Consider the following 55402-nt stretch of genomic DNA (forward strand, 5'->3'; position numbering starts at 1 on the left):
CTTCGAGCCAGCCCAGGCGTTTGCCCGGGAAGTAGCCGCACACCCGCGTCAGCAGCGGCATCACCCCATGCCATTTGGCGAGCATGGGCCAGCGCTGATCAGCCGCATAGTCGCGCCAGTGGGCAAACTGCGCGCCCACCGTCACCAGATTGCGGATCACCGCCCCGGACGCCCCCAGGCCCGCTGCACAGCCGCCAAAGCTGTGACCGACCACATCGACAGGTTGGCCGGGGTATTCACGCTGTGCGCGCTGGAGCAAGGCTTCAAAGTCGAGCGCGCCCCAATCCGACCATGACGCTTGAAACCCGCGCAGCGACCCGGCACGTGAAACCCCGATGCCCCGGTAATCAAACAGCATCACGTCCAGCCCATGGCTAAACAGGTATTCGGCAAAGCGCGAGTAATACGTGCAGCGCACCGACGTCGCGGCGTTGATGATCACCACTGCCCGCGTCGGGTCGCCAGCGCCATGGCGCCACTCAATACCGCCCAGCACATAACCGTCAGCGGCGGGCTCGGTAAACGCCCGGCTGACAGGTGGGGTCAGCGCTGCGGTCAGTGCGCGCTCCGGGTGTTGCGCTCTTGCAGCACGCGTGAGGCCTCGACGTAGGCGTTCTGGAAGGCCGGTGTTTCGATCCAGGCCACGGCGCTGTCTTCGTCATCGCCGTGAATGGCAATGCGGTACTCGATCAACAAGCCCATCAGGAAGTCCGTGGCGCTGTCTTCTTCCTCTTCGGAAATCACCAGCTCCAGCACCGGGTACTGCAGGAACACCGTGCACATCGCTTGCAGGTTAATGGCCTCGGCGGCCTTCATGACCTGGAACAGATCATCGTAATCGGCCGGGTCAAAACCGTTGTCGAGGATGTCCTGGAAGTTAAACGTGCTCAGATCGATTTTGACGTCATCGAACGGATGATCCATCAAGCTGCTGGCCGACGTTTTGGCCGGCTTGCCGATGCGGTTCTGCTTGGCCTTGGATTTGGCCCGCTGCGCATTCTTTTGCTGTTTTTTAGGCGATGACATTAAAGGGGTGTGTCCTTGCAGGCTGAAGAGAGGATTGAACCTCATCTCTTTGCAATCGCCAAGAGAGGTGGCGCTTACGGATAAAAATCGCGCGCAACAAAAAACCCGCACTAGGCGGGTTTTTTGTTTGCTTTGGCGTGGTGTGAACACCACATCAAAGCTGAATGTGGTGCCAGAGACGGAATCGAACCGATGGCTACAGGCTAAGCGTTTAAAGGCGTTCACGTTTTCTGATTGTTTTTCTACTCACAAATCTACTCACTTTTTTCAGTGGTGCCCCCTTTTTCAAGTTTTTTGGGTGGCGCTTGCCAGGTGGCCGTTCAGATTTGAGCGGTCGGATGAACGGCTCGTTCACCCTATGGAGATTCAGCCGGAATTGGTTCGATTGCCTGGCTCATCACTTTTGGAGATTGATCCGCCTGAATGATCGGATTTGAGCCAACAGGTATTTGCGGAATTACCGGGGTCGTGCGATCACTCAGCAGCAGCACCAGGATCAGAAGCGCAAAGGCTGCAATCACAGGGATTGATCCGAACCATAAAGCCATGCGGCGTCGGTGCTGGTCTTCGTTCATCCCTGCTGATCCTTGCAGCTCGATAGCTGCCACATGACAAGATTGCCACCAATGTAGATTCTGTCGATGAGGATAGCCAATCCAATAACCCAGCCCTAACCCAGCCCTAACCCAGCCGGTTTTGCTTACTTTTGCTTACCCGGAATTCCAGGCATTGAACCTGGCCTCCCATTTCGGTCTGTCAGGTACGCGACACCTTTTGCGAATTATCGTTTTGTGTCGCGTACTCGATGCCGTGGCACTCCAGGCATTACAGCCGCATTTCCCGGATGATTCTCCGTGGCTCCGCACCTTGGGCAAGCTCACGCCTGGCGTCCCTAGTAAGCTGGTCGAGCGCCTGGCTCTCGAATGCTTCGGCCATGGCGGCGGCTTTCCTGACAATCAATAGCGCCAGCTCGGGTGGAAACACCACCTTGTCGGCGGGTAGGTAGTCGCAGTCGATAACGGACATGGCTTTAACCTCTGGCGTGCGATACCGGAAAATCTGGTATCGAGGGGTGTTTGTTATCCGAAAAACGGACTTCAAGGGTCGCTCGATTATCTGATAACTACCGTGATCCCGGTAGTTTGTTGGCGAATCGGCTAGACAGCTTTTTATTATCCTGGAGAGGGTGCAAATTTATTGCACCCCCTTGATGTTTTTTTGGACGGGCCGCACTTGTTGTCGAGTCGATAAGTAAGCGCCAGCCCTTACAGATAAGGGCGTCCAGCCAGGCGCTGGCGCATGGTCGCCCCGCGATCCGTCCAGAGCCTGTCCAGAATTTCGTCAGGGGTCTGTCGGGGGTGTGATACGGCCAAGCCCCCTTGTTTGACGGCCCCCGTGTGGGATAAGCCTCGGACGCCCACCCGGCGCCGGTTTCGTATCATGCCTGTCTCACATTCCGTCAAAGCGTGGTCAAAGAGGTGGCACCATTTACTGCGTGTTGATTCCTACACAGTGTGGCGTTTTCTACACACTGGAACCTGTCAAAACCTTACATTCAATCGGATGCGTCGTTGCCGCCAGATAGTGGTTTTGATGTGGTCATTCATGGGGTGTTTCCCTAAATGAGGCCAGGTTGCCAGTTAAAACCACTGCGAAACCCTGGAAACAACAGTGGAAGCCAACGCTTGGAAGCCATGGCAATGCCGCCCAGGTTCGCGCCAGCCTCGCGTATACGGGTGCGAACCATGGGTGCGTACCTGGCTGCGTACCAAACGGTTCAATTCTGTCTCCGGGACAGATTTCGCGCATATCGGGATGCGTGAAAGTCGTGCGTGAAACAACCCGTTCCCCTGTTACACGCGCTGTTACAGGCCGCCTTGTTACAAGGTCACTGTGCCCGAATCGGTTCGCACCGCTGCTCCCCAGTTAACCGGTTCGGGTATCCAGCAGGATCAGCCACAAATCGTGGATACCAGGGTGGATACCTGGCCGCTCGGCACTTGACGCGCTCATTCATAGGGTTGGTTTTCGCAACCTCGCATTACCGTGACCTTACCGTTCGGCCTCGCCCTAATCTCACCCTTCGCGGGCAAAGCTCCCGTAATCACACCCCGTCCACCTTAGTGCGATCTTATTGTGATTTTGGTGCGCCCGCCGTTCATTCATTGGGTTATTTTGTCGGACGCGGCATTCCTTTTTTAGAGCCTCCGAAAACTCCCTTTTCCGTGTTAACCATGCTGTTAACCAGTGCCACGTATCCACCTCGGAATGGCTTCAAACCGTGGATACCAGGCTGGATACAGCGCGGTCTGGGATAGGCGGGCGAAACAGACGATATGGTCTCAGCGGGATCATATGGTCTGTTTCATCCGCGCCACGTTTTCGTGATTCGTAAAACGTGGCGCGGAAACGGTTAGTTGTTGGTGATGAATAGGACTACCCAATCAGGTTCAGCATGATCGCCTCAGACTCCGCCATGTCATCGCGGTCACTGGCGACCAGGTAGCGGAATACAGCCAGCGCTTCGGCCTTGTCCCGTGGCCGTATCTCCGCCAGCAGGCCAAACACAAACCAGTCACGCGCTGTCGCTTCGGCTGGTCCGTCGCTGGCGTCACGGTCTACGGCGTTGCGTAGCCAATACAGGCGGCTCCAGTAATCCAGCTCATACAGGCAGTCGGCTAGCGTGTGCGGCATTAGATCAGGGTGGGCGTTGAACCGGTCGGCTACCTGGCTCTTGTCGAAGTCACCGAACCGTCCGCTAACCTCCAGTCCGCGCAGCGCATCGATGCAAAATGCTTCGGCGTCGGTGTCATCCATCAGGGCGCCACCAAAGCGGGACACTCCCTCCAGCCGCAATCGGTGGTCCTCGGTAGCTCTCGCCGCCATCGCTTCAAGGTCGCCAAAGCCAAACGACGACAAGGCGGCAAACAGATTGCCGGGATTGGTCGCCGTCAGATGGTCGCGGTAGCGCTTCTCCAGCACGCCGAGTGGTGTCTTGATTCGCTTTGCCGCTTCCATGGCCCGCTCAATCAATGCGGCCTGCCCGGTACGAATGACGGCGTGTAGCCAGAGCACGGCGTCCACTTCCTTATCCCCGGTCACGACTTGCTGCGGCGGTAGTTCCGGCACGCTGGGCAGCGTATCGGCGCTGGGCTTGATTGGCGGCAAGGTGAACAGGGCGCGGTGCTGCTCGTTGTCACGGAATGCCCCGGAACGTGAAACCAACGTCTTTACCGTCCCCAGTGGTAGGCCGGTCGCTTCGGCCACTTCGCGCAGTGATTTACGGCGGCGCAGGTCCAGCACTTGGCGGCGCTGCTCATCTGAAACCCGCTGTTTCACCTTCAAGGTTGAATCCTCATGTTTCATCGGGTCGCCTCCATTGGCGTCCGGTCATATGCGGCGCACAGGCCAGCACCCGCCGAACAGTGGCGCCCGGTTGGCGCATGGCAGGACCGGCACGCCATCAGGTGGTTGATGTACTGGTCACGGGCTTTGCGCCACTCGGGCGTTGCATTGGCGGCATTGGTGTAGGTGCTTGCCTGCAATTGAGGGGGGCGCTCGACCATAACCAGGCGTGTACGCTCCGTGGTGGGCTTGGTAACGGTCGGTTTGTCATCGCCAGCAATGGTCGGCGGCATGTGATCGAGCAAGCCGGAAAGGAGGCTCATGGCGTCACCTCCCCCGGATTACTCATATACAAATGTTCCTGTGAATTCAAAAAGTGTGGGAACAGTGGGAACAGTGGGAACAGCCCAGTAAATACGCGGCCTCCAGGGGTGTTTTTCTGTTCCCATTTTGTACCCACTCCATTTTTTGTGGGAACTGTAATAACCAAATCATGCATATTTATCGCTCTCTTATATTGGAAAGCGATTGTGTGTTCCCACTTGTTCCCACTCTTTTTATTAGGTGGGAACGGCTGAAAGCCCCGGCCTGCCTGGCTGTTCCCACTGTTCCCACTGTTCCCACCGATTCTAGGTTCCTGTGAATATGGGCAATCGTGTTTTGCAGTTGCGACGGTCATACGGCGCCACCCTCACCGTCCAAGGCTTCCGGGTCGATCACATACAGCCAGGGCGAGCCGCCACCAGGGGCGCGGTACTTCTTGGCGTGGCGCTTTCGATCAGCGCCACGTTCGGCAATAGCGCCCGCCCCCTCCAATGCCTTGATAACGCGGCTCAGGCCATACCCGTGTGCCGCCTCGACCAATGCCGACTTGTTGAACAGGTACAGTTGTTTGCCGTCGGATCGTTTCCAATACCCGGCCCGGTTGAATACCTTGGTGTCGGGCGTCTGGTCGCTCACGTCTGAGAAGCGGCTACTGCCGTGCTTGTCGATAAAATCGAGAATACCGGCCAGGATCTGGCGGTCTTCTGCGTTACCACTGCCAACCCGGCTCAACCACTCGCCGTACAGCAACTGGCAGTCAGCAAGGGCGCTACCAGGCGTCCAGGGCAACAGGCCGTAGGCGATAGCCATTTCCCCAGCCAGTGCAATGACAGCGAAGCGATCCGCTACCCGTCCGGCTTGAGCGTTATCCTCGATGAACTTGGCGCGTATGCCCGCGAAGTCCTCCAGCAGTCCGGGGCGGTCATCGCTGGCGAGCATCTTTTCCACGAACGCTGGCCCGATATGCCCATGGTGCGCACCGACAGCAACGGTCAGCAGGCGGTGGAAGTCGGCGCCAGCAAGGCCGTGCAATTCATCGAAGGCCCGGTGGGTGCGGGTGCCCGCGTTCACGTCCACCATGCGCAATTCGGCGCCAGCGTGGGCCGCATTGCCGCCAATGGCTGCGTGCTCGGATAGGGATCGTTCGCCGCTGGAAAGCGCCAGCAGACGCCATGACAGCTTGGCCCTACCTTCACGCTCGCGGGTCATGGTGCCCTTGCCTTGGCCGTTGGCGAGTGAGTAGGCCATTTCCTGTACGCGCTTGGGGTCGGCACGTTTGATTTCGTCCAGGGGGAGCATGGTGTCATTGCGGCCCGATGCCTCGATTTCCAAACCGCCTTTGGTCATATCCCAGGACGCGGCGAATATGCCGGGGTCGCCCCATACGGACGAGCCAATAAGCTGTGCCAGTGACTTGCCGCTAGAACTGTCGCCCACCAGGTGAACACCACCGCCCAGCACGCCCACCAGGCTCAGCAGCGGGCCAGCCAGCGCGCAGCCAATCGCCAGCGTTAGCACCGGGTTCCCTTCGCACTTGGCCGCGACATCGGTTTTCCAGCCGTCCAGATTGCCGCGCAGGCTGAATAGGTTCTGCCCCTTGCCGCTGGCCTGATAACGCACCTTGTCGCTGCCTATGGTGCGTCCAGGCAGTACAAAGGCGCCCGACTCATGCCAGCCCGGACGGCAGGTGGTGGCGAACACCTGATCGGGGCGCTGTTCCAGTAGGTATTCCATAAATTGGCCGCGTTTCTTGAGTGCGATAATCACGCCCATGCCGAACAGCGTTCGCCTGGCGTCCTCCCCGCTACCGCCGAACACCTCCATCGGAATGATCCATTCCTTGACGCCGCTCTCAGTCACCAGGCGCAGGAAACGGCCCTCGCTGCAATCGTCGCTATTGGTGGTGCGCGCCACCACCGTCACGGGCGTGGCGATCCACTCGTCAGTGATTGGCCTGTCAGACTTGTCATCGTCGCTGTCATCGTCGGCGGCGTTGCGCTTGAAGCTATGCCAGTACACGCCGGGGCGCAGGCGACGGCCTTTCTCGTTCGTTACCCAGTGCTCATACACGCCCCAGCAAGGACGCTCGGGCTCGACCATGGGCGCTTCGGGGCGCAGGTTGATTACGTTGGCTTCAGGCGGGCGCATGGTGGCGGCTCCAGGCTGCTAGATCGTTAAAGTCGGAAAGGGTCAGCGGTGCGTCGGCGGGCCATTCCGGGAAAGTCACCAGGCCACCACACGCGGCGGCGGCGGCATTGGCGGCGGCACGTCCTGGATTGCCCTCGGTCTGTCGGTCGTCGTCGCCCGCGATGATTATTTCGGCGGTGTGGTATTCAGCCCGAAGCGCCAGCGCCACCGGCTTTAGGTTCCCGGCATTCATGGCGCAGGCGACGGTGTAGCCGCTTTCGTGGAGCGTGGCGCCCGTTGCCCAGCCTTCGCATATGCAAAGCGGCTTGCCCGGTGTGATGCGTCCCAGCGGCGAATAGGTGCCCTTGATCCGGCCCCCGAACAGGAAACGCTTATTCCCGTTCGTGGTGATCCGTTGCAGGTTTACCAGCACGCCACTGGAGTACAGCGGGATCAGCAATTCGTCACCGCGCTGGCGCAGGCCGTGAGGCCGAACGCACTTGGCGATCAGGTACGGGTGATCGGGATCTGCGCGGCGTGCGTCACGCCACCAGCGTTGTGCAACGTTCGCGGCCTTGAGCTGGCGCTTGCGTTGCTCATCCTCACGCTGGCGCCTGGCCTGCTCGATGCGCTGGCGTACTTGCTCGGCCTCGTGGTTATTGTGTGGTTCTCGGCTGCTCCAGGTATTAGTGCCGCCAGCCTTCCAGCTACCAAACGCGCCCGAGGCGATGCCGTCCGCAAACAACGTGTACCACCCATTGAGGGTGCCGGATTTGTCGCCGGGGACGTGGAAGCGGTGAATGGTGCCGTCAGGGTCTGGGAGCCAATCAAGTGGCCCGAATACTGACTGGAGCGCTTCACGGAATAGGATCGCGGGATCAGTCATGCGGCCCCCTTGGGCGGCTCAAACCGCGCCAGCACGGCGTTTAGTTTGGTGGCCGTCTTGCGCAACTGGGCGGCGCGTTCACGATTTGGCTCTCCGTCACGAAATGCCGTCAGGTCGTTAAACACTCCCACCAGGAGGGCAAAACTGTACGGGTCGATATGTGGTGGTTGGTCGTCGCGCACGATGCTGCTCAACGGGTCAAAGGGAATGACGTTACTCATGGCCGACCTCCCGGCGATCAGCGCCAGCAAAAGCCCGGCAGACCTTGCCGTTGTTCGCGCCATGCCAGTAGGTGATTTCGTCAATTGAATCGACCAGGCAGGCCGTCACTACTGCGTCGGCGCTGCGCATCACGATACGGCCACACTCCGCGTCGGCCTCAGTCAAGAATGGTCCCAGCAGCGCCTTGGGCACCTTCGGATGGGTGACGAACCAAAGCTCTGTAGCTTTCTTCGGGCAAGCCTTCGGCGTACCCGCTGTTTTGCAGATTTGGTTATTCATGGTGGGTTAAGCCCCTTTCTTGGTATCGCGATGCCGGGAGTGGTTCTCGGCCCTGACTTCGATGTTCGCCGCGCGCGAACTGAGATTCCCCAGGCTTTGCAGCAGACAGCCAATATCGACAAGGGTGTCTGCGCTCAACTTGTCGTCGTCCGTTGCGGCGCAGGCCAGAAGCACGCCAATAGCAGATATGCCGTGACTTATGGTCATGCCCAAGTCATTTGCGGCCAAACTTATGCTATCCAACTGCTCGGCGGGCAGGCTCCCTAAACCTTCGGCGTCGATCAGCAGGAGCTTTAGGCTGTTCATAGGGATGCCTCGCTCGACTCAATCACGCCGTCCAGCAGTTCGGCCCAGGCCATAGCTGTGTGCTGGGCGAACGTCGCCAGAACCTTCGATACAAGCGGCTGTGTGGTCGGCGCGGCAATGACTGCAAGAGCTATGGCAAGCAGCATAAGGATCTCTTGCGCGCCGCGCAGGTCGTCGAGGGTGCTATCGACGGGCGATGCGACGGATTGGATAGGGTAGGTCATACAGCACCGCCGATAGCGTCGAGCTGACGCGCCTTTTCCATTTGAGAATTATATCGTTTCAGTCTGACGCTCAATGAGCTGTCGGCATGAAGTGCGGCGATTGCCATAGCGCGGTGCGCGGCGGCACGAAGTCGGGACGGATTGAGGGTGTGCATGGGGTGACGCTCCTTATGTGTGGAGCTGCCACAGTTCGCCGTCAAACGAATAATGGTGGCAGCTGTGCGCAGGTTGACGGACCGGTACATAAGGAAACCGGCAGACCCAAAGGTCTCCCACGCACAGCCGCCATAAACAGGATGTGCGGGCACAAAAAAAGCGCCTGCAATCGTGATGGGGGCGCCTGTGCGCCTTATGTTGATCGGGCCGTCAAACCCGGTCGCTGAATTTGCAGCGACGATCAGACGATACATGCGGGCGGGAATGGATGCAACCCCCTGTTTCAGATTGGACAACGGCAGCGCTGGGTAGGTGGCGGGCGTCATTGGTGGACGCCCTCCAGGTCGAGCGGGAGTTTCAGTTGCTCCCGCAAATGAGCGACGTGCTGATACGCGCCTGGCTTGTCATAGCGCCAGCGGGCCAGGCGGCGGCCATTCTGGCTAGCTTCCTGTTTGCGAGCCTCCAGGACCAGGCAGGCATATCCATACCGGGCTTCGCGGAATGCCATGATTAGGTCGGCTTTCAGGTCAACCACGCGATCATTGTTGCGAGACAGCGCCAGCAGGAAAAACGCTTGGTCCTCATTCAGCAGGGCGAAGCGTTCCGGCCTACCGCCAGCAGTACCGGCCAAGGGTTTATCCGTTTGAAACGGAACAACCCCGAACGCCTCGAACTTGGCCAGGTAACGCTCAATCAGCGCCATGGAGTTCTTGTGTTTGTTGTTCAGCTGTTCAGCCAGCAGGCGGCTATCCACGCACGGCTCACCGTTGTACTGGGTCAGGGTAATGCGGGATTTCCCGTTATTAGGCCCTGCCATTGGCATGATGGTATTTTTCATGCTGCCACCTTCTGGCGTTTCGCAGCCCGGTTGAACATCAGCGCCAGCACCTTGTCCGCTTGCTCATGCGAGCTTTCCAGCAGGCGGTACCGGGTACAGTCGCAGGGTTCGCCCCAGTTGTTGGGCGACTTCTCGGGGATGTGCTCGAACACCAGGCCGTAACTGCTCTCAAGCACGGGAATGGTGGAGTTCAGGCAGGTATCACCCACCCAGCGCGGCGCCTCGAAACGGTTGAGCGTGCCGAAGTGGCGGAAATACACCAGGGCACGGGCAATCTTGGTTGGGGCAGTTTCCAGCAGTTGGGCGGGGCTGGCGCCAGTGGTAGTATTGCCTTGCGACAGGCTGCGTTTCTCTTCGGGGATCGTGGCCTTTTTCATTTCAGGCCACCGCTCGGCTTTCGGCGATGCGGTCATTCATCCAGCCGTAAATTTCAGCCTCGACCCAGACCACGCACTTCGGCCCCAGCATTACTTGCTTCGGGAAGTTGTCGGCGGCGATACGGCGGTAGATCTCGGTACAGGAAAGGCCGGTGATGCCCTCCACGGCCTGGCGCTTGATAAAACGAATTGGCGGATTATCGCCGTGGGCAAGTACGGCTTGCTTGGCTGGTGTAGGGATGTGATGGGTAATGGCTGTCATCGTCTAATCGCTCCAGGGCGGTTTGGGTAATCGACGATGAAAAGGTTGGCAGGGAGTGTGCGCAGTTAAAATTGCTGAGCGGCGCCGGATATTCTGTTAACCGGTCGGATGTGTGATTTATTCTTTTATTTTTCTTTACGAGGACGACCAGGCCGCTTTGCAAACTCCGGGGCAGAACTTGAAATCCACCTGGCTAGCGCCGCATCATTCTTTGGCAAATTCCAATCGGGTTCCGAGTCAGCGAGTCGCCTAATAACGTTAACCATATCCGTGGTTCTATGCTTGGCGTAGTCGGCATGCCGCCATAGTGATGTAGCTCGCTCCTTTACCTGTGCCTGGCACGCCCTGGCTTTTTCGTTTCGCATCTCCACATTGGATAGCTTTCTGGGCTTAGTGTCTGGCTTCCTGGTCGCGATCGACGCTGGAGGTAACTGCGTGCTGGACCGCTCTTTGCGTAGCTGGTCGTTCTCGCGTGTGAGCATTTTTATCGCTTTTTCGGACGCGTCGACTGTAGCCGCAATGGATTTTTCCCTCGCAGTAGACGCCTCCAATTGGATTCGTAGGCGCTCAATTTCGGCGTCTCGCTCGTCGTCTGGACGTATTACCAAGCTCCGCTCTATGCGGATATTTAGTTTGCGAAGTTCGGCGCGTGCGGCTTTCGGGTCTTGGTCCACCAGCGGTTGAATGATCGGGGTTACAGTTGCGCCATGTGAGGCATAGGACCGTAGCTCTATCTCTCGCACCACCTCAGGCTGGCGTGCGGCGTGCTCGCGCTGTTTAAGTAGCCATTCGCGATTGACAGCGACGTGCGACGACTCAATAACCCCAACCTCGGTCTCGATAAGAACCGAAACGAGCCTAGTCACAGCTGTATTCAGATATGAACCAAGCTGCCCATAAGTGATGGCGAAGCCTGGAATGCTATCTCCGTATTTTGATCCAGTAATGGTTTCGCGGTTGAACTCGGCGTGCGGGTCTACCGAGTTAATGGCCTTCGCGATGGCCTTTAACACTTCTGGGTGGTCGCGCTTTAGCGAGACTATGGCGCGTTCAAGCGGTATGTACTCTCCGGGTTGAAGCATTCACTTGCCCTGTCCGCGCACTTTTGGGTTTGGCCAGACGATTGGCCGCCTGTACTTGAGCAGTGGCTAGATACTCATTGCTGTATGAATATCCAGCGACTGCCATATGTTACCAGCAGGAACCAGATTTGCCCAAGTCCGTCTTGTGTGGATAAGTTTTAAGCGGGCCGCCTGATGCTCACCACGTTAGCTCCCGCGCACAGGGCGTCCATTGAATCTGCCCAGGCTTGCATCATTTCCCTGCGCTGCTCGACATAGGCTGCGTGATTGTAGGTACCGCGTATTTCGTCGCTGTCACCGTGGGCAAGCTGGCGCTCGATCCAGTCCTTGTTATACCCGCGCCCGTTCAACTCGGTGCTGAGCAGGTGGCGGAACCCGTGCCCGGTCTGTCGGCCTTCGTACCCTGCCAACCGTAAAGCCTTGTTGATGGTGTTCTCGCTCATGGGGCGTTCGGGGTTGGCGCCAGCAAAGACCAGCGAGTAACGCCCGGTGATTTCGTTGAGCTGGCGCAGGATCGCAACGGCTTGGCGGGGCAGGGGGACGATATGAGGACGGCGGGCTTTCATGCGGGCGGCGGGTATCGTCCAGACGGCGGCGTCTAGATCGAACTCAGACCATGGCGCTTGGCGTAACTCACCAGGGCGAACCGCTGTCAGCGTCAACAGTCGGACGGCGTGCTTGGTCAGGGTATGAATGTTCGCGGCCTCGACCTTGCTCAGCAACTCGGGCAATTCGGCAAAGGTGACGTGCGGGTGATGGCGAGCGGCTTTCGCAGGCGCGGCGACCACATTTAGATCGGTGGCCGGATTGACCTCCACGACGCCCTTAGCAAGTCCGAAGCGGAATATCTGGTGTAGCCATTGGCGGATCTTGCCAGCGGCATTGAGCGTGCCCCTTGCCTCGACCGTGCGCACCAGCTCGACCAACTCGGGCCGGGTGATGGATTTTATAGGGCGGGCGCCGATGCCGGGGATAATGTCGTTATCCAAATACAGCTTGGCTTTGTAGGCGGTGGCTTCTGCCCATCGTGGCGAGTTGTAGTCGTACCATTCCCGCGCCAGCGTCTCGAATGTTAGTCCATCGACCCTCTGCGCCTGTTTGGCGGCTTTCTTGTGCTCGCCGGGGTCGGTGCCTTCGGTCAGCAGTTGGCGGGCCTCATCGCGTAGCTGGCGGGCCTTCAGCAAAGTGACAGCAGGGTATTTACCCAGCGCCAGCATTTTTGCGTTGCCGTTAAAGCGGTAGCGGTACCGCCATAGCTTGGTGCCTGTCGATGCCACTTCCAAACATAACCCGTTGGCGTCCGTCAGCCGGTAGAGCTTGTCCTTCGGCTTGGCGGTGCGGATGGTGGTATCTGAGAGTGGCAAAGCAGCCTCCTTGTAGGCCGCACCGGGCGGGCATTTTGCCGCCGTGGTGTGAGTAGATTTCTAGACCGAACTGGATCTACTCACGAATCTACTCACATATGTTTGGGCTTACAAGGGAATGGTGGGGAACCATAGATAACAAAAAACCCGCACTAGGCGGGTTCTCTGTGGGCTTTCAGGTGTTTTTGGTACCACCTGAAAACGAAAGGTGGTGCCCAGAGACGGAATCGAACCGCCGACACGGGGATTTTCAATCCCCTGCTCTACCGACTGAGCTATCTGGGCAACGGGGCGCATTAGAAGCTTTTTCCGAGGATCCGTCAAACACTTTTTTCAAAAAATTTTAATTATTACCGTCGCTTACGGACCAAACCCTTTAAAACCGGGGTTTACTCGCTCGGCGGAACGTAGCCTTCTGCTTTGGCATATTCTTCACCGCTGAAGAACTTATCCATCTCGCCCTGCAAATATTTTCGATCTTCGGCGTTCATCATGTTCAAACGCTTCTCGTTGATCAGCAAGGTTTGGTGTTTTTGCCAGTCAGCCCAGGCTTTTGCCGAGACGTGGTCGAAAATGTCCTGACCTTTGGCGCCCGGGAATGGGGCGCGCTCGAGGGCGGGCAGTTCTTCTTTGTATTTGCGGCACATGAGGGTGCGGGTCATGAGGTCTCTCCTGCGTGGATTAGGTCGGCTGCGCGTTTGAGCAGCTTCTTCACCGGGGCAGCAAGGCCCAGGCGCGGCGGGGTGGCGAGGTTATACCAGAGCCAGTCGGCCTCGGCCACGTGATGGCCAGCTTCCTGGACCTGGATCAACCAGGGCTCAATGGCCAGTTGGAAGTGGCTAAAGGTGTGGGTCAGGCCGGGCAGTTCGTGATGTTCGCCCAGGGCCAGCGCGTGTTGCTGGGCCAGTGACTCGATGTCATTGAAGTCGTCCAGCTCGGGCAGGCTCCACAGGCCGCCCCACAAACCGGTCGACGGGCGGCGGTAAAGCAGGATCTCGCCGTCGGCGTTGGCCAGCATCGGCATCAGCGTGCGCTTTTGCGGGATGGTTTTGCGCGGCTTGGGGATCGGGTAGCGCGTTTCGAGGCCGAGCATGTGCGCTTCGCAGTGGGTTTCCAGCGGGCACAGCAGGCAACTGGGCTTGCTGCGGGTGCACAGCGTGGCGCCCATGTCCATCATCGCCTGGGTGTAGGCGTTGACCCGGTCATAGGGCGTGAAGCGTTCTGCAGTGGCCCACAGCTGTTTGGCGACCTTGGGCTCGCCCGGGTAGCCTTCTTGCGCGGTAAAACGGGCCAGCACCCGTTTGACGTTGCCGTCGAGGATCGGCGCGCGCAGGCCCATGCTCAAGCTGGCAATTGCTCCGGCGGTGGACAGGCCAATGCCGGGCAGTTCGACCAGTTTTTCAACGTCACGCGGGAATTCGCCGCCGTATTGCTCGACGACGATCTTCGCGGTCTTTTGCAAATTGCGGGCGCGGGTGTAGTAGCCCAGGCCGGTCCACAGGTGCAGCACTTCGTCTTCGGGGGCTGCGGCCAAGGCTTCGACCGTTGGCAGTGAGGCCATAAAGCGGTCGAAGTAGTTGAGCACGGTGCTGACTTGAGTCTGCTGCAACATGATTTCCGAGACCCACACCCGGTAAGGGGTGATGCCCTGTTGCCAGGGCAAGTCGTGGCGGCCGTGGCGGTCATACCAATCGAGCACGGCACTTGCGAACTGCTCATCCCTCATCGTTTGAACAGCCCTTTTAGCGCGTCTTTGAGTTCGGGGCTGACTTTGTCACCGAGTTTTTCTTCAAGTTTCTCGCTCAATTTGTTGCCGGCAGCTTTAACGGCGACTTTGCCCAGGCCTTCTTTGTCCAGGCGGCAGGCCTTGGCGCCCAGTTCCAGCGGGCCACGGCAGCGCAAAGGCAGCTCGATGCCGACGAAGTTTTTGCCCACCTGGCACGCCGGGTCGGGCATGGGGCGGGTGTCGCCTTCGATGATGATGCCAATGCGGTAGTCCATGCCCAATACGCGCAGGTCGATGTCGCCATCGCCTTTGACGCTCAGGCCGGGAATGCGCACCACCAGGTCCTGGTTGCTGGCCACGCCGTTACGGAATACCAGGCTGCCCTTGAGTTCGTTGAAGGGCGTGTCTTTGCCCAGCGGGGCGCCGCTCAGGGTTTTGCGGTTGAGCGTGGAGATGGCTTTGCACAGTTGCTGTTCAATGTTGGCATTGAGCAGCACGCCGTTGTTGAGGGCGAAGCTGGCGGTGCCGTTGAGGCTCTGGATCAGCGCGCTCTGGCTGTTGCCGCTGCCGGTCACGTTGCTGTTGAGGGTCAACAAACCGGTGACGGGTGATGTTTGCCCCTGGCTCTGGAGGATCTTCTCGACCGGCACACTGGTGATGCGGGTTTGCAGTTTGACCACCGGCAATACCGGCTGCACATTCAGGCTGCCGTTGGCGGCAAACGTGCCTTTGTAGAGGCTGCCGCTGAGGTTTTCGAGGGTCAGCACACCGTCTTTGCTGTTGGCTTTGAGCGCCGCATTCTGAATGGGCAATTTGCTCAGGGTCAGTTGGCCAAAGCTGATGTCGGCGTTCAGGTCCAGGGTTTTCAGGCGCTCGACGGGGATGATCTTGGTGGTGCTCCAGCCGCTTTTGGTCGGTGCATCCGGCAGCGGGCTGTCACCCGAGGCGGTCAGGGCGCTGGCTTCGCTGCCTTGCACTTCGGCCTGACGCGCAGCCTTGGCGCCATTGGCTTCGGCTGATTTAGGCGGCAGGTAGCGATCAGCGTCGAACGTGTCGCCTTTGAGCTGAATACGCAAGGCTTGCTTGGCGAAGTCTTCGACGGCAATGCGGCCATTGAAGGTGCTGTCATCGAGGTTCAGCTTGAGGTCATCAAAGCTCACGCTAGTCGGCGTAGCGGAGAGCTGGGTGACCAGTTCGAACTTGCTCAGGCTGCCCGGCGCCATAGTGGGCAGGGTTTGGCCGATGCTGTCGAGGAACTTGGCCAGGTCGAGCTGGGCAATCGACAGGCCGCCGCTGATTTGCGGGGTTTTGTCGAGGCTGTTGGCCTTGAGTTCACCGAGGGCGCGCAGCTGGTTGGCAGAAATCTTCAAGCTGCTCCATTCGGCGACGTTCGCTGCCATATCAACCAAAAGCTGGCCTGAAGCGGAGAAGTTCATGGTTTTGCCTTGCAGCGGCTCGCCCGAGGCTTCGCCCACGATCTTCATGTCTTCAAGCTGATAGCGCTTGAGCACGCGGTCAAAGCGCAGCTTGCCGTCGAGTTCAGTCTTGACCCGCATCACCGGCTGGTTGGTGCCCAAAAAGGCGGTCAACTTGACCGGGATGCTGGTGGCCTCGTGAACCGGGCCGGTGCTCAGCTGGATGCTCTCGGCGCTGAACTGCTTGCCGGTCAGCTCGTCGCTGTATTCAACGCGGGCGTTGTTCACGGTCAGGCTGTCGATGTCGAGCTTGATCGGCTGGCTGGCGGTGTCTGCGGCAGCAGGCTTGGTGCTGTCGGCGGCGGCTGTTTCAGTGCCGGACGCCGCGGGTGCAGGCTTGCCAATGTCTTCCCAGTTGCCGCGACCGTCTTTGTCGCGGGTCAGGTGCAGGTTCAGGCCTTCTACCCGAACGTCGCTCATTTGCACTTCTTTGCGCAGCAGCGGCAGCACACGCACTGACAGGCCGAGCATTTGCAGGTCGGCAAAAGGCTGGTCGGGGGCTGTCAGGGTCGCCACGCTGGCGTCGTGCAGTTCCAGGCCAAGCCACGGGAAGAGGCTCCAACCGATGTCGCCATTGAGGGTTAGCTCAATGTGGGCTTTGTCACGGGCTATCTGGCGGATCTCGTCTTTGTAATCGTTGGGATCGAACAGGTGGCTGAGGGCAAAGCCCAGCGCCACGATGATCAGCAACAACCCGAGAAGCACCAGACCCAGGATTTTGCCGAACGCTTTCATGGGCGAGTCCTTGTAAGTCTGTTGTTAGGTGAGTTTCAAATTTAGCCGCTGAGTATAGCGCCACGCGATGATGGACTGGGGCGCGGATAGTGTCAGAACAGTTTGCGTATTAAAGACCGCATCAGCGAAGGCTTTGGCCTACGCTGAAGTGGTAATCTCCGTCCGTTTTCCAGGCCTTCCAGGGCGTAGTGTCTCGCCTTGATCTCAATCCTACAAAACGGCTGTGCGCTATACAGGCGCCAAAGTCGGGGGTTGAGCGTACTTGGGGAACATTCCATCCATGGGGGAGATAACAATGACAACCAGTACTGTCGCGGGCAGCCCTGCCTCGCCACCTGCGTTTTTGTCCAAAGAACGCATTATCGCAAAACCCGGCTTCAACCGCTGGCTGGTACCGCCCGCCGCGTTGGCCATTCACTTGTGCATCGGCATGGCCTACGGTTTTTCCGTGTTTTGGCTGCCATTGTCCAAAGCGGTCGGCATCACCCAAGCGGTTGCTTGCGCGCCGGACATGAGTTTTATCGCGCAGGTGTTCTCATCGCAATGCGACTGGCCGATCTCGATGCTCGGCTGGATCTACACCTTGTTCTTCATCTTTCTGGGCTGCTCGGCAGCGGTGTGGGGCGGTTGGCTGGAACATGCCGGGCCACGCAAGGCGGGTGTTGTATCGGCATTGTGCTGGTGCGGCGGCTTGCTGATTTCGGCGCTGGGCATTTATACCCACCAGATCTGGCTGATGTGGCTGGGTTCGGGGGTAATCGGCGGTATCGGCCTGGGCCTGGGTTACATCTCGCCCGTGTCGACGCTGATCAAGTGGTTCCCGGACAAACGCGGCATGGCCACCGGCATGGCGATCATGGGCTTCGGCGGCGGGGCCATGGTAGGCGCGCCGTTGGCGACAGCGCTGATGGGGCATTTTGCCGGTCCGGATGGCGTGGGCGTGTGGCAGAGCTTTGTGGCGATGGCGGCGATTTACTTCGTGTTCATGATCGGTGGCGCCTTGTCCTACCGCGTGCCGCCGACCGGCTGGAAGCCCGCAGGCTGGACGCCTTCGCCGAACAAGGTGGCCAACTCGATGATCACCAAGCGCCATGTGCACGTGAGCGTGGCCTGGAAAACACCGCAGTTTGCTTTGGTGTGGCTGGTGTTGTGCCTGAACGTGTCGGCCGGTATCGGCATTCTGGGCATGGCTTCGCCGTTGTTGCAGGAGGTGTTCGCCGGCAAGTTGCTGGGCAACGACCTGTCGTTCAGCCAGCTGGACGCTGCGCAACTGGGCCAGATCGCGGCCATCGCGGCCGGGTTCACCGGCTTGTTGAGCTTGTTCAACATTGGCGGGCGATTCTTTTGGGCATCGTTCTCGGACTACCTGGGGCGTAAAAACACCTATTTTGTGTTCTTCGCGCTGGGCTTTGCGCTGTACGCGATGGTTCCCAACCTGGGGCATCTGGGCAACGTGTCACTGTTTGTGGCGGCGTTCTGCATCATCTTGTCGATGTACGGCGGTGGTTTTGCCACGGTGCCGGCTTACTTGGCGGACTTGTTCGGCACGCAAATGGTCGGGGCCATTCACGGTCGCTTGCTGACCGCCTGGGCGGCGGCGGGTGTGTTGGGGCCGGTATTGGTCAACTACCTGCGCGAGTACCAGTTGAGCATCGGTGTGCCACGCGCGGCGGCCTATGACATCACCTTGTACATCTTGGCAGGCCTGCTGGTGCTGGGCTTTATCTGCAACCTGCTGGTGCGCCCGGTGGCTGACAAGTACTTCATGACCGACGCGCAACTGGCGGCTGAACAAGCGCTGGGGCATGACAAAGGCGCCGATACGACGACCTCGCTGGAATGGAAAGCCGCGCCGGGCAGCCGTCCCTTGACCATTGCCGCGTGGTTGGCGGTGGGCATTCCCCTGTTGTGGGGCGTGTGGGTCACGGTGCAGAAAACAGCGGTGCTGTTTCACTAAAATCCGTGGTTAATCTGTAGGAGCGAGCTTGCCTCGCGATCTTTAAAGATCAAAAGATCGCGAGGCAAGCTCGCTCCTACAGTGTTTTGCGTACGCTCATCCCCTTCCATGTTTCTGTTTGCCTGACCCGTGCCTATAATGGACACCTTTTTCGCCCAATGATTTTGCGGAGCTGGTGATGGCCGAACGTAAGGCGTCAGTCGAGCGCGATACTCTGGAAACCCAGATCAAAGCCTCGATCAACTTGGATGGTACCGGTAAGGCCCGATTTGATATCGGTGTGCCTTTTCTTGAGCACATGCTCGACCAGATCGCCCGGCATGGGCTGATCGACCTGGACATCGAGTGCAAAGGCGACCTGCATATCGACGATCACCATACCGTCGAGGACGTTGGCATTACCCTGGGTAAAGCCTTCAACCAAGCGGTCGGCGACAAAAAAGGCATGACCCGCTACGGTCACGCTTATGTCCCGCTGGATGAAGCGCTGTCGCGCGTGGTCATCGACTTTTCGGGCCGTCCTGGCCTGCAAATGCATGTTCCGTACACCCGCGCCACCGTCGGCGGTTTCGACGTTGACCTGTTTCAAGAGTTCTTCCAGGGCTTTGTGAACCACGCCAACGTGACGCTGCACATCGACAACCTGCGCGGCACCAACACCCACCACCAGATCGAAACCGTGTTCAAGGCTTTCGGCCGCGCACTGCGCATGGCGATCACGCTCGATGAGCGTATGGCCGGGCAAATGCCATCGACCAAGGGCGTACTCTGATGCAGACAGTGGCGGTTATCGATTACGGCATGGGTAACTTGCACTCGGTGGCCAAGGCGCTGGAGCACGTGGGCGCCGGTCGGGTGTTGATCACCAGCGATGCCAACGTGATTCGCGAAGCCGACCGCGTGGTGTTTCCGGGTGTGGGCGCGATTCGCGACTGCATGGCTGAAATCCGCCGTTTGGGTTTCGACTCGCTGGTGCGTGAAGTCAGCCAGGACCGTCCTTTCCTGGGTATTTGCGTGGGCATGCAAGCCCTGCTCGACAGCAGCGAAGAGAACGGCGGTGTGGACTGCATCGGCCTGTTCCCGGGCCAGGTGAAGTTTTTCGGCAAAGACCTGCATGAAGAGGGCGAGCACCTCAAGGTGCCGCACATGGGCTGGAACGAAGTGCAGCAGAAGGTCGATCACCCGCTGTGGCACAGCATTCCGGACCTGGCGCGCTTCTACTTTGTGCACAGCTACTACATCGCGGCGGGCAACCCTCGCCAGGTGGTCGGTGGCGGGCATTACGGCGTCGACTTCGCGGCTGCGCTGGCCGAAGGCTCGCGTTTTGCTGTGCAGTTCCACCCCGAGAAGAGCCACACCCACGGCTTGCAGTTGCTGGAAAACTTCGTCGCCTGGGACGGCCGCTGGTAATGGCGCCGCGCAAGCCGAAGCTGCCGATTCTCACGCTCACCCCAGAGCAAGAGAGCGAAGCCACCAGCAAAATTAAACGCTTTATGGAAGACCGCTTCGAACTGGACCTGGGTTCGTTTGAAGCGGCTGAAATCCTTGAGCTGTTCACTCGCGAAATCGCGCCGCATTACTACAATCGCGCGATTTTCGATGTGCAGACGCACCTCAAAGAGAGGTTCGAGAGCATCGAAAGCGACCTGTGGGCACTTGAAAAGAATTGATTTTCGAGTCACTGACTCCCGAATTTGAAGGTTTGCCAGATGCTGATTATCCCCGCTATCGATCTTAAAGACGGTGCCTGTGTACGTCTGCGCCAAGGCCGTATGGAAGATTCCACGGTGTTCTCCGATGACCCGGTGAGCATGGCCGCCAAATGGGTAGAAGGCGGTTGCCGTCGTCTGCATCTGGTTGACCTGAACGGCGCCTTTGAAGGCCAGCCGGTCAACGGTGAGGTGGTGACTGCCATCGCCAAGCGTTACCCGCACCTGCCGATCCAGATTGGCGGCGGCATTCGCTCGCTGGAGACCATCGAGCACTACGTCAAGGCGGGCGTGAGCTACGTGATTCTGGGCACCAAAGCGGTGAAGAACCCCGAGTTCGTGGCTGAAGCGTGCCGTGCCTTCCCCGGCAAAATCATTGTCGGCATGGATGCGCAAAATGGCTTCGTGGCCACTGACGGCTGGGCTGAAGTCAGCAACGTGCAGGTCATCGACCTGGCCAAGCGCTTTGAAGCCGACGGCGTGTCGGCCATCGTTTATACCGACATCGCCAAAGACGGCATGATGCAGGGCTGCAACGTGGAATTCACCGCAGCCTTGGCCGCGGCCACGAGCATCCCGGTGATCGCGTCGGGCGGTATCCACAACCTGGGCGATATCAAAGCCCTGCTGGACGCCAAGGCGCCGGGCATCGTGGGCGCCATCACTGGCCGCGCGATCTACGAAGGCACCCTGAATGTCGCCGAAGCGCAAGCCTTCTGCGACAGCTACAAGGGCTGAGGAGAACCGCATGGCGCTGGCCAAACGCATCATCCCTTGCCTGGACGTGGATAACGGCCGGGTTGTGAAGGGCGTTAAATTTGAGAACATCCGCGATGCGGGTGACCCGGTCGAGATCGCCCGTCGCTATGACGAGCAAGGGGCTGACGAGATTACCTTTCTCGACATCACCGCCAGCGTCGATGGCCGCGACACCACGCTGCATACCGTTGAGCGCATGGCCAGCCAGGTATTTATCCCGCTGACCGTGGGCGGCGGCGTGCGCTGCATTCAAGACATTCGCAACCTGCTCAATGCCGGTGCCGACAAGGTGTCGATCAACACGGCGGCGGTGTTCAACCCGGAGTTTGTGGGCGAAGCCGCGCAGCATTTCGGCTCGCAGTGCATCGTGGTCGCCATTGATGCGAAAAAAGTCTCGCAGCCGGGTGAAACCCCGCGTTGGGAAATCTTCACCCACGGCGGGCGCAAGCCGACCGGGCTCGACGCGGTCGAGTGGGCGATGAAGATGGAAGGCTTGGGCGCCGGTGAGATCCTGCTGACCAGCATGGATCAGGACGGCATGAAAAGCGGTTTCGACCTGGGTGTGACCCGTGCCATCAGCGACGCGTTGGGCATTCCGGTCATCGCCTCCGGGGGCGTCGGCAACCTGCAGCATTTGGCCGATGGCATTCTGGAAGGCCACGCCAGTGCCGTGCTGGCCGCCAGTATTTTCCACTTCGGCGAATACACCGTGCCTGAGGCCAAGGCCTATATGGCCGAGCGTGGGATTGTGGTGCGCTAACAGCCTGGCCCTTCAGCGCCCGCAATGGGCGCTGATGCTTCATCGTTTTACCCAATCCGGCCTCACGTCCAAAGGCTACTGGACAGCATGGCAAGCCCACGGCACTCTTTGCACACCATGGATTTGGGTAAACGTTATGTTTAAGCGTCTTTGTCTCTTGCTTGCCAGTTGCACGATGTTGCTGGTGAGTAGTGTGTTTGCGGCCCCGGCCGAGCGGCCATCGCTGGTGCTGCTGACTGAAAATTTCCCGCCTTACAACATGGCCAAAAACGGCAAGAACTTTGCGCAGAACCAGAATCTTGAAGGCATTGCCGTCGATATTCTGCGTGAAACGTTCGAGCGTGCAGGCGTCGACTACAGCATGACCTTGCGCTTCCCATGGCAGCGTATCTACAACCTGGCGATGGATAACCCCAATTACGGCGTGTTTGTGACGGCGCGGGTGCCTGAGCGTGAACACCTGTTCAAGTGGGTCGGCCCGCTAGGCCCGGACGACTGGGTGCTGCTGGCGCGGGCCAATAGCCCTATTCAACTGACCACGCTTGAGCAAGCGCGGGCCTATCGAATAGGCGCTTACAAGGACGATGTGATCGCCATGTTCCTGGAGAAGCAGGGCTACGCGCCGGTGATTGTGTTACGCGATCAGGACAACGCCAGAAAGCTGCAGGCCGGTCACATCGACCTGTGGGCCACGGGTGATCCGGCGGGGCAGTTTTTGGCCCGGCAAGTGGGTATTTCAGGGTTCAAGACGGTGCTGCGGTTTAATCAGGCTGAGCTGTTTCTGGCGTTGAACAAGCAAGTGCCCGATGCCGTGGTCAGCAAATTGCAGGCCGCGCTGGATCAGCTCAAGGCTGAAGGTGTGCTGGACAAAATCCGCGCCCGCTACCTCTGACCCAACTTCTGCCTCGCGATCTTTTGATCGTTTAAAAGATCGCGAGGCAAGCTCGCTCCTACAGGGGTCTTTTAGCGATAAATCCCATTTTTGCCATGCGCGTCCATCGCCTGATTGCTGCGCACGCCGATCATTTGTTTGATGTCGATCCAGTCGATGCCCTGGGCTTTGAGCGTGGGCAGTTCGCGTTCGAGTACGGCTAGGGTTTGTGGGTAGGGGTGGCCGATCATGACCACCGAGCCGTGGCTGCGTGCGTGTTTGATCGCGGTATTAAGCTGCTGGGTGATGGCGTCTTCGGTGCGCACATTGTCCAGGAACACGTCCCGCGACACGCTGGCCAGGCCGATCTTTTGCGCCTCGGCCGCGGCAACCGTTTTGGCGCTGGTGCGGCTGTCGACGAAGAATTTGTGCCGCTGTTGCAACTCGCCCATCAACCAGGCCATCGCCTGCGGCTGAGCGGTCATGCGGCTGCCTTCATGGTTGTTGATGCCGCTGGTGTAGGGCACGGCTTTGAATGCCGCATCCAGGCGTTTGGCCAGTTCCTCCAGAGGCAGGTCAGGGTGCCAGGCAAACGGCCCCGTGGCCGGGTCCATTGGCATGTGCAGAATGACGATTTTGCCCGCCTTGTGCGCCTCGCGGGCAAATTCAGCGGCGTGCGGGGTGTCGGGCATGATTGCCGTGGTCACCGGCCCCGGAAAGGCCAGAACACGCCGATCACGGGGCAGGTTTTGCCCCAGGTCGTCGATGATCAGGGTCAGGTAAGCCTTGCGCGGTGCCTCGGGGTTGCTGGCAGGCGCCGCGTTGGCGGCGCCGCTCAGGCAGCAGAGCAGGGCGATGACAGACCAGAAGCGCACCGTTAATTGCCGCGCGTGATGCTCAAGCCTTTGAGCAGGCTCAAGGCCTGGCTCAACTGGTAGTCATCGTCTTGCGGCATGGGTTTGGCTTTGGTGCCGGAGCCGGTCGGTTTGTCTGCACCGCCGTTGCCGTTGCCGAGGTGACCTTGCAGGTCTGCCTCTTTGTAGTACTCGTTGTCTTGCTCGCGGGTGATCTTGGCGCGGTTGACTTCGATGTCCGGCACGATGCCCTGGGCCTGAATCGAGCGCCCGTTCGGGGTGTAGTACAGCGCGGTAGTAATTTTCAGTGCGCGGTCGTTGTTCAGTGGCAAGACGGTCTGCACCGAGCCTTTGCCGAAGCTTGGCGTGCCCATGACCACGCCACGCTTTTGATCCTGCAGGGCGCCGGCGACGATTTCGGATGCCGAAGCGCTGCCGCCGTTGATCAGCACTACCAGCGGCACCGCTTCGCTCAAGTCTTTGCCGGTGGCCGAGAAGCGCAGTTCGGAGTTTGGCAGGCGGCCTTTGGTGTACACGATCAGGCCTTTTTTGATGAAGTGGTCGACCACTTCAACGGCCGATTGCAGCACGCCGCCCGGGTTGTTACGCAGGTCAAGGATGATGCCCTTGAGCTTCTTGTTGCCGTTTTCTTTGCGCAGTTTGGCCAGCGCCGCGGCGACTTCTTCGCCGGTCTTGACCTGGAACTGGGTAATGCGGATGTAGCCGTAGCCGTCTTCGAGCAGTTGTGCCTTGACGCTCTTGACCTGGATATTGGCGCGGGTCAGCGTCACGTCGAACGGCGCGCCGCCATTGCGGACCAGGGTCAGGGTGATTTTCTGGCCGACCTTGCCGCGCATTTTGTCCACGGCTTCGGTCATGGTCAGGCCGTTGGTAGGCTGGCCATTGATCTTGACGATGAAGTCGCCCGCCTGGATGCCGGCCTTGCTGGCGGGGGTGTCATCGATTGGCGAGACGATTTTGATATTGCCGTCTTCCGAACCGACTTCGATGCCCAGGCCGCCGAACTCGCCGCTGGTGCTTTCTTGCAGCTCGGCGAAGTCTTCGGGGCCCAGATACGCAGAGTGCGGGTCAAGGTTGCTGAGCATGCCCTTGATGGCGTTCTCCAGCAGGGTCTTGTCGTCTACCGGTTCAACATACGCAGCCTTGATGCGGTCCATGACCTCGGCAAATGTACGCAGCTCTTCCAGCGGCAGCGGTGCCTTGGCGCTGGCAGCGGCCGCAGGCTGGGCGACTGGCTGGGCAGCAAACACCAGGGGTGATCCAATCACCAGAGCGATCGTCAGGGCCAGCGAGTTGAGGCGGGACAAGTGCGGCATGTTGAACGAACTCCTACGTATTAAAGGTGATGGCACTCATCCTTGAGTGCGGCACCATTGTGCAGGGTCGCTGGGGCGGCCCTGCTGACGAATAGCAAAGTACAGCGCTGGTGTGGCTTGCCCACCGCTGTTGCCCACGGTGGAGATCACATCGCCAGCTTTTACAATGTCTCCAGCAGACTTAAGCAGGGTCTGATTGTGGCCATACAAGCTTAAGTAACCGTTACCGTGGTCCAGAATGACCAGTTGCCCGGCGCCGCGTAGCCAGTCGGCAAACACCACCCGACCGCCGTGCACCGCGTGCACCTGGGTGCCCGCATTGGCGCTGATCATCACCCCGTCCCACTTGGCACGGGCGTCATCGCCACGGCTTTCACCGAAGCGGGCAAGCAATCGACCATCAACCGGCCAAGGAAGTTTGCCCCGTGCCTGAGAAAAAGGTCCGCCATAAGAGACGCCCGCACTTGAAACCAAGGCACCTGGGGTGGACTTGACCACTTTGCGCGGGGCGTCGGTAGCCACCGATTCAGCCTCACGCTGGCGTTTCTTTTCGGCTTCTTGCTGCGCGATCAAGGCTTTTTGCCGCGCCTCTTCGGCTTCGCGGGCCTGACGGGCGAGGGTTTCTTCAATGGTCTTGAGGACTTTAGCCAGATCTGCCTGATCCTGCTCGCGAGCTTGTAACTTTTGATCGCGGTTTTTGACGTCGGCGTTGATCTTGGCCAGCACTTGCTGGCGGTCAGCGCGGACTTTGTCGAGTTCGGCGCGCTGGCTGTCCAGGCTGCTTTTTTGTGTCAGCAGTTGTGCCTGTTGGGTGTTGATGTCGGATTCGACATTGGCCAACTGGCGCAGGGTTTCGTTAAACCCTTTGAGCTGGGCCAGACGGGCCTGGCTCAGGTAATCGTAATAGGTGAGCGTTCGGGCGAACTTCTCGGGGTTCTGCTGGTTAAGCAGCAGTTTGAGGTATTCCTGACGGCCACCTTGATACGCGGCCCGGGCTTGAATGGCGATCAGACGTTGCTGTTCAACTTTTGCGCTGTTGAGTTTTTTCTTCTCACTATCAAGGCGCAGCAACTCGCCTTCACTCTTTTTTAGTTCTTGTTGCAGGGCCTCCACCTGCTTTTCCAGCTTGCCGATTTCAGTTTCGGTGCTGCGCAGGTCTTTTTGTGCTCCGGATTTTTCTTCCTGGAGCTTGCCGAGGAGCTTTTTCAGCTCGCCGATGTCCTGACGCGTGGCTTCCAGCTGCTGTTGAGTTTGCGCGCGCTCGTCGGCAAACGCCGGTTGGAGCAGGCATGTGAGGGTCAGAGCTATAAGGGCGCGAAGCATGGGGCGGGCGACACCTGGAGGAACGGGACGGCCTAGTATGCCCGCCAACGTTGTCTATAAGGAATGGATGAAGGTGAAATTGTGGCCTGAATCCGGTGTGCTCAGAACGTTGTAGTCGCTGCCGCAGGCTGCGATAAGGGCCGAAGGCCCTTCAATAAAGCAGGGCCGCTGTGCGCCCCATCGCAGCCTGCGGCAGCGACTACAAGGCGTTTACGCGTCGACCAGGATGCTGGTGCCGGTCATTTCTTTGGGCTGTGGCAGGCCCAGCAGCTTGAGCATGGTCGGTGCGACGTCAGCCAATACACCGCCTTCGCGGACTTTAAGCGCACGCTTGCCAACGTAGATGAACGGTACGGGTTCGCAGGTGTGGGCGGTGTGCGCCTGACCAGTAGACTCGTCTTCCATCTGTTCAACGTTGCCGTGGTCAGCGGTGATCAGCGCTTCGCCGCCCACCTTGTCCAGCGCTTCAACGATACGGCCCACGCAGGCGTCCAGGCATTCAACGGCTTTGACGGCGGCATCGAACACACCGCTGTGGCCGACCATGTCGCCGTTGGCGTAGTTGACCACGATCACGTCGTAACGCTGGTGCTCGATGGCATCGACGATTTTGTCGGTGACTTCAGGCGCGCTCATTTCTGGCTGCAGGTCGTAGGTCGCGACTTTCGGCGACGGCACCAAAATGCGCTCTTCACCCGGGAACGGCTCTTCGCGGCCGCCCGAGAAGAAGAACGTCACGTGGGCGTATTTTTCGGTTTCGGCAATGCGCAACTGGGTCTTGCCGTTTTTTGCCAGGTAATCGCCGAGCACGTTTTCCAGGCTGCCCGGTGCGAAAGCGCTCGGTGCCGGGATGCTGGCCGCGTATTGGGTCAGCATGACGAAGCCGGCCAGTTTCGGCTGGCGTGCACGTTCGAATTCCTTGAAGCCGTCTTCCACAAACACGCGGGTCAGCTCACGGGCGCGGTCGGCACGGAAGTTCATGAAGACCACGGCGTCGCCGTCTTCAACGGTCACTGGCTCACCAATGGTGGTGGCTTTGACGAACTCATCGCTTTCGCCGCGGGCGTACGCGGCTTCAAGGCCTTCTTGCGCGGTGGCAGCGTTGAACTCACCTTTGCCGTCGACGATCAGGTTATAGGCTTGCGCCACACGGTCCCAACGGTTGTCGCGGTCCATGGCGAAGTAACGGCCAATCAGGCTGGCGATACGGCCTTTGCCGAGGGTTTTGAAGGCCTCGTCCAGCAGCTCGATCGACGATGCAGCGCTTTTAGGCGGCGTGTCGCGGCCATCCAGGAAGGCGTGCAGGTAGATTTTTTCAGCGCCGCGTTTAACGGCCAGCTCGGCCATCGCGATCAAGTGGTCCTGATGGCTGTGAACACCGCCATCCGACAGCAGGCCCATGATGTGCACGGCCTTGCCCGCGCCAACGGCTTTGTCTACCGCTGCGCAAATGGTCGGGTTCTCGAAGAACTCGCCGTCGCGGATCGACTTGGTGACGCGGGTGAAATCCTGATAAACCACGCGCCCGGCGCCGAGGTTCATGTGGCCGACCTCGGAGTTACCCATTTGGCCGTCCGGCAGCCCCACATCCATGCCCGAACCTGAGATTAGGCCGTTTGGCATGCTGGCGGTAAGGCGATCAAGCACAGGTTTTTTGGCTGAATAGACGGCGTTGTAATCGTGACTTTCACTGTGACCGAAGCCATCCAGGATGATCAGGATCAGAGGTTTAGGCGTGGTAGTCATAGATCCCACTCGTGGCGTGGTTAATAGAAGTATCAAGAAGATGCGCAGTTTAAAGCGAAGTTCATGTGGCGTCACCGCCGGGCGGGGTTTGGCGGGCCATGGTGCCTGTGTATACTGGCCCACATTTTCACGCCCTGGAACCTTCTGATGGTTGATCACCTGATTGCATTTGCCACTTCTCACTACCTGCTTGTAGGCGCGTTTGTCATCTTGTTGGCGTTGTTGATCGCCCATGAGGTGAGCCGCGGCGGCCGCAGCGTCAGCACCGGCGAACTGACCGGCCTGGTCAATCGCGACGAAGGCGTGGTGATTGATATTCGCCCGGCCAAAGACTTTGCTGCCGGCCACATTGTGGGTGCGCTGAACATTCCGCAAGACAAACTGATGGCGCGCATTGCCGAACTGGACAAGCACAAGGGCAAGACCCTGATCCTGGTGGATGCGGCTGGTCAACACTCCGGCACGCACGCCCGCGAACTGCTCAAGGCCGGCTACAACGCCGCCAAGCTGTCCGGTGGTATTGCGACCTGGCGTGCAGATAACCTCCCAGTGGTGAAGTAACTATGTCCAAGGTCATCGTATATTCCAGCGACTATTGCCCTTACTGCATGCGAGCCAAGGCTTTGCTGGAGAAAAAGGGTATTGCCTTCGAAGAAATCAAAGTCGACGGCAAGCCTCAAGTTCGTGCAGAAATGACCCAAAAGGCAGGTCGTACTTCCGTTCCGCAAATCTGGATCGGCGACCGGCATGTGGGTGGATGCGATGACCTGTTTGCGCTCGAACGCGCAGGTAAATTGGATGCGCTGCTGAACGTCTGACTCTCATTCTCTAAAGCCCCAAGATGATCAAGGATCTGTGATGACTGACCAACAGAACACCGCTGCTGTTAGCGACGAAGACACTGCTCCACAATTCTCCCTGCAGCGTATTTACGTACGTGACCTGTCGTTTGAAGCGCCGAAAAGCCCGGCCATCTTCCGTCAGCAGTGGGAGCCGAGCGTTGCTTTGGACCTCAACACCCGCCAAAAGCCACTGGAAGGCGACTTCTTTGAAGTGGTTCTGACCTTGTCGGTCACCGTGAAAAACGCTGAAGAAGTGGCGTTTATTGCTGAAGTTCAGCAGGCTGGCATCTTCCTGATCAAAAACCTTGATCAAGCTTCGATGAGCCACACCCTGGGCGCGTTCTGCCCGAACCTGCTGTTCCCGTATGCCCGCGAAACTCTGGACAGCCTGGTTGTTCGTGGTTCGTTCCCGGCGTTGATGCTGGCTCCGGTGAACTTCGATGCTCTGTACGCCCAAGAGCTGCAGCGCATGCAAGAAGAAGGCAGCGCGACTGTTCAGTAAACAGCGCCCCGCCCATAAAAAAAGCGCCTGAATGGCGCTTTTTTTATGGGTAACGTTGTATCCGCGGTTACTTAAACCCCAACTGGCGCCAGGCTTCGTAAACGGCCACAGCCACGGTGTTGGACAGGTTCAAGCTGCGGCAGCCTTCGCGCATGGGCAGGCGCAGGCGGTGATCGCTGTCTTGCGCGTCGAGCACCTCAGGCGGCAGGCCACGGCTTTCAGGGCCGAAGATAAAGGCATCGCCTTCAGCAAACTGCACATCGTGGAACGGCCGCGAGCCTTTGGTGGTAAAAGCGAACAGGCGCGGATGGCCCAGGCTTTCCAGGCAACTGGCCAGGTCGGCATGGCGCTTGAGCGGCGCGTATTCGTGATAATCCAGGCCTGCCCGGCGCAGGCGCTTGTCGTCCAGCTCAAAACCGATAGGCTCGATCAAGTGCAGGTGGCAGCCGCTGTTGGCGCAGAGCCTGATAATGTTGCCGGTATTCGGCGGAATTTCTGGTTGAAAAAGGATGACGTGAAACATGCACGGCTCCGAATATAAAGATGGGCAGCATTCTACGCCTGAAGAGGACCCAAGGCCGAAACTATGGCCAAGGGTTTTAGGTTCTTTAGCGATAGTCGGTGTGATGGTCGGGATGATGATCGGCCGTTTGACGATGCCTGAGCCGACTGAGCTGCAGCAGATAGAGGTCCAGCCGCAGGGGTTGGTGGTGTGGTTTAACCACGAGCCCAAGCTGCACGGCGAATGGGTAGACGGCACCCTCGGGCTGTTATTCGCGGCCAAGGCCCAGCCGCAAAACGGCCAGCTTAAGGTGAACGGTAGGGATGTGAACTGGCGGGTGAGTCGCACCGATGCGGGCGTGATGTTGACCCTGGTTGCGGCCCGCGCCTTGAAGGGCGACTGGGCCGGTGCGCCGCAGGATGGGCGCTGGCGGCTGCAGGTGAACCTGCAAGAGTAATAAAAGAGGGAGTCCCGGCCTGCCTGTACCAGGATCCCCAAAAGCGTTGAACGCGTTGATGCCGGTGGCATCAAGGCTGCGGTGTAAAAGAAGGGAGTCCCGGCCTGCCTGTACCAGGTTCCCTAAAAGCGTTGTGCGCGTTGATGCAGATGGCATCAAGGCTGCGGTGTAAAAGTGGGGAGTCCTGGCCTGCCTGTACCAAGGTCCCCTAAACCGGTGTTGCTTAGGTAACAGGGTTATTGCAGGGCGCGTGCCAGTTTTGTTTTTTGGCTGTTATTTTCTTTGCATAGACGCAAAAGCCCCGTAATCCGGGGCTTTTGTGTGTAAGGCGGGTGTGTTGAGTGCCGCAGGTTAGAGGCGTTGGGGTGTGCAGTGCACAGAAGTGGGGCGAGATGCATACCAGTGGTGCGGCGTCCGCAAACGTGTAGGAGCGAGCTTGCCTCGCGATCTTTTGATCGTTTAAAAGATCGCGAGGCAAGCTCGCTCCTACATTAAACGGCGTTTAAGCGTCGTCGCCGTCATCCTCGTCGCCGTCGATTTTCATGCCCAGCTCTTTGATCTTACGGGTCAGGGTGTTGCGGCCCCAGCCCAGCAACACGGCGGCATCGCGGCGGCGGCCAGCGGTGTGTTTGAGGGCTGTCTCGATCATGATGCGTTCAAAGGTCGGCACCGCGCTGTCGAGCAGGCTCGACTGGCCACGGCCCAGCGCCTGATCGGCCCATTGACGCAACGCTTGCTCCCAGTTGGTCACCGGCGACGCGTCTTGATGCAGGTTCAGCAACTCGGGGGGCAAGTCGCTGATGTGCACTTCGCGGCCCGAAGCCATTACCGTGATCCAGCGGCAGGTGTTTTCGAGCTGGCGCACGTTGCCTGGCCACGGCAGGTTGCGCAGGTATTGCTCGGTTTCGGCTTTCAGCAGTTTTGGCTCGACCGACAGCTCTTGCGCCGCGCTGCTGAGAAAGTGCCGCGCCAGTGTCGGGATGTCTTCGCGACGATCTGACAAACGCGGAATATGGATGCGGATGACGTTCAGGCGGTGGAACAAGTCTTCACGGAACTTGCCGGCCTGCACCAGGGTTTCGAGGTTTTGGTGGGTCGCCGCAATGATGCGCACGTCGACCTTGACCGGAATATGCCCGCCCACCCGGTAGAACTCGCCATCGGCCAGCACGCGCAGCAGGCGCGTCTGGGTGTCGGCTGGCATGTCGCCGATTTCGTCGAGGAACAATGTACCGCCGTCGGCTTGTTCAAAGCGCCCGCGTCGCAGGTTGGCGGCACCCGTAAAGGCGCCTTTTTCGTGGCCGAACAGCTCGGACTCCATCAGGTCCTTGGGGATCGCCGCCATGTTCAACGCAATAAAGGGCGAGGCGGCCCGTGGGCTGTGGCGATGCAGGGCATGGGCCACCAGCTCTTTACCGGTGCCGGATTCGCCGTTGATCAGCACGGTGATGTTGGAGTGGCTGAGGCGACCAATGGCGCGAAACACCTCCTGCATCGCCGGCGCTTCGCCAATGATCTCGGGGGTGGGGGCTGCTGCAGGCGCCACGGCCAGGCCTTGCTGCTCTTGGGCGTGCTGGTTGGCACGCTTGACCAGCGACACGGCCTCGTCAACGTCAAACGGCTTGGGCAGGTATTCAAACGCGCCGCCCTGATATGAGGCGACAGCGCTGTCCAGGTCGGAATGAGCGGTCATGATGATTACTGGCAGGCGCGGGTGCTGTGCGCGGATCTTTGCCAGCAGGTCGAGGCCGCTGGCGCCCGGCATGCGGATGTCAGAAATGATCACGTCCGGCTGCTGGCGAGCCAGACGGCTCATTACCCCATCGGCGCTGTCGAAGCTCTGCGTGGTCATGCCTTCCTGTTGCAAGGCTTTTTCCAGGACCCAACGGATTGAACGGTCGTCGTCGACGATCCACACGGTTTCACTTCGGCTCATGTCGATGCGGCTCCTTGTTCCAGTGGTAGAAAGATCGAGAAGAGTGTGTGGCCAGGCTGGCTTTCACACTCGATCAATCCCTGGTGCTGACTAATGATGTTCTGGGTGATGGCAAGGCCCAGCCCGGTGCCATCCGGGCGTCCGCTTACCATCGGAAAGAAGAGGGTGTCTTGCAGCTCAGGCGGGATGCCAGGGCCGTTGTCGATGATTTCAATTTTGGTCACCAGCCGGTGGCGCACATGGCCGATGGTGAACTGGCGCATGGCCCGGGTACGCAAGGTGATGCGGCCCAAACGCAGCTCGTTTTGGGCGCTGATGGCCTGCATCGCGTTGCGCACAATATTGAGCACGGCCTGGATCATTTGTTCACGGTCGATCAACAGGTCAGGCAGGCTCGGGTCGTAATCGCGCACCAGCGTGATGTCGCCCTGGGTCTCGGCTTCGACCAGATTGCACACGCGTTCGAGCACTTCGTGCACGTTGGTCATGGCCAGCGACGGCAGCTTGTTGGAGCCCAGCATGCGGTCCACCAGGTTACGCAGGCGGTCGGCTTCTTCGATGATGACGTTGGTGTAATCACGCAGGTTTTCATCGGGCAACTGGCGCGCCAACAGTTGCGCCGCGCCGCGAATACCGCCCAGCGGGTTTTTGATTTCGTGAGCCAGGCCGCGCACCAGCATCTTGCTGGTTTCTTGCTTGGACAACTGCGCTTCCTCTTTGGTGATGCGCAGCAGCCGGTCCCTTGGGTGCACTTCGAGCAGCAGCATGGTGCCTGCGGTGCTCAAGATTGGCGTGACCGCGTAATCGACGGTCAGGGTCTGGCCGGTGGCAGAGGTCAGCAGCGCTTCGCGTTTGGTAAACGGGTGCGCTTGCTCAACCGCCAGACGCAGCGATTGCAGGGCCTCGGTGGTCTCGGTGAACAGTTCGCTGATGAATTGCCCATGGCTGCGCTGACCGCTGATGGCCAGCAGCATTTCCGCCGCCGGGTTCATGTACTCAAGACGCAGAGCATCATTGAGCAACAACGTGGCGGTGGTCAGGTTGTCGAGTAACAGTCGGTGCAGGGCATCACTGATGGTCATGGGCCGATCCCGGATTGCGTGCGCGGGTGAGGCGCTGGTGCAAGGAAAATGCAAAAAACAAACCAAGGCTCCGAAAAGAAGCGCTAATTGCCTGAAATAAGGACTTGGAGGCCGTCTGGATCGCGTACCGGCTCGGTCAATGAGGCTTTTTGAACCAAAGTGGGCTGGTAACGGCGTCATCGTGCAGCTCTTGCACCAATATAGTGCAACTTGGCTGAATAGATTCAGTTTCTCTCAAAAGCGCCGATGTTCGGGTTTGCGGGGGGAGGAGGCGGGGGTGTGGCAGTTGGAAAACGATGGGCGGGTTCTTGCTCGGGCAGCAGGTGTTGTGGGTTGTCGACGGGGATAATTGCCACGGCAGGTTGGCGGTTAAGGGGTGCCAGTGTCATCGGTGTGTTGTTGGACGGCTCATGAGGTGTGTTGCTGTAGTGAGTCGTGCCGTGATCGTCGAGGTGTTTGTACACCTGCGCGCTCGCAGGCTGCGCGAGCACGCAGAGGCTTATAAAAAAGTAGCGCACCAGCCGATTACTGCGACAGTGGCATGCCCTTACCGCCCGCATAGAACACGATCAGCTCAACGGGCTGGTTACCGCTGGTTCCACGATGTTCTGTTTGCACCACTTCGGGCAACACCTGGCCGGGCTTGAGCAACAGTTTGTGTTTGCCGTCCCGGGTTTCTACAAATAGTTCGCCCGACAGCACGTAAGCCACGTTGGGCATGGGGTGCGTGTGCCAACCGAGTGCAGTGTTGGCCGGGATGATGATTTTGAGAACGGTGATTTCAGGCGGGCCAAGAGGATAGGGGGCGTAAGGTGCACCATCCCAGGATTCACTGGTTTTGATCAATTGCTCGACTGTGACGCCAGGGGTTTTGCTGGTGCATCCCAATAACGTCAGGCAGGCCAGTGATAGCAGCAGGGCTTTTATTTTAAGAGTGAGCGTCATGTCGGCGTCCGTAGGGTGAGTTGCCTAAAACTACAGATCGCGCTCTAAAGTCGCTGTCAGGCGCAGGAGATATGTTCTGCGAGTTTGCGCGTATTGCCGTAAGACGTTTCGCATAAAAAAGGCCTCCCGAAGGAGGCCTTTCACATCACGCCGCTAGCGCGGGTGAGTCTGGATTAGCAGCTGTAGTACAGCTCGTATTCCAGTGGGTGTACGAAGGTACGTACTTTGATTTCTTCTTCGCTTTTCAGGGCGATGTAAGCGTCGATGAAGTCGTCGCTGAAAACGCCGCCTTTGGTCAGGAACGCACGACCTTTGTCCAGCTCTTCCAGGGCTTCTTTCAGGCTGCCGCACACTTGTGGGATCTGCTTGGCTTCTTCTGGCGGCAGGTCATACAGGTTTTTGTCAGCAGCATCGCCAGGGTGGATCTTGTTCTGGATGCCGTCCAGGCCAGCCATCAGCAGTGCGGCGAAGCACAGGTACGGGTTGGCAGCCGGGTCCGGGAAACGTGCTTCGATACGGCGAGCCTTAGGGCTGGACACGTAAGGAATACGGATCGAAGCGGAGCGGTTACGCGCCGAGTAAGCCAGCATTACTGGGGCTTCGAAGCCTGGAACCAGACGCTTGTAAGAGTTGGTTGCCGGGTTGGTGAAGCCGTTCAGGGCCTTACCGTGCTTGATGATGCCGCCGATGAAGTACAGAGCGGTGTCGGACAGGCCGGCATAGCCTTCGCCTGCGAAGGTGTTCTTGCCATCTTTCCAGATGGACATGTGAACGTGCATGCCCGAGCCGTTATCGCCATACAGAGGCTTAGGCATGAAGGTCGCGGTGCGGCCGTATGCATCGGCAACGTTGTGCACGACGTACTTCAGGGTCTGGGTTTCGTCGGCTTTCTTCACCAGGGTGTTGAACTTGACGCCGATTTCGTTCTGGCCGGCAGTCGCCACTTCGTGGTGGTGAACTTCAACGGTCAGGCCCATTTCTTCCAGTGCGCTGCACATGGAGGTACGGATTTCGTGGTCGTGGTCGAACGGTGGCACCGGGAAGTAGCCGCCTTTAACGCCTGGACGGTGACCTTTGTTGCCGCCTTCGATGTCCTGGTCGGACATCCACGAACCTTGCTCGGAGTAGATTTTGAACATCGAGCCGGAAATGTCCGACTTGAATTTAACCGAGTCAAAGATGAAGAACTCTGGCTCCGGGCCAGCGAATACGGTGTCGCCGATGCCGGTCGCTTTCAGGTGCTCTTCAGCGCGCTTGGCGATTGCACGTGGGTCACGGTCGTAACCCTGCATGCTCGAAGGTTCGATGATGTCGCACACCAGGATCAGCGTAGGCTGCTCGGTGAACGGGTCCAGAACAGCCGTGCTGTCGTCTGGCAGCAGGATCATGTCGGACGCTTCGATGCCTTTCCAGCCAGCAATGGAGGAACCGTCGAACATTTTGCCGTCGGTGAAGAAGTCTTCGTCCAACGCATCACGGGCCGGCATGGTCACGTGATGTTGTGTGCCCTTGGTGTCAGTGAAGCGCAGATCAATCCATTTAACGTCATGATCTTTGATGAGTTGAACCGACTTCGACATAGTGTCCTCCGGGGTGGCTTAGGGCTGGTAGTGGAGTAGCCCTTTAAATGTGGTTGATGCCGGCGCGAATACTCGGCCAAGGCAACCTGCCTCACAAGGGAGCAAATTGCATGCCAGTGCCCCGACTTGCCCCAATCTCAAGCAGGGCAGCCCACAAGACTACGGATTCACGGCCCTAATCGCACTCAAATGAAGCGAAATAAGTGCTTTATGAACCATTTTGGTGCGATGAAAACCGTTTGTACGATAACTGGTTAAACCTTGAGCAATTTCCGCTATAATCCGCGCCCCCCTTTTTTGGCAGGCTGCTCGCGCGCTGTTTTCATGAAACTAATTGTTAAAGTCTTCCCCGAGATCACTATTAAGAGCCGCCCGGTTCGGATGCGTTTCGTCCGTCAATTGGCTAAAAACATCCGTGCTGTGCTCCGCGATCTGGACCCGGCCGTGGTAGTGACAGGCGTGTGGGACAACATTGAGTTGCAAACCCGTGTGAGCGACCCCAAAGCCTTGAAGGAGATGACCGAGCGCCTGAGCTGCATGCCGGGCATCGCGCACTTCCTGCAAGTCGACGAGTACCCGCTGGGCGACTTCGATGACATCGTTGAAAAGTGCAAACTGCACTACGGCGATGTACTGGCCGGCAAAATCTTTTCAGTGCGTTGCAAACGCGGCGGCAAGCACCCATTTACCTCGATGGAAGTCGAGAAATACGTCGGCAGCAAGCTGCGACGTGAATGCGGCGCGGCCGGCATTGACCTGAAAAAGCCGGAAATCGAAGTCCGTTTCGAAATTCGCGACCAACGGTTGTTTGTGATTCACAGCCAGCACGACAGCATTGGCGGTTTCCCGCTGGGCTCGCTGGAGCAGACCCTGGTGTTGATGTCCGGTGGTTTCGACTCCACCGTGGCGGCTTACCAGATCATGCGTCGCGGCCTGATGAGCCACTTCTGCTTCTTCAACCTCGGCGGGCGTGCCCACGAATTGGGCGTGATGGAAGTCGCGCACTACATTTGGAAGAAGTACGGCAGCTCGCAGCGCGTGCTGTTTGTGAGCGTGCCGTTTGAAGAAGTGCTGGGTGAAATTCTCGGCAAAGTCGACAACAGTCATATGGGCGTCATTTTGAAGCGTATGATGTTGCGCGCTGCGTCCCGCATTGCGGACCGCCTCGAAATTGATGCACTGGTCACCGGTGAAGCGATTTCCCAGGTGTCCAGCCAGACCTTGCCTAACCTGTCGGTGATCGACTGCGTGACTGACAAGCTGGTTTTGCGCCCGCTGATCGCCAGCCACAAGCAAGACATCATCGATCAGGCGAACGAGATCGGCACCGCCGATTTTGCCAAGCACATGCCTGAATATTGCGGGGTGATTTCGGTCAACCCCAAGACCCACGCCAAGCGTCCGCGTGTGGAGTACGAAGAACAACAGTTTGATATGGCCGTGCTTGAGCGTGCGCTTGAGCGGGCCAAACTGGTGCCGATCGATCGGGTGATCGACGAATTGGGCCAGGACTTGCAAGTCGAAGAGGTCAGCGAAGTGCTGGCGGGCCAGATCGTCATCGACATCCGTCACCCGGATGCCCAAGAGGATCAACCGCTGGAACTGGCTGGCATCGAAGTACAAGCGTTGCCGTTCTATGCATTGAACAGCCGCTTCAAGGAACTGGATGAAACACGTCAGTACCTGTTGTATTGCGACAAAGGCGTGATGAGTCGCCTGCATGCTCACCATTTGCTCAGTGAGGGACATGCCAATGTGCGCGTTTATCGACCGAGCTAAGAGCCCGGGGCTGTTTGCCTGTGGCCTGCGTCACCGGCCCCCCGACGCCACCGTCAAGTTGTAACGGCAAGGCCTGACTCTACTGTTAATCGCTGCCACGACCTGTCAGCACACCGAATCCTCTGATCGAGATACACAAGTGATCGAAAATCTACGTAACATCGCCATCATCGCCCACGTTGACCATGGTAAAACCACCCTGGTAGACAAACTCTTGCGCCAATCCGGCACTCTGGAGCGCGGCGAGCTCAACGACGAGCGCGTGATGGACTCCAACGACCAGGAGAAAGAGCGCGGTATTACCATTCTGGCGAAAAACACCGCCATCAACTGGAACGGCTACCACATCAACATCGTGGACACCCCGGGCCACGCCGACTTCGGCGGTGAAGTAGAACGCGTAATGTCGATGGTTGACTCCGTTCTGCTGCTGGTTGACGCTCAAGACGGCCCTATGCCGCAAACCCGTTTCGTGACCAAAAAGGCCTTCGAAGCCGGCCTGCGTCCAATCGTGGTTATCAACAAGGTTGACCGTCCGGGCGCGCGTCCTGATTGGGTTCTGGACCAGATCTTCGATCTGTTCGACAACCTGGGTGCTACCGAAGAACAGCTGGACTTCAAAGTGGTTTACGCCTCTGCCCTGAACGGTATTGCTGGTCTTGACCACACCGACATGGCTGAAGACATGACCCCGCTGTACCAGTCGATCGTCGACAACGTACCTGCGCCAGCTGTAGACCGTGACGGTCCGTTCCAGATGCAAATCTCGGCACTGGACTACAACAGCTTCCTGGGCATTATCGGTGTTGGCCGTATCGCTCGTGGTCGCGTCAAGCCGAACACTCCGGTTGTAGCGATCGACGCTGACGGCAAGCGCCGCAACGGTCGTATCCTGAAGCTGATGGGTCACCACGGTCTGCACCGTGTAGACGTTGAAGAAGCTGCAGCAGGCGACATCGTTTGCATCAGCGGTATGGACTCGCTGTTCATCTCCGACACCCTGTGCGACCCGCTGAACGTTGAAGCGATGAAGCCGTTGACCGTTGACGAGCCAACCGTTTCCATGACCTTCCAGGTAAACGACTCGCCATTCTGCGGTAAAGAAGGCAAGTTCGTGACTTCCCGTAACATCAAGGAACGTCTGGACAAAGAGCTGCTGTACAACGTTGCTCTGCGCGTTGAAGAAGGCGACTCGGCTGACAAGTTCAAGGTTTCTGGCCGTGGTGAGCTGCACCTGTCGGTACTGATCGAAACCATGCGTCGTGAAGGCTTCGAAATGGGCGTTGGCCGTCCAGAAGTGATCATCCGTCTGGTTGACGGCGTGAAGCACGAACCGTTCGAAAACGTCACCATCGACCTGCCAGAAGAATCTCAGGGCAAGGTGATGGAAGAGATGGGTCTGCGTAAAGGCGACCTGACCAACATGGTGCCGGATGGTAAAGGCCGTGTTCGTCTGGAATACAACATCCCTGCTCGTGGTCTGATCGGTTTCCGTAACCAGTTCCTGACCCTGACCAACGGTGCTGGTATCCTGACCTCGATCTTCGACCGTTACGACGTGATGAAGTCGGGCCAAATGTCTGGCCGTCAGAACGGCGTTCTGGTTTCGGTTGAAACTGGCAAGGCACTGACTTACTCCCTGGAAACTCTGCAAGCACGCGGCAAGCTGTTTGTTGAGCACGGTCAAGAGATCTACAACGGTCAAATCGTTGGTCTGAACAGCCGTGACACCGACATGGGCGTTAACCCTACCAAGGGCAAGAAGCTCGACAACATGCGTGCTTCGGGTAAAGACGAAACCATCGCTCTGGTTCCGCCTGTTCGCTTCACTCTGGAACAAGCACTGGAATTCATCCAGGACGACGAGCTGTGTGAAGTGACTCCTAAGTCCATCCGTCTTCGTAAGAAGATCCTGGACGAAGGCGAGCGTACCCGCGCTGCTAAAAAGGCCAAAAACTAAGTTAATTAGTTAGCGGTTACAAAAACGCCCCCGACCTTGCGGTCGGGGGCGTTTTTTTATGTCCGGGGTTTGTGTAACGGCTGACATCTAATGTGGGAGCGGGCTTGCTCGCGATGGCATCACCGCGTTGATTGAGCAAAGTCTGCGTTGCCTGCATCGCGAGCAAGCCCGCTCCCACAAAATGGCTTGAGTAAGGTGCTTTAAAAATTCATCAGCCGTTCGCTGCTGTTTTTACGCTCGACGGCTTTGGGCACGTACGCGCAATAGCCTGGGCGCGGGCCTACTCGCGGGTGGTTGCGGCAGGTGTCGGGGCGTTTGTCGTAGATGGTGCACATACGCGACTTGCGATCCAGGTACAGGCAGTCGTTATTGCTCATGCGCTGCAGGGTGAAAATCCCTGACTTCTGGTTGAAACGCTCAACGATCCCTTCTTTTTGCAGGCGCTTGGCAATGTTCTTCGGCGGGTCGCCCAGCTCGAATTCGTCCACCAGGCCAATGCGGATCAAGTCTTTGACCTTGACCTCAACCGGCAGGGTGCAGCAGCTGGAAATGCAGGAGCCGCACATGGGTGCGGAGTATTTGGCCCAGGTATCGAGACGGTCGATTTCCGCGGCAGCAATCAGGTTGGACTTCATCAGGGGTGTATTCCAGCGTGCATCAGGGCGCGCGATCATACCGGGGTTGATCGCAGAGTGAATCACCATTTGCCGGTTTTTTGTACAAAGTGTGCGTTGAAGCGTTTAGCAGGCGGGGTGCATCGTTTTGGGGCGCTGTTCATTTCGTCTGTTTTTAATAAAAAAAAGCCCGAATCAACGCGCGTTGTTCCTGTCGAACGGTCTAGGCTGACACCACTCGTCCTTCTAATCGCTCCATCCCGCCAGAGGTTGTATCGATGCCCCAGGAACCGCTTGTTCGTGACGCGCAGGTAACGGCTTTTCGTGACGCTGTACTGGCCAAACTGACTTACGCGGTGGGTAAAGACCCGGATCACGCGTTTGACCATGACTGGTTTGAAGCCATTGCACTGGCCGCCCGCGACCATATGGTCGAGCACTGGATGGACCATACCCGGCAGATTTACCGCAAAGACCAGAAGCGGGTGTACTACCTGTCTCTGGAGTTTTTGATCGGCCGTTTGCTCTACGACAGCCTGAGCAATCTGGGCCTGCTCGACGTCGCACGTGAGGCGTTGACCGAGCTGGGTGTGGACCTGGAGCGCATCCGCCTGCTGGAGCCCGATGCGGCCCTGGGCAACGGCGGCCTGGGCCGACTGGCCGCGTGCTTTATGGAAAGCATGTCGACCTTGGGCGTCGCCGCTCACGGTTATGGCATTCGCTACGAGCACGGGTTGTTCCGCCAGAGCATCGTCGACGGCTGGCAGCAAGAGCAAACCGAAAACTGGCTCGACTTCGGCAACCCCTGGGAGTTTGAACGCGCCGAGGTGTTGTACTCAGTAGGCTTTGGCGGGTCGGTTGAAACCAAACAGGACGAGCAAGGCCTGTCACGGCAAATCTGGTGGCCCAGCGAAACCGTGCGCGCCATCGCCTACGACACGCCGGTGGTCGGCTGGCGCGGGGCCAGCGTCAATACCTTGCGCCTGTGGCGGGCAAGGGCGCTGCATGACTTGAACCTGGGGCGCTTTAACGCCGGTGACCACTTGGGCGCGGTGGCCGAAGTGGTGCGGGCCGAGAGCATCTCGCGCGTGCTGTACCCGGCTGACAGCAACGAGGCTGGCCAAGAGCTGCGCTTGCGTCAGGAGTTCTTCTTTGTTTCGGCCTCGCTGCAAGACCTGCTGCGCCGCCACCTGAACGTCCACGACACCTTGCTCAACCTGGCCGAACATGTCTCGATCCAGCTCAACGACACACACCCTTCGATTGCTGTCGCCGAGCTGATGCGCATTCTGGTCGATGAGCACGGCATCGAGTGGCACACCGCCTGGCAGGTCACCGTCGACACGCTGTCGTACACCAACCACACCTTGCTGCCCGAGGCGCTGGAGACCTGGCCGGTGGGCCTGATGGAGCGCCTGCTGCCGCGCCATATGCAGATCATCTACCTGATCAACGGCTACCACATCGACCAATTGCGCGAGAAAGGCATTCACGACTTTGGCGTGCTGCGGGCCGTGTCGCTGATCGAAGAAGACAACGGCCGCCGGGTGCGCATGGGCAACCTGGCGTTTCTTGGCTCACACAGCGTTAACGGCGTGTCGGGCTTGCACACCCAACTGATGCGCAGCACGGTGTTTGCCGATCTGCACAAGCTGTACCCCGACCGTATCAACAACAAAACCAACGGCGTGACCTTCCGCCGCTGGCTGTTCCAGGCCAACCCGCCGCTGACCGCGATGCTCAAAAACGCGCTGGGCGAAGATGTGCTGGATGAAACTGAACATAAATTGATCAAGCTCGAACCGTTTGCCGAGCGCGCTGACTTCCGCAAACAGTTTGCCGAACAGCGCCTGCAGAGCAAATGCACCCTGGCGGCGCTGATCTACGAGCGGCTGGGTGTTGTGGTCAGCCCTGAAGCGATGTTCGACGTGCAGATCAAACGGATCCATGAGTACAAGCGCCAGTTGCTTAACCTGCTGCACACCGTGGCGCTGTATCAGGCCATTCGGGCAGAGCCGAGCAACAACTGGGTGCCACGGGTGAAGATCTTCGCGGGCAAGGCGGCGGCCAGTTATACACAGGCCAAGCTGATTATTAAGCTGGCCAACGACATCGCCCGCACGGTTAACAGCGACCCCACGGTGCGCGGCCTGCTCAAAGTGGTGTTTATCCCCAACTACAACGTCAGCCTGGCTGAGAACATCATTCCGGCGGCGGACCTGTCCGAGCAAATCTCTACTGCCGGCTACGAGGCGTCGGGCACCAGCAACATGAAGTTCGCCCTCAACGGTGCGTTGACCATCGGCACCATGGACGGTGCCAACGTGGAGATGAGTGAGCGCATCGGCGCTGAAAACATGTTTATTTTTGGCCTGACCTCCGAGCAGGTCGAAGCCCGCAAGCTCAATGGCGAGTTCCATGCCTCGGCGGACGTTGCGGCGTCGCATCGGCTCAATGATGTGCTGCAAGCCATACGCGGCGGGGTGTTTTCCCACGACGACCCGGCGCGTTACACCGGTTTTGTCGATTCCCTGATCGAGTACGACCGCTTTTTGGTGTGTGCCGACTTTGATGCTTATTGGGATGCGCAGATGCGCGTTGAACACCTGTGGCACAACCCGGACGAATGGTGGCGCAAAGCTGTGTTGAACACCGCACGCGCGGGCTGGTTCTCATCGGACCGGACCATTCGTGAATACGCGACCGACATCTGGAAGGCGTTGTAATACCCCTGTAGTCGCTGCCGAAGGCTGCGATCGAGTCCGCAGGGCTCGCGTTTTTAACAACGAAGCCCCTTCGGGCCTTATCGCAGCCTGCGGCAGCGGCTACTGTTTTAAGTTGATTTAAGGGTTCAGCACCGGCCTCTCCGTCGGTTGTGAGTCTGTTTAGAAGATTTGCACGGCAACACGCGTTAAACTGCGCGGGTTTTTTCGCCCCCTCCCCATTGTTCGGAGCCTTACATGTCCCGCGTTACCCTGAGTCGCTATTTGATCGAGCAGACCCGTAGCAACAACACCCCTGCTGATTTGCGTTTCCTCATCGAAGTGGTGGCGCGTGCTTGCAAAGAGATCAGCCACGCCGTGTCCAAAGGCGCCCTGGGCGGTGTTCTGGGCAGCATGGGCACTGAAAACGTGCAAGGTGAAGTGCAGAAGAAACTCGACGTGATTTCTAACGAAATCCTGCTCGAAGCCAACGAATGGGGCGGTCACCTGGCCGGCATGGCGTCCGAAGAAATGGACAATGCCTACCAGATCCCGGGCAAATACCCGAAAGGCGCCTACCTGCTGGTATTCGACCCGCTGGACGGTTCGTCGAACATCGACATCAACGCGCCGGTCGGCACGATCTTCTCGGTGCTGCGTTGCCCGAACGAATACCTGAGCCAGAACGAGCCGTTGAATGAAAAGGCCTTCTTGCAGCCAGGCACCCAACAGGTTGCTGCCGGTTATGCCATCTACGGCCCACAGACCATGCTGGTTCTGACCTTGGGCGACGGCGTAAAAGGCTTCACCCTGGACCGCGAAATGGGCAGCTTCGTGCTGACCCACGAAAACATCAGCATTCCGGAAACTACCCAGGAATTCGCCATCAACATGTCCAACCAGCGTCACTGGGAAGCCCCGGTACAGCGCTACGTTGACGAATTGCTGGCTGGCGAAGACGGCCCGCTGAACAAGAACTACAACATGCGTTGGGTGGCCGCGATGGTCGCTGACGTGCACCGCATCCTGACCCGCGGTGGTCTGTTCATGTACCCGCGCGACAGCCGTGAGCCTTCCAAGCCGGGCAAACTGCGCTTGATGTATGAAGCCAACCCGATGTCGTTCCTGGTTGAGCAGGCGGGCGGCGCGTCGACTGACGGCCATCAGCGCATCCTCGACATCCAGCCAGAAGGCCTGCACCAGCGCGTAGCGGTGTTCCTGGGCTCGAAAGAAGAAGTGGCGCGCGTGACCTCGTACCACAAAGCGTAAAACCCTGGCTGCACCCGACAATCCCTGTGGGAGCGGGCTTGCTCGCGATGACATCGACACGGTCTATTCGTTAGACCGAGTTGTATGCATCGCGAGCAAGCCCGCTCCCACAGTCGTTTTTACTCACGGGAACCACCCCGCGCTTTTCTCTTCTAAGCTTGCAGCAGGCAGCGATGCCGATTCTTTTATTCAGGAGCTTTTCCATGAAGTTGCGTTCTTTGGCGTTGTTGTCGTTCTGTGTGTTGCTGGCGGCTTGCAGCAAGGTCAATCAAGAAAACTACTCCAAACTGTCGGCGGGCATGACCAAGGCCGAGGTGGAGCAACTGCTGGGCAGCCCAACCGATTGCTCGGGTGCGCTGGGTATGTCGAGTTGCACCTGGGGCGATAAGAGCAGCTTTATCAGCGTGCAATACGCCGGTGACAAAGTGCTGATGTTCTCGGGGCAGGGCCTCAAATAAAGCGCAGGGAGCGTTTGCGATGAAACGTCTTTTAGTTTGCCTCGGGGCTGCCTGGTTACTGGCCGGGTGCTCAACATCCAACAACGACGCGCTGGCACCGAACACGGTGGGCAGCGTCGACTTACAGCGCTATCAGGGCACGTGGTATGAGCAGGCGCGGTTGCCGATGTTCTTCCAGCGTAACTGCGCGCAATCCGAGGCTCAGTACACGCTCAAACCTGACGGCAATGTCGCGGTGTTGAACCGTTGCCGAACGGCAGAAGGCAAGTGGGAAGAGGCCAAGGGCACCGCCAGCCCGCAAGTGCCGGGCAAAACCGACAAACTGTGGGTCGAGTTCGATAACTGGGTGTCCAAGCTATTGCCGGGTGCGACCAAGGGCGATTACTGGGTGTTGTACTTGGGGGATGGCTACAGCACTGCGCTGGTCGGCAACCCGGACCGGCGCTACCTGTGGCTGCTGTCACGCAAGCCGCAGATCGATCAGCAAACCCGCGACGAACTGCTCAGCAAGGCTCAGCAGCAGGGTTATGACACCACCCGCCTGATCTGGCGAGCACCCGACGCGGACATGCCAAAAGAGTAAATCCGTGTGTAGGAGCTCGCGATCTTTTAAAGATCAAAAGATCGCGAGGCTCGCTCCTACAGGGAGGTGGGTGCTATTGGCTTAGGCGCGCAGCAGGGTTTTCCAGGCGCGGTTCTGGTACACGGCAATGGCTTGTTGCTTGCGCGCGTTGAGCAGCAGGTCATTGCTCTCGGCGTCGTCAGTGATTGGCAAGTTCGCCAATTCTTGCAACTTGTTCATCTCGCCGTACAAGCGATCCACTTCCGGGATCTCCAGCACGCCACGCGCCAGGCGCAACCAGGCCTGAATACGCTCAATGCGTGGCAGTTGCTCGGCCAAGTCTTCTGGCTGCTGCTGGTAGCGGTTCAGACGCAGCGCAATGGCCTCGTCCGACAGCAGGCGTGGCAGCCAGCTGGCCAATTGTGCAGCGCCCTGGCGGTTGCCACGGGTGGTGCCACGGTCGATGGTCCAACTGCGGGCCAGCAGCCAGCGTGAGGTGTTCAGCGAGAACTGGCCCCAGCGCGGGTCTTCCAGTTCTTCGAGGAACTGCTCAGGGGCAGCTTTACGCACGTCTTCATCGTCCTGGCCGATTTGTACAATCGGGCGCCAGTCTTCAAGCAGGGCATCCAGCTCGGCCCGCAGGGTGTGGGTCGATTGGCGCGGGGCGGCCTGGCCGAGGCTGCTGACCAGTGCACGCAGGTCAATCAACTGGTGCAGCCAGTCTTGCAGCAAGCGCCAGTGGCCATTAAAGCGATATTGCTCAGCCAAGCGCTGGCTGTTGCCCAACAGGTGCCAGGCCAACGCGGCAAAGGCGTCGTCCAGCGGCGTTTCTGGGGTCAACTCAGGGGCTGGCAGGGTGACGGTGTAGCTGTTGGCGTCGAACAGGCGATAGCCGCGCTCAGCCTTGCTGATGTCGCAAGGCATCAGCGGCAGTTTTTCAGCCAGCTCGGCGGCCAGCTCCAGCAGGGCGGCAGGCTCGCCTTCGCGCAGTTCGAGTTCCAGCTCGCAGATTTCTTCTTTCTGCTTGCCGGCAATCACGTGGCCCAGGTCCAGCGCGGCTTCGATCACTACTTTGGCTTTGCCACGGCCCCACGAGATTTCAGCGCGCTCGCGAACGAAATCGGTGGTGAAGATCGGCTTCAGGGTTTTTTTGTCCAGCTCGGCCAGTTCGTCAGGCCAGCATTCGCCTTCGAGCTTTTTGATGTCGAGCTTGGCCTTGGGCAAGTGCCAGTCGTATTCGTTGCGCTCCGACAGCCCGGCAATGCTTTGGCCGCGGGTCTTGAGGGTTTGAATCACCTCTTCGCCATCGCGGCGCAGGCGCAGGGCAACCTTGGCCTTGGCCAGATCGCGCTCAGGCGTGTCGAAGTACTGGTTTAACAACTCACGGCTTTCCCAGCCACTTTTGTTGCGTTTTTTCAGCAAAGGGTGCTCGCGCAAGGCGGCGAGGGTTTCTCGGCTGACGCGGAGCTTGATTTCGGTTTCTTTTTGCATGGCCGGAAAATCCAGGAACGGTGCGCAGCCGGGGAAAGTGTGGCTGCCAAGGCCGTGCAGTGTACAGGACTCACCGCCCCGGCGCGTCGCGCGGGTTTATTCTGTGGCGCAGATGGCTCTATGATGGGCCTCGCCCAGCCAACAGGAAGCCAGCGCATGCCCTTACCGTCCCTCAAAGAGCAATTCGCTGCGTTGATCGGCACGCCGTCGGTCAGTTGTACTCAGCCCCATCTGGATCAGTCCAACCGCCCCGTGATCGATTTGCTGGCCACGTGGCTGGGTGAGTTGGGCTTCAGTTGCGATATCCAGCAGGTCAGCCCCGGCAAGTTCAACTTGCTCGCCAGTTTCGGCAGCGGCCCCGGCGGTCTGGTACTGGCCGGCCACAGCGACACGGTGCCGTATGACGAAGCCCTGTGGCAGACCGATCCGCTCAAGTTGACCGAAGTGGACAATCGCTGGGTAGGCCTGGGCAGTTGCGACATGAAGGGCTTTTTCGCCTTGATCATCGAAGCCGTGCGCCCGCTGCTGGACCAACCATTCAAGCAGCCGCTGCTGATTCTGGCCACCTGCGACGAAGAAACCTCCATGGCCGGTGCGCGTGCGCTGGTCGAGGCCGGGCGGCCGCTGGGGCGTGCCGCGGTGATTGGCGAGCCGACCGGGCTCAAACCCATCCGCATGCACAAAGGCGTGATGATGGAGCGCATCGACATTTTGGGGCGCAGCGGCCATTCATCGGACCCAAGCCTGGGCCACAGCGCGCTGGACGCCATGCACGACGCAATCACCGAGCTTAAAGGGCTGCGCCAGCAATGGCTGAACGAGTACCGCAACCCGCAGTTCAGCGTGCCGCAACCGACCCTCAACTTTGGCTGCATCCATGGTGGCGACAACCCGAACCGGATTTGTGGCCAATGCTCGCTGGAATTCGACCTGCGGCCTTTGCCAGGCATGGACCCGGCGCTGTTGCGTTCAATCATTCGCAGCAAACTCGATCCGTTGGCCGAGCGCCATCAGGTCAAAATCGACTTTGCCCCGATTGCGGCAGGTGTGGCGCCGTTCGAGCAGGCGGCTGACAGCGAATTGGTGCGCGTGGCCGAGCGGCTCACCGGGCATCGCGCCGAAGCAGTAGCGTTTGGCACCGAAGCACCTTATCTTCAGCAGCTTGGCTGCGAGACCATCGTGTTGGGCCCGGGTGATATCACCTGCGCGCATCAGCCCGGTGAACACCTCGAAATGTCACGTTTGCAGCCGACAGTGCGTCTATTAAGCCAACTGATCGAACATTATTGCCTGACCCCGGCCCAGTAAATGGCCGCAGGCCCGACCCGTATACACAAGGAGAGCACGCGTGTTGCCAAGTTTGTTTCGACGATAACTACCAGCCTGCTGTGCGTTTGCTGTTTTTGCCCTTTTTAGGCGGCTCATTTTTTACAGGCTTTGGTTATGCACGATTACGTTAACTGGCTGCGTCATGCTTCCCCTTACATCAATGCTCACCGCGACTGCACCTTTGTCGTCATGCTCCCCGGCGACGGTGTAGCGCACCCCAACTTTGGCAACATCGTCCACGACCTGGTACTGCTGCACAGCTTGGGCGTGCGGCTGGTGCTGGTGCATGGTTCGCGTCCGCAAATCGAAAGCCGTCTTGAAGCCCGTGGCCTGCAACCGCATTACCACAAAGGCATGCGCATCACCGACGCTGCGACGCTGGAGTGCGTGATGGACGCCGTGGGGCAATTGCGCATCGCAATTGAAGCGCGCTTGTCCATGGACATGGCCTCATCGCCCATGCAGGGCTCGCGTTTGCGCGTGGCCAGCGGCAACCTGGTGACCGCACGGCCGATTGGCGTGCTCGATGGCGTGGACTACCACCACACCGGCGAAGTGCGCCGGGTCGACCGCAAGGGCATTAATCGCCTGCTGGACGAGCGTTCCATCGTGCTGCTGTCGCCCTTGGGTTACTCGCCCACCGGCGAAACCTTCAACCTGGCCTGCGAAGACGTCGCCACCCGCGCCGCCATCGACCTGGGCGCTGACAAACTGCTGCTGTTTGGCGCTGAGTCCGGGTTACTCGATGAACAAGGGCGGCTGGTGCGTGAGTTGCGGCCACAGCAAATCCCGGCGCACATGAAGCGTCTGGGCAGCGATTACCAGGCCGAATTGCTTGAAGCGGCTGCCGAGGCGTGCAGCGGTGGCGTGGCCCGCAGCCACATCGTCAGCTACGCCGAAGACGGTGCGCTGCTGACCGAACTGTTTACCCGCCACGGCGGCGGCACCCTGGTTGCCCAGGAACAATTTGAAGTCACCCGCGAAGCGGCGATTGAAGACGTGGGCGGTTTGCTGGACCTGATCAGCCCGCTGGAAGAGCAGGGCATCTTGGTGCGCCGTTCACGGGAAGTGCTGGAGCGTGAAATCGAGCAATTCAGCGTGGTTGAGCGCGAAGGCATGATCATCGCCTGCGCGGCGCTGTATCAGATTGCGGATTCGGATGCCGGTGAACTGGCGTGCCTGGCGGTCAACCCGGAGTACCGTCATGGTCGTCGGGGTGATGAATTGTTGGAGCGCATCGAAAGCCGTGCACGGGCGCAGGGGCTGAAAACCTTATTCGTCCTCACGACACGCACGGCTCACTGGTTCCGTGAACGCGGCTTTGAGCCCAGCAGCGTCGAACGCCTGCCAGCAGCGCGAGCGTCGCTGTACAACTTCCAGCGCAACTCCAAAATCTTTGAAAAGGCGCTGTAAAACATACAAGGCCTGTAGTCGCTGACGAGGCACGAAGGCTGCGATGGGTTGCGAAGCGACCCCGGACGGCGGTCCTGCGGCCCGCATCGCAGCCTTCGTGCCTCGACAGCGACTACAGAGTCGCTGTATCGCCTTAGTTACTGATCGCCAAAATACTCGCCTGGTACGAGGCCACGAACAGGTCGAAATCACCTTCTTCGATTTTCTCGGTCTCGGCTTGTTCGAGTAGCGATTGCTTGGCTTTGGCTTCGAACGCGGCCTGGTCTTCCGGGCTCAGCGGGGTGTCGCGGAAGTACTCCGCGTGGGCCTGGCTCTGGCGCATCGAAAACTGGGCGAAGCTTTCTTTGTGTTCAGTCATGCTGGCCAACACTTTGGCCGACGGGGTCAGGGACACGTCCTTAACCTTGGCAAACTGATCGTCCAGCGCCTTGCTGTGGGCGTCGCCGCCATGCACTTGGTCCAGCAATGCCGCTACCGGGGCGATTTTTTCCAGCAGTTCTGCCGCCCACTCTTTCAGTTCGACCGCTTGGCCCTGACGCTGCAATTGTAGACCCGGGCGGCGACCTTCTTTGACCACGCTCAAGAAGTTGGACGTGCAGTTGCCGCATTCGCTGCTCTCGAACTGCGGGCTCTCTTGCAGTGCGCAATACAGCAGGAAGGCGTCCAGGAAGCGTGCTTGCGGCAGGTCGATGCCCACCGGCAGGAACGGGTTGATGTCCAGCAGGCGCACTTCAACGTACTGCACGCCACGGGCCACCAGGGCCTGGATCGGGCGTTCGCCGGTGTAGGTCACGCGCTTGGGGCGAATGTTGGAGTAGTACTCGTTTTCGATTTGCAGAATGTTGGTGTTCAGTTGCACCCATTCGCCATCTTTGTGCGTACCGATCTCGACATACGGCGGGTACGGCGTCGCCACGGCCTTGCGCAGGCTGTCGGTGTAGCTGTCGAGGTTGTTGTAGCAAGGCGTGAGGCCCGCCTGGGCGTTGCTCTGGTAACCCAGGTCGCTCATGCGCAGGCTGGTGGCGAACGGCAGGTACAGCGTGTCGGCATCCAGTTGCTCCAACTGGTGCGAACGGCCGCGCAAGAAGCCGGCATCCAGCGCAGGTGAGGCGCCAAACAAGTACATCAGCAACCAGCTGTAACGGCGGAAGTTACGAATCAGCGCGATGTAGGCGTCCGACTGGTAATCACGGTCGGTACCGACAAAGCCCTCTGCTTGCTTGAGCACCGGCCACAGGGCCTCAGGCAGGCTGAAGTTGTAGTGGATCCCGGCGATGCACTGCATGGTCTTGCCGTAACGCAGAGCCAGGCCCTTGCGGTACACGTACTTGAGCTGACCGATGTTGGACGTGCCGTAGTAGGCAATCGGAATGTCTTCTTCGGCCGGCAACGGGCACGGCATCGAAGGGCTCCACAGGAACTCGTTGCCGAGTTTGCTGTAGGCAAAACGGTGAATCTTGTCGAGGCTGGCCAGCGTGTCCGCAGGGTCGGGCAGGGCCGGGGTAATGAACTCCAGCAGCGACTCGGAATAGTCAGTGGTGATTTGGTCGTTGGTCAGCGCCGACCCCAGTTCTTCAGGATGCGGGGTCTGCGCCAGTCGTGCATCGGCCGTTACGCGCAGGCATTCGCGCTCGATACCATGCAGGCACTGCTCGAGCAAAGAGAGGTGTGTGCGCTCGCCAAGTAAGTTCAGGCGGCGGTTGAGAAGTTCGCTCAAGTTAGATTCCTTCACGCGTCAGTCGCCCCAATATGGGGGTGGTCAGGACGGTCTACAAGGGTGAAGTTATACCGGCGTGGTCGCCTGGCTTTGTAGGGGTGATGCTCAGCCCCGTCCCTGTTTCGGTATTACGGCGCTCCGAGCGCATTTCGGCACTGATTTCACAGTGCCGAAATTAACTCAAATGACCTGATGACCGCTACAGGACAGCGAACGTGCCTTGTGCTTTAGCGACCAGTTTGTCGCCTTGCATGACGTCCGCTTCGACGACAAACGTCCGTCGGCCGGGGTGGATGACCTTGGCGATGCACAGCACATCGCCGTCTGACACGGAGCGCAAGTAGTTGATCTTGCACTCGATCGTCACGCTTTGGCGGTCAAAACCATGGGCGCCGGAACAGGCCAGCCCCATGGTGATGTCGACCAGGCTGAAAATCACCCCGCCGTGCATTTTGCCGCCACGGTTGCGCAGCTGCGGCTCAAGGCTTAGCGCGACGTGCGCAATGCCGTCTTCCACCGACTCGACGCGGCAGCCGATCAACTCGCTGAACGCGCTTTGGGTCAAACCCTCAGGCAGCGTCATTAGCGTTTCTTCAGCTGTTTGGCATTGGCGAACAACGAAGCCATTGCGTTGTTGGCCGGGGCAGCGGCGACTGTCTCTTTGCGTGGGGCCGAGTTTTGCTGACGAGGCGCCGAACCTGGGCGGGCACCGCGCGCGCCGTCGATTTTCTCGCCGGGGGTATCGCTCATGCGCATCGACAGGCCAACGCGTTTACGCGGGATGTCGACTTCCATGACCTTGACCTTGACCACGTCACCGGCTTTAACGGCTTCACGCGGGTCTTTGATGAACTTCTCGGACAAAGCCGAGATGTGCACCAAACCGTCCTGATGCACGCCGATATCGACGAACGCACCGAAGTTGGTCACGTTGGTGACCACGCCTTCGAGGATCATCCCCAGCTCCAGGTCTTTAAGGTCTTCAACCCCTTCCTGGAACTCTGCCGTCTTGAACTCGGGACGCGGGTCGCGGCCGGGTTTTTCCAGCTCTTGCAGGATGTCGGTGACGGTCGGCAGGCCGAAAGATTCGTCGGTGAATTTTTTCGGGTCCAGGCGCTTGAGGAAGCTGGCGTCGCCGATCAGCGAGCGAATGTCACGCTCGGTGTCCGAGGCGATGCGCTTGACCAGCGGGTAGGCTTCCGGGTGAACGGCCGAGGCGTCGAGCGGGTTGTCACCGTTCATCACGCGCAAGAAACCGGCGGCTTGTTCGAAGGTTTTTTCGCCCAGACGGCTGACTTTTTTCAGCGCCGCGCGGGTTTTGAAGGCGCCGTTTTCATCGCGGTGGGCCACGATGTTTTGCGCCAGGGTGGCGTTAAGGCCGGAAATACGCGCCAGCAGCGCGACCGAAGCGGTGTTCACGTCCACGCCCACGGCGTTTACGCAGTCCTCGACCACGGCGTCCAGGCCGCGTGCCAGTTTGAGCTGGGACACGTCGTGCTGGTATTGGCCGACACCAATGGATTTAGGGTCGATTTTCACCAGCTCGGCCAGCGGATCTTGCAGGCGGCGGGCGATCGACACGGCGCCACGGATCGACACGTCGAGGTCCGGGAATTCCTTGGCGGCCAGTTCAGAGGCCGAGTACACCGATGCACCGGCTTCGGACACCATCACTTTGGTGACTTTCAGGGCCGGGTATTTTTTGATCAGCTCAAGGGCCAACTTGTCGCTTTCGCGGCTGGCGGTGCCGTTGCCGATGGCGATCAGCTCAACCGAATGCTTGGCGCACAGGGCGGCCATGATCGCGATGGTCTGATCCCACTTGTTGTGCGGCACGTGCGGGTACACCGTGGCGTGCTCAAGCAGTTTGCCGGTGGCATCGACCACGGCGATCTTGCAGCCGGTGCGCAGGCCCGGGTCCAGGCCCAGCGTGGCACGCGGGCCAGCAGGGGCGGCCAGCAGCAGGTCGTGCAGGTTGTGGGCAAACACGTTGATCGCTTCGGTTTCTGCGGCGTCGCGCAGTTCACCCAGCAGGTCGGTTTCGAGGTGGGTGTAGAGCTTGACCTTCCAGGTCCAGCGCACCACTTCGCTCAGCCATTTGTCTGCCGGGCGGTTTTGGTTTTCCAGGCCGAAGCGCTGGGCAATCATCATTTCGCCAGGGTGCATGGTGCCGGGCAGTTCTTCACCGACCTTGAGCGACGAGCTGAGGATGCCTTCGTTGCGGCCACGGAAAATCGCCAGCGCGCGGTGCGACGGCATGCTTTTGAGCGGTTCGTCGTGTTCGAAGTAATCGCGGAACTTGGCGCCTTCTTCTTCTTTGCCAGCGATAACGCGGGCGCTGAGGGTGGCTTCCTGCTTCAAGAAGCTGCGCAGTTTATCCAGCAGGCTGGCGTCTTCGGCGAAGCGTTCCATGAGGATGTACTTGGCGCCATCGAGGGCGGCCTTGACGTCTGCCACGCCTTTTTCGGCGTCAACAAAACGTGCGGCTTCGGTGTCCGGGTTGAGGTTGGGGTCGTTGAACAGGCCGTCAGCCAGTTCGCCGAGGCCGGCTTCCAGGGCGATCTGGCCCTTGGTGCGGCGCTTTTGCTTGTAAGGCAGATATAAGTCTTCGAGGCGGGTCTTGGTGTCGGCCAGCTTGATGTCGCGGGCCAGTTCAGGCGTCAATTTGCCTTGTTCTTCGATGCTGGCGAGGATGCTGATGCGCCGTTCGTCGAGTTCACGCAGGTAGCGCAAGCGTTCTTCCAGATGACGTAACTGGGTGTCATCCAGGCTGCCTGTCACTTCCTTACGGTAGCGAGAGATGAAGGGTACGGTGGAGCCTTCATCCAGAAGAGCGACGGCCGCTTCGACCTGCTGCGGGCGCACGCCAAGTTCTTCGGCGATGCGGCTGTTGATGCTGTCCATAAAACCACCTGACAAATTGTGATGCAGGCTCGCAGGCCCGGGCTGTAAGGCTTGCGAGACTGGTTGAGCGGCCCGAAGGGCGCCGCTACCTGGGCCAAAAGGGCAGCCTGTTGACCCGTGAAATCAGCAAATTACGGCAGGCATTGAAAAAATAAATCCTGGCGCAATGTTTGAAAAACCGAGATTGCCTGACACAAAAGGCGGCGCATTATAACCAGCGTTCCCGGATTCAGGGGATTGCGCACTTCACCCGCTATACTCGGCGCACTGGCCGTGAAGGAAAAATCTGCTAACAATGCACACGATGCGTATAACAGCAGCTAAGCCATAATGCGCGCCGAGATCACAGGAGCATCTAATGAGCAGCACTGCACAAACGGCTGAAGGCGAAAAAATTCTTATCGTTGATGACGATCCAGGGCTGAGCAGCCTGCTGGAGCGTTTCTTCGTCAGCAAGGGCTACCGCGCCCGCGCTGTGCCGAACGTCGAGCAAATGGACCGTTTGCTGGCTCGTGAGGTATTTAACCTGGTAGTACTGGACCTGATGCTGCCCGGCGAAGACGGGCTGTCTGCGTGCCGTCGACTGCGTGCAGGCAACAACCAGATACCGATCATCATGCTGACGGCCAAAGGCGACGAACTGAGCCGTATCAAAGGGCTTGAACTGGGGGCCGACGATTATCTGTCCAAACCCTTCAACCCTGACGAACTGATGGCTCGGGTAAAGGCAGTTCTGCGCCGCCAGGCCTCGCCTGTACCGGGGGCTCCGGGCAGCGAAGACGAAAGCGTCACCTTTGGTGATTACGAGTTATCCCTGGCCACGCGCGAGCTCAAGCGTGGCGATGAAGTACACATGCTCACCACCGGTGAGTTTGCCGTACTCAAGGCGTTGGTCATGCATGCGCGCGAGCCGTTGACCCGCGACAAGCTGATGAACCTGGCCCGTGGCCGTGAGTGGGATGCACTGGAGCGTTCAATCGACGTTCAAATCTCCCGCCTGCGCCGCATGATCGAGCCGGACCCTTCCAAACCGCGCTACATCCAGACGGTCTGGGGTGTCGGTTATGTGTTCGTGCCGGATGGCAACGCAACCAAGTGATGTCGCCTGTGCAGGCGCGAGTCACCCAGTGGCCTTAGGGCGCCGGGTGGCTCGCACTTCATTCTATTGCGGGTCTTGGTACTCGTCCCTGCAACGTGTAAAGCGCCATCTATGAAAACCCCTCTGTGGTTCCCCCAAAGTTTTTTCTCCCGCACCCTCTGGCTGGTGCTCATCGTCGTCCTGTTCTCC

General features: G+C 59.0%; 57 protein-coding genes and 1 tRNA gene (1 of these 58 cut by a window edge). 21 read left to right on the plus strand and 37 right to left on the minus strand.

What is annotated here, in order from left to right:
• From GHO41_RS06575 to GHO41_RS06680, 22 genes are all read right to left on the minus strand, one after another.
• Positions 1 to 559, minus strand: a 559-nt coding sequence (locus GHO41_RS06575; RefSeq protein WP_256678691.1) for an alpha/beta fold hydrolase, incomplete at its 3' end; no start/stop codon positions are given.
• Entirely contained in the window at positions 556 to 1026 is a 471-nt protein-coding gene (locus GHO41_RS06580; RefSeq protein ID WP_153433213.1) for a hypothetical protein, read from the minus strand. The genes GHO41_RS06580 and GHO41_RS06575, both read right to left, overlap by 4 nt.
• 356 nt (positions 1027 to 1382) lie before the next feature.
• Complete coding sequence (locus GHO41_RS06585; protein WP_153433214.1) at positions 1383 to 1601, minus strand: hypothetical protein; 219 nt, start codon at positions 1599 to 1601, stop codon at positions 1383 to 1385.
• A gap of 250 nt (positions 1602 to 1851) precedes the next feature.
• On the minus strand, positions 1852 to 2052 hold the full coding sequence (locus GHO41_RS06590; protein ID WP_153433215.1) for a hypothetical protein: 201 nt from the start codon (positions 2050 to 2052) through the stop codon (positions 1852 to 1854).
• Between the two features lie 1410 nt (positions 2053 to 3462).
• Positions 3463 to 4392, minus strand: a complete 930-nt coding sequence (locus GHO41_RS06595; protein ID WP_153328040.1) for a hypothetical protein — start codon at positions 4390 to 4392, stop codon at positions 3463 to 3465.
• Positions 4389 to 4694: a hypothetical protein gene (locus GHO41_RS06600; protein WP_153433216.1), complete on the minus strand. Its 306-nt coding sequence runs from the start codon at positions 4692 to 4694 to the stop codon at positions 4389 to 4391. The genes GHO41_RS06595 and GHO41_RS06600 overlap by 4 nt, the downstream gene beginning before the upstream one ends.
• A 352-nt stretch (positions 4695 to 5046) precedes the next feature.
• Entirely contained in the window at positions 5047 to 6843 is a 1797-nt protein-coding gene (locus GHO41_RS06605; RefSeq protein WP_153433217.1) for a DUF927 domain-containing protein, read from the minus strand.
• Complete coding sequence (locus GHO41_RS06610) at positions 6830 to 7708, minus strand: toprim domain-containing protein (RefSeq protein WP_153433218.1); 879 nt, start codon at positions 7706 to 7708, stop codon at positions 6830 to 6832. The genes GHO41_RS06605 and GHO41_RS06610 overlap by 14 nt, the downstream gene beginning before the upstream one ends.
• The gene (locus GHO41_RS06615) at positions 7705 to 7929 is read right to left on the minus strand and encodes a hypothetical protein (protein WP_069550812.1); all 225 of its coding nucleotides are present in this window, start codon (positions 7927 to 7929) and stop codon (positions 7705 to 7707) included. Before GHO41_RS06615 ends, GHO41_RS06610 begins: the two co-directional genes overlap by 4 nt.
• Complete coding sequence (locus tag GHO41_RS06620) at positions 7922 to 8209, minus strand: hypothetical protein (protein WP_069550813.1); 288 nt, start codon at positions 8207 to 8209, stop codon at positions 7922 to 7924. Before GHO41_RS06620 ends, GHO41_RS06615 begins: the two co-directional genes overlap by 8 nt.
• A 6-nt stretch (positions 8210 to 8215) precedes the next feature.
• Complete coding sequence (locus GHO41_RS06625; protein WP_069550814.1) at positions 8216 to 8515, minus strand: hypothetical protein; 300 nt, start codon at positions 8513 to 8515, stop codon at positions 8216 to 8218.
• Positions 8512 to 8739 carry a hypothetical protein gene (locus GHO41_RS06630; RefSeq protein WP_153433219.1) on the minus strand — a complete coding sequence of 76 codons (228 nt, stop codon included), beginning with the start codon at positions 8737 to 8739 and terminating at the stop codon, positions 8512 to 8514. Before GHO41_RS06630 ends, GHO41_RS06625 begins: the two co-directional genes overlap by 4 nt.
• Positions 8736 to 9221, minus strand: coding sequence for a hypothetical protein (locus GHO41_RS29750; protein WP_178126477.1), 486 nt, complete (start codon positions 9219 to 9221; stop codon positions 8736 to 8738). The genes GHO41_RS06630 and GHO41_RS29750 overlap by 4 nt, the downstream gene beginning before the upstream one ends.
• Entirely contained in the window at positions 9218 to 9733 is a 516-nt protein-coding gene (locus GHO41_RS06640) for a Rha family transcriptional regulator (protein WP_256678688.1), read from the minus strand. Before GHO41_RS06640 ends, GHO41_RS29750 begins: the two co-directional genes overlap by 4 nt.
• Entirely contained in the window at positions 9730 to 10110 is a 381-nt protein-coding gene (locus GHO41_RS06645) for a hypothetical protein (RefSeq protein WP_153328066.1), read from the minus strand. Before GHO41_RS06645 ends, GHO41_RS06640 begins: the two co-directional genes overlap by 4 nt.
• A 1-nt stretch (position 10111) precedes the next feature.
• The gene (locus GHO41_RS06650; RefSeq protein WP_153328068.1) at positions 10112 to 10372 is read right to left on the minus strand and encodes an AlpA family transcriptional regulator; all 261 of its coding nucleotides are present in this window, start codon (positions 10370 to 10372) and stop codon (positions 10112 to 10114) included.
• Between the two features lie 125 nt (positions 10373 to 10497).
• On the minus strand, positions 10498 to 11454 hold the full coding sequence (locus GHO41_RS06655) for a hypothetical protein (RefSeq protein WP_153328070.1): 957 nt from the start codon (positions 11452 to 11454) through the stop codon (positions 10498 to 10500).
• Between the two features lie 158 nt (positions 11455 to 11612).
• Positions 11613 to 12818, minus strand: a complete 1206-nt coding sequence (locus tag GHO41_RS06660) for an integrase arm-type DNA-binding domain-containing protein (RefSeq protein ID WP_153433220.1) — start codon at positions 12816 to 12818, stop codon at positions 11613 to 11615.
• Positions 12819 to 13027: 209 nt separating this feature from the next.
• Positions 13028 to 13103 (minus strand) — tRNA-Phe (locus tag GHO41_RS06665).
• Between the two features lie 104 nt (positions 13104 to 13207).
• The gene (locus GHO41_RS06670) at positions 13208 to 13480 is read right to left on the minus strand and encodes an oxidative damage protection protein (RefSeq protein ID WP_048366799.1); all 273 of its coding nucleotides are present in this window, start codon (positions 13478 to 13480) and stop codon (positions 13208 to 13210) included.
• Complete coding sequence (gene mutY / locus GHO41_RS06675) at positions 13477 to 14544, minus strand: A/G-specific adenine glycosylase (protein ID WP_048366798.1); 1068 nt, start codon at positions 14542 to 14544, stop codon at positions 13477 to 13479. Before mutY ends, GHO41_RS06670 begins: the two co-directional genes overlap by 4 nt.
• Positions 14541 to 16754: an AsmA family protein gene (locus tag GHO41_RS06680; RefSeq protein ID WP_153433221.1), complete on the minus strand. Its 2214-nt coding sequence runs from the start codon at positions 16752 to 16754 to the stop codon at positions 14541 to 14543. The genes mutY and GHO41_RS06680 overlap by 4 nt, the downstream gene beginning before the upstream one ends.
• Positions 16755 to 17049: 295 nt before the next feature.
• Here GHO41_RS06680 and GHO41_RS06685 point away from each other — a divergent pair, with 295 nt between their 5' ends.
• The 7 genes from GHO41_RS06685 to GHO41_RS06715 all read left to right on the plus strand — a co-directional run bounded on the left by GHO41_RS06685 (position 17050) and on the right by GHO41_RS06715 (position 22831).
• Positions 17050 to 18711: an OFA family MFS transporter gene (locus GHO41_RS06685; protein ID WP_153333317.1), complete on the plus strand. Its 1662-nt coding sequence runs from the start codon at positions 17050 to 17052 to the stop codon at positions 18709 to 18711.
• Positions 18712 to 18889: 178 nt separating this feature from the next.
• A complete protein-coding gene (gene hisB / locus GHO41_RS06690; protein ID WP_048366795.1) occupies positions 18890 to 19483 on the plus strand; it encodes an imidazoleglycerol-phosphate dehydratase HisB in 594 nt (197 codons plus the stop codon).
• On the plus strand, positions 19483 to 20121 hold the full coding sequence (hisH, locus tag GHO41_RS06695; protein WP_153433222.1) for an imidazole glycerol phosphate synthase subunit HisH: 639 nt from the start codon (positions 19483 to 19485) through the stop codon (positions 20119 to 20121). Before hisB ends, hisH begins: the two co-directional genes overlap by 1 nt.
• Positions 20121 to 20381, plus strand: coding sequence for a DUF2164 domain-containing protein (locus GHO41_RS06700; RefSeq protein WP_048366793.1), 261 nt, complete (start codon positions 20121 to 20123; stop codon positions 20379 to 20381). Before hisH ends, GHO41_RS06700 begins: the two co-directional genes overlap by 1 nt.
• A 39-nt stretch (positions 20382 to 20420) precedes the next feature.
• Positions 20421 to 21158 carry a 1-(5-phosphoribosyl)-5-[(5-phosphoribosylamino)methylideneamino]imidazole-4-carboxamide isomerase gene (gene hisA, locus GHO41_RS06705; RefSeq protein WP_153433223.1) on the plus strand — a complete coding sequence of 246 codons (738 nt, stop codon included), beginning with the start codon at positions 20421 to 20423 and terminating at the stop codon, positions 21156 to 21158.
• Between the two features lie 10 nt (positions 21159 to 21168).
• Positions 21169 to 21939, plus strand: a complete 771-nt coding sequence (gene hisF / locus GHO41_RS06710; protein ID WP_048388931.1) for an imidazole glycerol phosphate synthase subunit HisF — start codon at positions 21169 to 21171, stop codon at positions 21937 to 21939.
• A 136-nt stretch (positions 21940 to 22075) separates the two neighbouring features.
• On the plus strand, positions 22076 to 22831 hold the full coding sequence (locus tag GHO41_RS06715; protein ID WP_153433224.1) for an ABC transporter substrate-binding protein: 756 nt from the start codon (positions 22076 to 22078) through the stop codon (positions 22829 to 22831).
• 71 nt (positions 22832 to 22902) lie between these two features.
• On the opposite strand, the gene GHO41_RS06720 is transcribed toward GHO41_RS06715, so the two are convergent.
• The 4 genes from GHO41_RS06720 to gpmI form a co-directional block, all read right to left on the minus strand.
• Entirely contained in the window at positions 22903 to 23685 is a 783-nt protein-coding gene (locus GHO41_RS06720) for a divergent polysaccharide deacetylase family protein (protein ID WP_371928860.1), read from the minus strand.
• 2 nt (positions 23686 to 23687) lie between these two features.
• Positions 23688 to 25001: a S41 family peptidase gene (locus GHO41_RS06725; protein WP_153433225.1), complete on the minus strand. Its 1314-nt coding sequence runs from the start codon at positions 24999 to 25001 to the stop codon at positions 23688 to 23690.
• Between the two features lie 36 nt (positions 25002 to 25037).
• Positions 25038 to 26324: a murein hydrolase activator EnvC gene (locus GHO41_RS06730; RefSeq protein ID WP_048366787.1), complete on the minus strand. Its 1287-nt coding sequence runs from the start codon at positions 26322 to 26324 to the stop codon at positions 25038 to 25040.
• Positions 26325 to 26534: 210 nt separating this feature from the next.
• On the minus strand, positions 26535 to 28070 hold the full coding sequence (gene gpmI / locus GHO41_RS06735) for a 2,3-bisphosphoglycerate-independent phosphoglycerate mutase (protein WP_153328082.1): 1536 nt from the start codon (positions 28068 to 28070) through the stop codon (positions 26535 to 26537).
• 147 nt (positions 28071 to 28217) lie between these two features.
• Between gpmI and GHO41_RS06740 the strand changes: the two genes are divergently transcribed.
• From GHO41_RS06740 to secB, 3 genes are read left to right on the plus strand one after another with little or no spacing between them, the layout of a single operon-like run.
• The gene (locus GHO41_RS06740; protein WP_048366785.1) at positions 28218 to 28631 is read left to right on the plus strand and encodes a rhodanese-like domain-containing protein; all 414 of its coding nucleotides are present in this window, start codon (positions 28218 to 28220) and stop codon (positions 28629 to 28631) included.
• Between the two features lie 2 nt (positions 28632 to 28633).
• Entirely contained in the window at positions 28634 to 28888 is a 255-nt protein-coding gene (gene grxC, locus GHO41_RS06745) for a glutaredoxin 3 (protein ID WP_153433226.1), read from the plus strand.
• Between the two features lie 40 nt (positions 28889 to 28928).
• On the plus strand, positions 28929 to 29414 hold the full coding sequence (secB, locus tag GHO41_RS06750) for a protein-export chaperone SecB (RefSeq protein WP_048366783.1): 486 nt from the start codon (positions 28929 to 28931) through the stop codon (positions 29412 to 29414).
• Positions 29415 to 29481: 67 nt separating this feature from the next.
• On the opposite strand, the gene trmL is transcribed toward secB, so the two are convergent.
• Complete coding sequence (trmL, locus tag GHO41_RS06755; RefSeq protein ID WP_048366782.1) at positions 29482 to 29937, minus strand: tRNA (uridine(34)/cytosine(34)/5-carboxymethylaminomethyluridine(34)-2'-O)-methyltransferase TrmL; 456 nt, start codon at positions 29935 to 29937, stop codon at positions 29482 to 29484.
• Here trmL and GHO41_RS06760 point away from each other — a divergent pair.
• Positions 29936 to 30373, plus strand: coding sequence for a hypothetical protein (locus GHO41_RS06760; protein ID WP_153374007.1), 438 nt, complete (start codon positions 29936 to 29938; stop codon positions 30371 to 30373). The genes trmL and GHO41_RS06760 overlap by 2 nt on opposite strands.
• 502 nt (positions 30374 to 30875) lie before the next feature.
• On the opposite strand, the gene ntrC is transcribed toward GHO41_RS06760, so the two are convergent.
• The 5 genes from ntrC to glnA all read right to left on the minus strand — a co-directional run bounded on the left by ntrC (position 30876) and on the right by glnA (position 35916).
• Positions 30876 to 32309, minus strand: coding sequence for a nitrogen regulation protein NR(I) (gene ntrC, locus GHO41_RS06765; protein WP_048366780.1), 1434 nt, complete (start codon positions 32307 to 32309; stop codon positions 30876 to 30878).
• Entirely contained in the window at positions 32306 to 33391 is a 1086-nt protein-coding gene (gene glnL, locus GHO41_RS06770) for a nitrogen regulation protein NR(II) (protein WP_048386461.1), read from the minus strand. Before glnL ends, ntrC begins: the two co-directional genes overlap by 4 nt.
• 224 nt (positions 33392 to 33615) lie before the next feature.
• Positions 33616 to 33951: a DUF4124 domain-containing protein gene (locus GHO41_RS30660; RefSeq protein ID WP_153390713.1), complete on the minus strand. Its 336-nt coding sequence runs from the start codon at positions 33949 to 33951 to the stop codon at positions 33616 to 33618.
• Positions 33917 to 34336, minus strand: coding sequence for a cupin domain-containing protein (locus GHO41_RS06780; protein WP_048366778.1), 420 nt, complete (start codon positions 34334 to 34336; stop codon positions 33917 to 33919). The genes GHO41_RS30660 and GHO41_RS06780 overlap by 35 nt, the downstream gene beginning before the upstream one ends.
• Before the next feature lie 173 nt (positions 34337 to 34509).
• On the minus strand, positions 34510 to 35916 hold the full coding sequence (gene glnA / locus GHO41_RS06785) for a type I glutamate--ammonia ligase (RefSeq protein WP_048366777.1): 1407 nt from the start codon (positions 35914 to 35916) through the stop codon (positions 34510 to 34512).
• A gap of 324 nt (positions 35917 to 36240) precedes the next feature.
• On the opposite strand from glnA, the gene thiI reads away from it, so the two are divergent.
• A complete protein-coding gene (gene thiI / locus GHO41_RS06790) occupies positions 36241 to 37695 on the plus strand; it encodes a tRNA uracil 4-sulfurtransferase ThiI (protein ID WP_048386453.1) in 1455 nt (484 codons plus the stop codon).
• 139 nt (positions 37696 to 37834) lie between these two features.
• On the plus strand, positions 37835 to 39655 hold the full coding sequence (gene typA, locus GHO41_RS06795; protein WP_048366775.1) for a translational GTPase TypA: 1821 nt from the start codon (positions 37835 to 37837) through the stop codon (positions 39653 to 39655).
• A 200-nt stretch (positions 39656 to 39855) separates the two neighbouring features.
• Here typA and GHO41_RS06800 read toward each other — a convergent pair whose 3' ends face one another.
• Complete coding sequence (locus GHO41_RS06800) at positions 39856 to 40293, minus strand: YkgJ family cysteine cluster protein (RefSeq protein WP_048366966.1); 438 nt, start codon at positions 40291 to 40293, stop codon at positions 39856 to 39858.
• A 254-nt stretch (positions 40294 to 40547) separates the two neighbouring features.
• Here GHO41_RS06800 and GHO41_RS06805 point away from each other — a divergent pair, with 254 nt between their 5' ends.
• The 4 genes from GHO41_RS06805 to GHO41_RS06820 all read left to right on the plus strand — a co-directional run bounded on the left by GHO41_RS06805 (position 40548) and on the right by GHO41_RS06820 (position 45281).
• Positions 40548 to 42995, plus strand: coding sequence for a glycogen/starch/alpha-glucan phosphorylase (locus GHO41_RS06805; protein ID WP_153433227.1), 2448 nt, complete (start codon positions 40548 to 40550; stop codon positions 42993 to 42995).
• Between the two features lie 234 nt (positions 42996 to 43229).
• Positions 43230 to 44240: a class 1 fructose-bisphosphatase gene (locus GHO41_RS06810; RefSeq protein ID WP_153328092.1), complete on the plus strand. Its 1011-nt coding sequence runs from the start codon at positions 43230 to 43232 to the stop codon at positions 44238 to 44240.
• Positions 44241 to 44443: 203 nt separating this feature from the next.
• The gene (bamE, locus tag GHO41_RS06815; protein WP_048386449.1) at positions 44444 to 44698 is read left to right on the plus strand and encodes an outer membrane protein assembly factor BamE; all 255 of its coding nucleotides are present in this window, start codon (positions 44444 to 44446) and stop codon (positions 44696 to 44698) included.
• A gap of 19 nt (positions 44699 to 44717) precedes the next feature.
• Positions 44718 to 45281 carry a lipocalin family protein gene (locus GHO41_RS06820; protein WP_153390710.1) on the plus strand — a complete coding sequence of 188 codons (564 nt, stop codon included), beginning with the start codon at positions 44718 to 44720 and terminating at the stop codon, positions 45279 to 45281.
• Positions 45282 to 45362: 81 nt separating this feature from the next.
• Here GHO41_RS06820 and GHO41_RS06825 read toward each other — a convergent pair whose 3' ends face one another.
• Positions 45363 to 46751, minus strand: a complete 1389-nt coding sequence (locus tag GHO41_RS06825; RefSeq protein WP_153390709.1) for an inorganic triphosphatase — start codon at positions 46749 to 46751, stop codon at positions 45363 to 45365.
• A 156-nt stretch (positions 46752 to 46907) separates the two neighbouring features.
• Here GHO41_RS06825 and argE point away from each other — a divergent pair, with 156 nt between their 5' ends.
• Both argE and argA read left to right on the plus strand, forming a co-directional pair.
• Positions 46908 to 48059 (plus strand): acetylornithine deacetylase, encoded by a 1152-nt coding sequence (gene argE / locus GHO41_RS06830; RefSeq protein WP_153390708.1) that lies wholly within the window; start codon positions 46908 to 46910, stop codon positions 48057 to 48059.
• A 135-nt stretch (positions 48060 to 48194) separates the two neighbouring features.
• Complete coding sequence (gene argA, locus GHO41_RS06835; RefSeq protein WP_048366768.1) at positions 48195 to 49493, plus strand: amino-acid N-acetyltransferase; 1299 nt, start codon at positions 48195 to 48197, stop codon at positions 49491 to 49493.
• Between the two features lie 133 nt (positions 49494 to 49626).
• Here the strand turns inward: argA and gshA are convergent, their stop codons facing one another.
• The 3 genes from gshA to GHO41_RS06850 all read right to left on the minus strand — a co-directional run bounded on the left by gshA (position 49627) and on the right by GHO41_RS06850 (position 54114).
• Positions 49627 to 51210: a glutamate--cysteine ligase gene (gshA, locus tag GHO41_RS06840; RefSeq protein WP_153433228.1), complete on the minus strand. Its 1584-nt coding sequence runs from the start codon at positions 51208 to 51210 to the stop codon at positions 49627 to 49629.
• Positions 51211 to 51409: 199 nt separating this feature from the next.
• Positions 51410 to 51793, minus strand: a complete 384-nt coding sequence (locus tag GHO41_RS06845) for a PaaI family thioesterase (protein WP_048366766.1) — start codon at positions 51791 to 51793, stop codon at positions 51410 to 51412.
• A complete protein-coding gene (locus GHO41_RS06850; protein ID WP_153433229.1) occupies positions 51793 to 54114 on the minus strand; it encodes a Tex family protein in 2322 nt (773 codons plus the stop codon). Before GHO41_RS06850 ends, GHO41_RS06845 begins: the two co-directional genes overlap by 1 nt.
• Positions 54115 to 54472: 358 nt before the next feature.
• Here GHO41_RS06850 and ompR point away from each other — a divergent pair, with 358 nt between their 5' ends.
• Together ompR and GHO41_RS06860 are read left to right on the plus strand one after the other, a co-directional pair.
• Positions 54473 to 55213, plus strand: a complete 741-nt coding sequence (gene ompR / locus GHO41_RS06855; RefSeq protein WP_048366764.1) for a two-component system response regulator OmpR — start codon at positions 54473 to 54475, stop codon at positions 55211 to 55213.
• A gap of 111 nt (positions 55214 to 55324) precedes the next feature.
• Positions 55325 to 55402: the beginning of an ATP-binding protein gene (locus GHO41_RS06860; protein WP_048366763.1), read on the plus strand. 1236 nt of this gene lie beyond the right edge of the window; the window shows 78 of its 1314 coding nt (coding positions 1-78); it begins with the start codon at positions 55325 to 55327; its stop codon lies beyond the right edge, outside the window.

The sequence above is a fragment of the Pseudomonas sp. FSL R10-0399 genome, assembly GCF_009600165.1.
Classification (GTDB): Bacteria; Pseudomonadota; Gammaproteobacteria; order Pseudomonadales; family Pseudomonadaceae; genus Aquipseudomonas; species Aquipseudomonas helleri.

Excerpts from the sequence above, each read along its gene's own strand:
- GHO41_RS06580 (WP_153433213.1), bottom strand. The coding sequence starts at position 1,026 with ATGTCATCGCCTAAAAAACAGCAAAAGAATGCGCAGCGGGCCAAATCC.
- GHO41_RS06585 (WP_153433214.1), bottom strand. The coding sequence starts at position 1,601 with ATGAACGAAGACCAGCACCGACGCCGCATGGCTTTATGGTTCGGATCA.
- GHO41_RS06590 (WP_153433215.1), bottom strand. The coding sequence starts at position 2,052 with ATGTCCGTTATCGACTGCGACTACCTACCCGCCGACAAGGTGGTGTTT.
- GHO41_RS06595 (WP_153328040.1), bottom strand. The coding sequence starts at position 4,392 with ATGAAACATGAGGATTCAACCTTGAAGGTGAAACAGCGGGTTTCAGAT.
- GHO41_RS06600 (WP_153433216.1), bottom strand. The coding sequence starts at position 4,694 with ATGAGCCTCCTTTCCGGCTTGCTCGATCACATGCCGCCGACCATTGCT.
- GHO41_RS06605 (WP_153433217.1), bottom strand. The coding sequence starts at position 6,843 with ATGCGCCCGCCTGAAGCCAACGTAATCAACCTGCGCCCCGAAGCGCCC.
- GHO41_RS06610 (WP_153433218.1), bottom strand. The coding sequence starts at position 7,708 with ATGACTGATCCCGCGATCCTATTCCGTGAAGCGCTCCAGTCAGTATTC.
- GHO41_RS06615 (WP_069550812.1), bottom strand. The coding sequence starts at position 7,929 with ATGAGTAACGTCATTCCCTTTGACCCGTTGAGCAGCATCGTGCGCGAC.
- GHO41_RS06620 (WP_069550813.1), bottom strand. The coding sequence starts at position 8,209 with ATGAATAACCAAATCTGCAAAACAGCGGGTACGCCGAAGGCTTGCCCG.
- GHO41_RS06625 (WP_069550814.1), bottom strand. The coding sequence starts at position 8,515 with ATGAACAGCCTAAAGCTCCTGCTGATCGACGCCGAAGGTTTAGGGAGC.
- GHO41_RS06630 (WP_153433219.1), bottom strand. The coding sequence starts at position 8,739 with ATGACCTACCCTATCCAATCCGTCGCATCGCCCGTCGATAGCACCCTC.
- GHO41_RS29750 (WP_178126477.1), bottom strand. The coding sequence starts at position 9,221 with ATGACGCCCGCCACCTACCCAGCGCTGCCGTTGTCCAATCTGAAACAG.
- GHO41_RS06640 (WP_256678688.1), bottom strand. The coding sequence starts at position 9,733 with ATGAAAAATACCATCATGCCAATGGCAGGGCCTAATAACGGGAAATCC.
- GHO41_RS06645 (WP_153328066.1), bottom strand. The coding sequence starts at position 10,110 with ATGAAAAAGGCCACGATCCCCGAAGAGAAACGCAGCCTGTCGCAAGGC.
- GHO41_RS06650 (WP_153328068.1), bottom strand. The coding sequence starts at position 10,372 with ATGACAGCCATTACCCATCACATCCCTACACCAGCCAAGCAAGCCGTA.
- GHO41_RS06655 (WP_153328070.1), bottom strand. The coding sequence starts at position 11,454 with ATGCTTCAACCCGGAGAGTACATACCGCTTGAACGCGCCATAGTCTCG.
- GHO41_RS06670 (WP_048366799.1), bottom strand. The coding sequence starts at position 13,480 with ATGACCCGCACCCTCATGTGCCGCAAATACAAAGAAGAACTGCCCGCC.
- mutY (WP_048366798.1), bottom strand. The coding sequence starts at position 14,544 with ATGAGGGATGAGCAGTTCGCAAGTGCCGTGCTCGATTGGTATGACCGC.
- GHO41_RS06680 (WP_153433221.1), bottom strand. The coding sequence starts at position 16,754 with ATGAAAGCGTTCGGCAAAATCCTGGGTCTGGTGCTTCTCGGGTTGTTG.
- GHO41_RS06685 (WP_153333317.1), top strand. The coding sequence starts at position 17,050 with ATGACAACCAGTACTGTCGCGGGCAGCCCTGCCTCGCCACCTGCGTTT.
- hisB (WP_048366795.1), top strand. The coding sequence starts at position 18,890 with ATGGCCGAACGTAAGGCGTCAGTCGAGCGCGATACTCTGGAAACCCAG.
- hisH (WP_153433222.1), top strand. The coding sequence starts at position 19,483 with ATGCAGACAGTGGCGGTTATCGATTACGGCATGGGTAACTTGCACTCG.
- GHO41_RS06700 (WP_048366793.1), top strand. The coding sequence starts at position 20,121 with ATGGCGCCGCGCAAGCCGAAGCTGCCGATTCTCACGCTCACCCCAGAG.
- hisA (WP_153433223.1), top strand. The coding sequence starts at position 20,421 with ATGCTGATTATCCCCGCTATCGATCTTAAAGACGGTGCCTGTGTACGT.
- hisF (WP_048388931.1), top strand. The coding sequence starts at position 21,169 with ATGGCGCTGGCCAAACGCATCATCCCTTGCCTGGACGTGGATAACGGC.
- GHO41_RS06715 (WP_153433224.1), top strand. The coding sequence starts at position 22,076 with ATGTTTAAGCGTCTTTGTCTCTTGCTTGCCAGTTGCACGATGTTGCTG.
- GHO41_RS06725 (WP_153433225.1), bottom strand. The coding sequence starts at position 25,001 with ATGCCGCACTTGTCCCGCCTCAACTCGCTGGCCCTGACGATCGCTCTG.
- GHO41_RS06730 (WP_048366787.1), bottom strand. The coding sequence starts at position 26,324 with ATGCTTCGCGCCCTTATAGCTCTGACCCTCACATGCCTGCTCCAACCG.
- gpmI (WP_153328082.1), bottom strand. The coding sequence starts at position 28,070 with ATGACTACCACGCCTAAACCTCTGATCCTGATCATCCTGGATGGCTTC.
- GHO41_RS06740 (WP_048366785.1), top strand. The coding sequence starts at position 28,218 with ATGGTTGATCACCTGATTGCATTTGCCACTTCTCACTACCTGCTTGTA.
- grxC (WP_153433226.1), top strand. The coding sequence starts at position 28,634 with ATGTCCAAGGTCATCGTATATTCCAGCGACTATTGCCCTTACTGCATG.
- secB (WP_048366783.1), top strand. The coding sequence starts at position 28,929 with ATGACTGACCAACAGAACACCGCTGCTGTTAGCGACGAAGACACTGCT.
- GHO41_RS06760 (WP_153374007.1), top strand. The coding sequence starts at position 29,936 with ATGCACGGCTCCGAATATAAAGATGGGCAGCATTCTACGCCTGAAGAG.
- trmL (WP_048366782.1), bottom strand. The coding sequence starts at position 29,937 with ATGTTTCACGTCATCCTTTTTCAACCAGAAATTCCGCCGAATACCGGC.
- ntrC (WP_048366780.1), bottom strand. The coding sequence starts at position 32,309 with ATGAGCCGAAGTGAAACCGTGTGGATCGTCGACGACGACCGTTCAATC.
- glnL (WP_048386461.1), bottom strand. The coding sequence starts at position 33,391 with ATGACCATCAGTGATGCCCTGCACCGACTGTTACTCGACAACCTGACC.
- GHO41_RS30660 (WP_153390713.1), bottom strand. The coding sequence starts at position 33,951 with ATGCGGGCGGTAAGGGCATGCCACTGTCGCAGTAATCGGCTGGTGCGC.
- GHO41_RS06780 (WP_048366778.1), bottom strand. The coding sequence starts at position 34,336 with ATGACGCTCACTCTTAAAATAAAAGCCCTGCTGCTATCACTGGCCTGC.
- glnA (WP_048366777.1), bottom strand. The coding sequence starts at position 35,916 with ATGTCGAAGTCGGTTCAACTCATCAAAGATCATGACGTTAAATGGATT.
- thiI (WP_048386453.1), top strand. The coding sequence starts at position 36,241 with ATGAAACTAATTGTTAAAGTCTTCCCCGAGATCACTATTAAGAGCCGC.
- GHO41_RS06805 (WP_153433227.1), top strand. The coding sequence starts at position 40,548 with ATGCCCCAGGAACCGCTTGTTCGTGACGCGCAGGTAACGGCTTTTCGT.
- GHO41_RS06810 (WP_153328092.1), top strand. The coding sequence starts at position 43,230 with ATGTCCCGCGTTACCCTGAGTCGCTATTTGATCGAGCAGACCCGTAGC.
- bamE (WP_048386449.1), top strand. The coding sequence starts at position 44,444 with ATGAAGTTGCGTTCTTTGGCGTTGTTGTCGTTCTGTGTGTTGCTGGCG.
- GHO41_RS06820 (WP_153390710.1), top strand. The coding sequence starts at position 44,718 with ATGAAACGTCTTTTAGTTTGCCTCGGGGCTGCCTGGTTACTGGCCGGG.
- GHO41_RS06825 (WP_153390709.1), bottom strand. The coding sequence starts at position 46,751 with ATGCAAAAAGAAACCGAAATCAAGCTCCGCGTCAGCCGAGAAACCCTC.
- argE (WP_153390708.1), top strand. The coding sequence starts at position 46,908 with ATGCCCTTACCGTCCCTCAAAGAGCAATTCGCTGCGTTGATCGGCACG.
- argA (WP_048366768.1), top strand. The coding sequence starts at position 48,195 with ATGCACGATTACGTTAACTGGCTGCGTCATGCTTCCCCTTACATCAAT.
- GHO41_RS06845 (WP_048366766.1), bottom strand. The coding sequence starts at position 51,793 with ATGACGCTGCCTGAGGGTTTGACCCAAAGCGCGTTCAGCGAGTTGATC.
- GHO41_RS06850 (WP_153433229.1), bottom strand. The coding sequence starts at position 54,114 with ATGGACAGCATCAACAGCCGCATCGCCGAAGAACTTGGCGTGCGCCCG.
- ompR (WP_048366764.1), top strand. The coding sequence starts at position 54,473 with ATGAGCAGCACTGCACAAACGGCTGAAGGCGAAAAAATTCTTATCGTT.